This is a genomic window from Pseudactinotalea suaedae (genome assembly GCF_009733815.1).
Taxonomy (GTDB): domain Bacteria; phylum Actinomycetota; class Actinomycetes; order Actinomycetales; family Beutenbergiaceae; genus Pseudactinotalea; species Pseudactinotalea suaedae.
Window position 1 is genome coordinate 169,582 of sequence record NZ_WNXY01000001.1, and the last position, 56,029, is coordinate 225,610.

55 protein-coding genes and 1 pseudogene (2 of these 56 running past the window's edge) are annotated in these 56,029 nt (G+C 72.2%); 41 read left to right on the top strand and 15 right to left on the bottom strand.

The window, feature by feature from the left end:
* From murD to GPA04_RS00870, 12 genes are all read left to right on the top strand, one after another.
* Positions 1 to 185, top strand: the 3' end of a protein-coding gene (gene murD / locus GPA04_RS00815) for a UDP-N-acetylmuramoyl-L-alanine--D-glutamate ligase (RefSeq protein ID WP_241680512.1). The gene continues 1,303 nt to the left of window position 1, outside the view; 185 of the gene's 1,488 nt are visible here — the last part of the coding sequence; its start codon lies off the left edge, out of view; it ends in the stop codon at positions 183 to 185.
* Entirely contained in the window at positions 182 to 1,504 is a 1,323-nt protein-coding gene (locus tag GPA04_RS00820; protein WP_156221370.1) for an FtsW/RodA/SpoVE family cell cycle protein, read from the top strand. The genes murD and GPA04_RS00820 overlap by 4 nt, the downstream gene beginning before the upstream one ends.
* The gene (locus GPA04_RS00825) at positions 1,497 to 2,654 is read left to right on the top strand and encodes a UDP-N-acetylglucosamine--N-acetylmuramyl-(pentapeptide) pyrophosphoryl-undecaprenol N-acetylglucosamine transferase (protein WP_156221372.1); all 1,158 of its coding nucleotides are present in this window, start codon (positions 1,497 to 1,499) and stop codon (positions 2,652 to 2,654) included. The genes GPA04_RS00820 and GPA04_RS00825 overlap by 8 nt, the downstream gene beginning before the upstream one ends.
* Complete coding sequence (gene murC / locus GPA04_RS00830) at positions 2,651 to 4,063, top strand: UDP-N-acetylmuramate--L-alanine ligase (protein WP_156221374.1); 1,413 nt, start codon at positions 2,651 to 2,653, stop codon at positions 4,061 to 4,063. Before GPA04_RS00825 ends, murC begins: the two co-directional genes overlap by 4 nt.
* Positions 4,060 to 4,830 carry a cell division protein FtsQ/DivIB gene (locus tag GPA04_RS00835; RefSeq protein WP_156221376.1) on the top strand — a complete coding sequence of 257 codons (771 nt, stop codon included), beginning with the start codon at positions 4,060 to 4,062 and terminating at the stop codon, positions 4,828 to 4,830. The genes murC and GPA04_RS00835 overlap by 4 nt, the downstream gene beginning before the upstream one ends.
* Before the next feature lie 174 nt (positions 4,831 to 5,004).
* On the top strand, positions 5,005 to 6,210 hold the full coding sequence (ftsZ, locus tag GPA04_RS00840) for a cell division protein FtsZ (RefSeq protein ID WP_156221378.1): 1,206 nt from the start codon (positions 5,005 to 5,007) through the stop codon (positions 6,208 to 6,210).
* Positions 6,211 to 6,310: 100 nt separating this feature from the next.
* On the top strand, positions 6,311 to 6,790 hold the full coding sequence (locus tag GPA04_RS00845; RefSeq protein WP_156221380.1) for a cell division protein SepF: 480 nt from the start codon (positions 6,311 to 6,313) through the stop codon (positions 6,788 to 6,790).
* Between the two features lie 12 nt (positions 6,791 to 6,802).
* Positions 6,803 to 7,099 carry a YggT family protein gene (locus tag GPA04_RS00850; RefSeq protein WP_156221382.1) on the top strand — a complete coding sequence of 99 codons (297 nt, stop codon included), beginning with the start codon at positions 6,803 to 6,805 and terminating at the stop codon, positions 7,097 to 7,099.
* Positions 7,100 to 7,166: 67 nt separating this feature from the next.
* Complete coding sequence (locus GPA04_RS00855) at positions 7,167 to 7,856, top strand: DivIVA domain-containing protein (RefSeq protein ID WP_156221384.1); 690 nt, start codon at positions 7,167 to 7,169, stop codon at positions 7,854 to 7,856.
* Positions 7,857 to 7,872: 16 nt separating this feature from the next.
* Positions 7,873 to 8,478 (top strand): signal peptidase II, encoded by a 606-nt coding sequence (locus tag GPA04_RS00860; protein ID WP_241680513.1) that lies wholly within the window; start codon positions 7,873 to 7,875, stop codon positions 8,476 to 8,478.
* Between the two features lie 3 nt (positions 8,479 to 8,481).
* Positions 8,482 to 9,399, top strand: a complete 918-nt coding sequence (locus GPA04_RS00865) for an RluA family pseudouridine synthase (RefSeq protein WP_156221388.1) — start codon at positions 8,482 to 8,484, stop codon at positions 9,397 to 9,399.
* On the top strand, positions 9,396 to 9,887 hold the full coding sequence (locus GPA04_RS00870) for a GNAT family N-acetyltransferase (protein ID WP_156221390.1): 492 nt from the start codon (positions 9,396 to 9,398) through the stop codon (positions 9,885 to 9,887). Before GPA04_RS00865 ends, GPA04_RS00870 begins: the two co-directional genes overlap by 4 nt.
* A gap of 4 nt (positions 9,888 to 9,891) precedes the next feature.
* On the opposite strand, the gene GPA04_RS00875 is transcribed toward GPA04_RS00870, so the two are convergent.
* Entirely contained in the window at positions 9,892 to 11,145 is a 1,254-nt protein-coding gene (locus GPA04_RS00875) for an aminotransferase class I/II-fold pyridoxal phosphate-dependent enzyme (RefSeq protein ID WP_156221392.1), read from the bottom strand.
* Between the two features lie 118 nt (positions 11,146 to 11,263).
* Between GPA04_RS00875 and dnaE the strand changes: the two genes are divergently transcribed.
* Positions 11,264 to 14,818 (top strand): DNA polymerase III subunit alpha, encoded by a 3,555-nt coding sequence (dnaE, locus tag GPA04_RS00880; RefSeq protein WP_156221394.1) that lies wholly within the window; start codon positions 11,264 to 11,266, stop codon positions 14,816 to 14,818.
* Between the two features lie 45 nt (positions 14,819 to 14,863).
* Positions 14,864 to 15,256 (top strand): hypothetical protein, encoded by a 393-nt coding sequence (locus GPA04_RS00885; RefSeq protein ID WP_156221396.1) that lies wholly within the window; start codon positions 14,864 to 14,866, stop codon positions 15,254 to 15,256.
* Between the two features lie 20 nt (positions 15,257 to 15,276).
* On the opposite strand, the gene GPA04_RS00890 is transcribed toward GPA04_RS00885, so the two are convergent.
* Positions 15,277 to 16,071 (bottom strand): ABC transporter permease, encoded by a 795-nt coding sequence (locus tag GPA04_RS00890; RefSeq protein WP_156221398.1) that lies wholly within the window; start codon positions 16,069 to 16,071, stop codon positions 15,277 to 15,279.
* Complete coding sequence (locus GPA04_RS00895; RefSeq protein ID WP_156221400.1) at positions 16,068 to 16,937, bottom strand: ATP-binding cassette domain-containing protein; 870 nt, start codon at positions 16,935 to 16,937, stop codon at positions 16,068 to 16,070. The genes GPA04_RS00890 and GPA04_RS00895 overlap by 4 nt, the downstream gene beginning before the upstream one ends.
* A 148-nt stretch (positions 16,938 to 17,085) precedes the next feature.
* Here GPA04_RS00895 and GPA04_RS20955 point away from each other — a divergent pair, with 148 nt between their 5' ends.
* The 6 genes from GPA04_RS20955 to GPA04_RS00925 all read left to right on the top strand — a co-directional run bounded on the left by GPA04_RS20955 (position 17,086) and on the right by GPA04_RS00925 (position 25,070).
* Positions 17,086 to 18,012 carry a TetR/AcrR family transcriptional regulator gene (locus tag GPA04_RS20955; protein ID WP_162458484.1) on the top strand — a complete coding sequence of 309 codons (927 nt, stop codon included), beginning with the start codon at positions 17,086 to 17,088 and terminating at the stop codon, positions 18,010 to 18,012.
* Between the two features lie 77 nt (positions 18,013 to 18,089).
* A complete protein-coding gene (locus GPA04_RS00905) occupies positions 18,090 to 18,866 on the top strand; it encodes an ABC transporter ATP-binding protein (RefSeq protein WP_156221402.1) in 777 nt (258 codons plus the stop codon).
* A complete protein-coding gene (locus GPA04_RS00910) occupies positions 18,851 to 20,557 on the top strand; it encodes a hypothetical protein (RefSeq protein WP_156221405.1) in 1,707 nt (568 codons plus the stop codon). Before GPA04_RS00905 ends, GPA04_RS00910 begins: the two co-directional genes overlap by 16 nt.
* A 111-nt stretch (positions 20,558 to 20,668) precedes the next feature.
* Positions 20,669 to 23,365 (top strand): histidinol dehydrogenase, encoded by a 2,697-nt coding sequence (hisD, locus tag GPA04_RS21595; RefSeq protein WP_436277893.1) that lies wholly within the window; start codon positions 20,669 to 20,671, stop codon positions 23,363 to 23,365.
* Positions 23,366 to 23,417: 52 nt separating this feature from the next.
* Positions 23,418 to 23,663: a PspC domain-containing protein gene (locus GPA04_RS00920; protein ID WP_156221410.1), complete on the top strand. Its 246-nt coding sequence runs from the start codon at positions 23,418 to 23,420 to the stop codon at positions 23,661 to 23,663.
* 81 nt (positions 23,664 to 23,744) lie between these two features.
* Positions 23,745 to 25,070 (top strand): VOC family protein, encoded by a 1,326-nt coding sequence (locus GPA04_RS00925; protein WP_156221412.1) that lies wholly within the window; start codon positions 23,745 to 23,747, stop codon positions 25,068 to 25,070.
* Positions 25,071 to 25,091: 21 nt separating this feature from the next.
* On the opposite strand, the gene GPA04_RS00930 is transcribed toward GPA04_RS00925, so the two are convergent.
* Complete coding sequence (locus tag GPA04_RS00930; protein ID WP_156221415.1) at positions 25,092 to 27,323, bottom strand: RecQ family ATP-dependent DNA helicase; 2,232 nt, start codon at positions 27,321 to 27,323, stop codon at positions 25,092 to 25,094.
* Between the two features lie 140 nt (positions 27,324 to 27,463).
* On the opposite strand from GPA04_RS00930, the gene GPA04_RS00935 reads away from it, so the two are divergent.
* Positions 27,464 to 29,146 carry an ABC-F family ATP-binding cassette domain-containing protein gene (locus GPA04_RS00935; RefSeq protein WP_156221416.1) on the top strand — a complete coding sequence of 561 codons (1,683 nt, stop codon included), beginning with the start codon at positions 27,464 to 27,466 and terminating at the stop codon, positions 29,144 to 29,146.
* A gap of 44 nt (positions 29,147 to 29,190) precedes the next feature.
* Here the strand turns inward: GPA04_RS00935 and GPA04_RS00940 are convergent, their stop codons facing one another.
* Positions 29,191 to 29,931: a class I SAM-dependent methyltransferase gene (locus tag GPA04_RS00940; RefSeq protein ID WP_156221418.1), complete on the bottom strand. Its 741-nt coding sequence runs from the start codon at positions 29,929 to 29,931 to the stop codon at positions 29,191 to 29,193.
* Positions 29,928 to 30,311, bottom strand: a complete 384-nt coding sequence (locus tag GPA04_RS00945; RefSeq protein ID WP_156221419.1) for an MmcQ/YjbR family DNA-binding protein — start codon at positions 30,309 to 30,311, stop codon at positions 29,928 to 29,930. Before GPA04_RS00945 ends, GPA04_RS00940 begins: the two co-directional genes overlap by 4 nt.
* A 113-nt stretch (positions 30,312 to 30,424) precedes the next feature.
* On the opposite strand from GPA04_RS00945, the gene GPA04_RS00950 reads away from it, so the two are divergent.
* From GPA04_RS00950 to GPA04_RS00960, 3 genes are all read left to right on the top strand, one after another.
* Positions 30,425 to 32,128, top strand: a complete 1,704-nt coding sequence (locus GPA04_RS00950; protein WP_156221421.1) for an ABC transporter substrate-binding protein — start codon at positions 30,425 to 30,427, stop codon at positions 32,126 to 32,128.
* Positions 32,129 to 32,216: 88 nt separating this feature from the next.
* Positions 32,217 to 32,687: a hypothetical protein gene (locus GPA04_RS00955; protein ID WP_156221423.1), complete on the top strand. Its 471-nt coding sequence runs from the start codon at positions 32,217 to 32,219 to the stop codon at positions 32,685 to 32,687.
* Positions 32,684 to 33,538 carry an HAD family hydrolase gene (locus GPA04_RS00960; protein WP_156221425.1) on the top strand — a complete coding sequence of 285 codons (855 nt, stop codon included), beginning with the start codon at positions 32,684 to 32,686 and terminating at the stop codon, positions 33,536 to 33,538. Before GPA04_RS00955 ends, GPA04_RS00960 begins: the two co-directional genes overlap by 4 nt.
* Here GPA04_RS00960 and GPA04_RS00965 read toward each other — a convergent pair.
* Both GPA04_RS00965 and recQ read right to left on the bottom strand, forming a co-directional pair.
* Positions 33,494 to 35,530, bottom strand: a complete 2,037-nt coding sequence (locus GPA04_RS00965) for a thioredoxin domain-containing protein (RefSeq protein WP_156221427.1) — start codon at positions 35,528 to 35,530, stop codon at positions 33,494 to 33,496. The two genes, GPA04_RS00960 and GPA04_RS00965, sit on opposite strands and share 45 nt — an antisense overlap.
* A gap of 4 nt (positions 35,531 to 35,534) precedes the next feature.
* Complete coding sequence (recQ, locus tag GPA04_RS00970; protein WP_170299331.1) at positions 35,535 to 37,406, bottom strand: DNA helicase RecQ; 1,872 nt, start codon at positions 37,404 to 37,406, stop codon at positions 35,535 to 35,537.
* Between the two features lie 166 nt (positions 37,407 to 37,572).
* Between recQ and GPA04_RS00975 the strand changes: the two genes are divergently transcribed.
* The 14 genes from GPA04_RS00975 (at position 37,573) to rplT (ending at position 47,637) form a co-directional block, all read left to right on the top strand.
* Positions 37,573 to 38,010 (top strand): hypothetical protein, encoded by a 438-nt coding sequence (locus GPA04_RS00975; protein ID WP_156221429.1) that lies wholly within the window; start codon positions 37,573 to 37,575, stop codon positions 38,008 to 38,010.
* A 27-nt stretch (positions 38,011 to 38,037) separates the two neighbouring features.
* On the top strand, positions 38,038 to 38,430 hold the full coding sequence (locus GPA04_RS00980; RefSeq protein WP_156221431.1) for a PPOX class F420-dependent oxidoreductase: 393 nt from the start codon (positions 38,038 to 38,040) through the stop codon (positions 38,428 to 38,430).
* Positions 38,431 to 38,464: 34 nt separating this feature from the next.
* Positions 38,465 to 39,949, top strand: a complete 1,485-nt coding sequence (locus tag GPA04_RS00985; protein ID WP_156221433.1) for an MFS transporter — start codon at positions 38,465 to 38,467, stop codon at positions 39,947 to 39,949.
* Between the two features lie 11 nt (positions 39,950 to 39,960).
* The gene (locus GPA04_RS00990; protein ID WP_162458485.1) at positions 39,961 to 40,323 is read left to right on the top strand and encodes an SRPBCC family protein; all 363 of its coding nucleotides are present in this window, start codon (positions 39,961 to 39,963) and stop codon (positions 40,321 to 40,323) included.
* Positions 40,324 to 40,334: 11 nt separating this feature from the next.
* Positions 40,335 to 41,441 carry a histidinol-phosphate transaminase gene (locus tag GPA04_RS00995; RefSeq protein WP_156221437.1) on the top strand — a complete coding sequence of 369 codons (1,107 nt, stop codon included), beginning with the start codon at positions 40,335 to 40,337 and terminating at the stop codon, positions 41,439 to 41,441.
* Positions 41,441 to 42,070, top strand: a complete 630-nt coding sequence (gene hisB / locus GPA04_RS01000; protein ID WP_156221439.1) for an imidazoleglycerol-phosphate dehydratase HisB — start codon at positions 41,441 to 41,443, stop codon at positions 42,068 to 42,070. Before GPA04_RS00995 ends, hisB begins: the two co-directional genes overlap by 1 nt.
* On the top strand, positions 42,067 to 42,672 hold the full coding sequence (locus tag GPA04_RS01005) for a hypothetical protein (RefSeq protein WP_156221441.1): 606 nt from the start codon (positions 42,067 to 42,069) through the stop codon (positions 42,670 to 42,672). Before hisB ends, GPA04_RS01005 begins: the two co-directional genes overlap by 4 nt.
* A complete protein-coding gene (gene hisH, locus GPA04_RS01010) occupies positions 42,669 to 43,283 on the top strand; it encodes an imidazole glycerol phosphate synthase subunit HisH (protein WP_156221443.1) in 615 nt (204 codons plus the stop codon). The genes GPA04_RS01005 and hisH overlap by 4 nt, the downstream gene beginning before the upstream one ends.
* A 24-nt stretch (positions 43,284 to 43,307) precedes the next feature.
* On the top strand, positions 43,308 to 44,036 hold the full coding sequence (gene priA / locus GPA04_RS01015; protein WP_206674075.1) for a bifunctional 1-(5-phosphoribosyl)-5-((5-phosphoribosylamino)methylideneamino)imidazole-4-carboxamide isomerase/phosphoribosylanthranilate isomerase PriA: 729 nt from the start codon (positions 43,308 to 43,310) through the stop codon (positions 44,034 to 44,036).
* Entirely contained in the window at positions 44,033 to 44,779 is a 747-nt protein-coding gene (locus GPA04_RS01020) for an SseB family protein (RefSeq protein WP_156221445.1), read from the top strand. Before priA ends, GPA04_RS01020 begins: the two co-directional genes overlap by 4 nt.
* A 25-nt stretch (positions 44,780 to 44,804) precedes the next feature.
* Positions 44,805 to 46,070, top strand: coding sequence for a threonine ammonia-lyase IlvA (gene ilvA, locus GPA04_RS01025; RefSeq protein WP_156221446.1), 1,266 nt, complete (start codon positions 44,805 to 44,807; stop codon positions 46,068 to 46,070).
* A 351-nt stretch (positions 46,071 to 46,421) separates the two neighbouring features.
* Positions 46,422 to 46,961, top strand: coding sequence for a translation initiation factor IF-3 (gene infC / locus GPA04_RS01030; RefSeq protein ID WP_241680514.1), 540 nt, complete (start codon positions 46,422 to 46,424; stop codon positions 46,959 to 46,961).
* A 44-nt stretch (positions 46,962 to 47,005) separates the two neighbouring features.
* A complete protein-coding gene (rpmI, locus tag GPA04_RS01035) occupies positions 47,006 to 47,200 on the top strand; it encodes a 50S ribosomal protein L35 (protein WP_156221447.1) in 195 nt (64 codons plus the stop codon).
* Positions 47,201 to 47,247: 47 nt separating this feature from the next.
* Positions 47,248 to 47,637 (top strand): 50S ribosomal protein L20, encoded by a 390-nt coding sequence (gene rplT, locus GPA04_RS01040; protein WP_156221448.1) that lies wholly within the window; start codon positions 47,248 to 47,250, stop codon positions 47,635 to 47,637.
* A 62-nt stretch (positions 47,638 to 47,699) separates the two neighbouring features.
* Here rplT and GPA04_RS01045 read toward each other — a convergent pair whose 3' ends face one another.
* The gene (locus GPA04_RS01045) at positions 47,700 to 48,452 is read right to left on the bottom strand and encodes a DUF4232 domain-containing protein (protein WP_162458486.1); all 753 of its coding nucleotides are present in this window, start codon (positions 48,450 to 48,452) and stop codon (positions 47,700 to 47,702) included.
* Between the two features lie 100 nt (positions 48,453 to 48,552).
* Between GPA04_RS01045 and GPA04_RS01050 the strand changes: the two genes are divergently transcribed.
* From GPA04_RS01050 to thpR, 3 genes are read left to right on the top strand one after another with little or no spacing between them, the layout of a single operon-like run.
* Positions 48,553 to 49,344, top strand: a complete 792-nt coding sequence (locus GPA04_RS01050) for a TrmH family RNA methyltransferase (RefSeq protein ID WP_206674098.1) — start codon at positions 48,553 to 48,555, stop codon at positions 49,342 to 49,344.
* Entirely contained in the window at positions 49,341 to 50,009 is a 669-nt protein-coding gene (locus tag GPA04_RS01055; RefSeq protein ID WP_156221451.1) for a nucleoside/nucleotide kinase family protein, read from the top strand. Before GPA04_RS01050 ends, GPA04_RS01055 begins: the two co-directional genes overlap by 4 nt.
* Positions 50,006 to 50,563 carry an RNA 2',3'-cyclic phosphodiesterase gene (gene thpR / locus GPA04_RS01060; RefSeq protein ID WP_162458487.1) on the top strand — a complete coding sequence of 186 codons (558 nt, stop codon included), beginning with the start codon at positions 50,006 to 50,008 and terminating at the stop codon, positions 50,561 to 50,563. The genes GPA04_RS01055 and thpR overlap by 4 nt, the downstream gene beginning before the upstream one ends.
* Positions 50,564 to 50,565: 2 nt before the next feature.
* On the opposite strand, the gene GPA04_RS01065 is transcribed toward thpR, so the two are convergent.
* The 6 genes and pseudogenes from GPA04_RS01065 to nhaA all read right to left on the bottom strand — a co-directional run.
* Positions 50,566 to 51,627, bottom strand: coding sequence for an ATP-dependent DNA ligase (locus GPA04_RS01065; RefSeq protein WP_156221453.1), 1,062 nt, complete (start codon positions 51,625 to 51,627; stop codon positions 50,566 to 50,568).
* 63 nt (positions 51,628 to 51,690) lie between these two features.
* A complete protein-coding gene (locus GPA04_RS01070) occupies positions 51,691 to 52,629 on the bottom strand; it encodes an aldo/keto reductase (RefSeq protein WP_156221454.1) in 939 nt (312 codons plus the stop codon).
* Between the two features lie 71 nt (positions 52,630 to 52,700).
* Positions 52,701 to 52,862, bottom strand: a pseudogene (locus GPA04_RS21600) (virginiamycin B lyase family protein); the annotation flags it as partial.
* 132 nt (positions 52,863 to 52,994) lie between these two features.
* On the bottom strand, positions 52,995 to 53,699 hold the full coding sequence (locus GPA04_RS01080; RefSeq protein ID WP_241680515.1) for a YqjF family protein: 705 nt from the start codon (positions 53,697 to 53,699) through the stop codon (positions 52,995 to 52,997).
* The gene (locus tag GPA04_RS01085; protein ID WP_156221455.1) at positions 53,696 to 54,217 is read right to left on the bottom strand and encodes a hypothetical protein; all 522 of its coding nucleotides are present in this window, start codon (positions 54,215 to 54,217) and stop codon (positions 53,696 to 53,698) included. The genes GPA04_RS01080 and GPA04_RS01085 overlap by 4 nt, the downstream gene beginning before the upstream one ends.
* Positions 54,218 to 54,284: 67 nt before the next feature.
* Positions 54,285 to 56,029: the 3' portion of a Na+/H+ antiporter NhaA gene (gene nhaA, locus GPA04_RS01090; RefSeq protein ID WP_156221457.1), read on the bottom strand. The gene runs 97 nt beyond the window's last position; only the last 1,745 of its 1,842 coding nucleotides appear in the window; its start codon lies off the right edge, out of view — the gene reads right to left on this strand; the stop codon is at positions 54,285 to 54,287.

Here is a 56,029-nt window from a genome sequence, read left to right on the forward strand (position 1 = left end):
TTCGGATCGAGCCGGGCGAGCATGAGGTGATGACCGCCGCCGTCTCCGCTGCCGCGCGCCTGGCACAGCCGGGCGACGTCGTGCTGCTCGCGCCGGCGTCCGCCTCGATGGACCAGTTCAGCTCCTACGCCCACCGGGGCGAGGCGTTCGCGGACGCCGTCCGCGCCCTCGCTCGACGCGGATGACCGCGGTCGGCGTCGGGGCGCGGCGCCGCACCGGCGCGACGTCGACCTCCCGCTCGACCGCGACGAGGCGGCGCAAGCAGACCGAGACGTCACGGTTCGCGGAGTGGCGCACGGCGGCCTGGGCGTCCCCGACCACGAGCTACTACCTGATCGGCGGGGCGGGACTGCTGCTGCTCCTGCTCGGGCTGGTGATGGTGCTCTCGGCGTCGATGGTGGACTCGCTGAACAAGAGCGGCGGCGCCACGCCCTTCACCGACTTCCTCGACCAGCTCACCTTCGCGGCGATCGGGGTGCCGCTGGCGCTGGTCGCCTCGCGCTTCAAGCCGGAGTGGTTCCGCAAGCTCGCCTGGCTGATCCTCGCCGGCGCGCTCGGCATGCAGGCGCTGCTGTTCATCCCCTCGCTCGCGGTGCGCGTGGGCGGCAACACCAACTGGGTCAGCCTGCCCGGCATCGGCACGTTCCAGCCCAGCGAGTTCGCCAAGCTCGGCCTCGCGATCTGGCTCGGCGCGGTGCTCGCGACCAAGGGCGACCTGCTGCGGCAGTGGCGCCACGCCCTGGTCCCCGGGGTACTGGTCGCGGGCGCGTTCCTGGGCCTGGTGCTCTACGGGCACGACCTCGGCACCGCGCTCATCCTGATGGCGCTGGTCGCGGGTGCGCTGTGGGTGGCCGGGGTGCCGGCCTCGTTGTTCGTGCTGCTCAGCTCGTTCGCCGCCGCTGCGGCGGGGTTCCTCGTGTTCTCCTCACGGAACCGGCGGGAACGGATCATGCAGTTCCTCGGGCTCGGCCAGGACTCGCACGCGGTCGACTCCTTCCAGCCCGACCGCGCCCTCGAGGCGCTCGGCTCGGGCGGCCTGTCCGGTGTGGGGCTCGGCGCCTCCCGGATCAAGTGGCGCGGGCTCCCGGCCGCGCAGGACGACTACATCTTCGCGATCATCGGCGAGGAGCTCGGGCTGCTCGGCACGCTGCTGGTCATCCTGCTGTTCGTCGCCCTCGCGATCGGGATCACCCGCGTGGTCAAGCGCCACCCCGACCGGTTCGTCAAGATCACCGCGGCCGCGCTCGGCGCCTGGATCGTGGGGCAGGCCTTCGTCAACATCGGCGTGGTCATCGGGGTGCTGCCGGTCATCGGCGTCCCGTTGCCGCTGCTGTCCGCCGGTGGTTCCTCGCTGATCACGACGCTCGCCGCGCTCGGCATCCTGCTGGCGTTCGCGCGCTCCGAGCCGGGGGCGCGGGAGGCGTTCGCCGCGCGCCGGGGCTCGGTGCGTCGTTCGCTCGCCGTGCTGGCGCCGCAGCTGCGCCGTTCTCGTGCCCGTGGCTGAGCCGAGGATCGTCCTGGCCGGGGGCGGGACCGCCGGGCACGTCAACCCGCTGCTGGCGCTGGCGGAGGAGCTCCGCAGGCGGCACCCCGGCGGCCGGCTGCTCGCCCTGGGCACCGCGACCGGGCTGGAGGCCGAGCTGATCCCCGCCGCGGGCATCGAGCTCGCCGAGCTGCCGCGGGTACCGCTGCCGCGCCGCCCCTCGATGGACGTGCTGCGGTTCCCGGGACGCTGGCGCCGCGCCGTCGCCGCGGCGGAGGCGGCGATCTCCGGCACCGGGGGCGAGGGCAAGGCCGACGCGGTCGTCGGGTTCGGCGGCTACGTCGCGACACCCGCCTACATCGCCGCCCGGCGCGCAGGGGTCCCGGTCGTCGTGCACGAGCAGAACGCCCGCCCCGGGCTCGCCAACAGGCTCGGTGCGCGGTTCGCGAGCGCCGTCGCCGTCACGTTCGCCGGCACCAAGCTCCCCGGTGCCACCGTGGTGGGGCTGCCGCTGCGCTCGGCGATCGCCGATCTCGTCGCCGCCCGCGCGGCCGACCCGGCCGCAGCACGGCGGAACGGTGCCGCCGCACTGAACCTCGACCCCGATCGACCGGTGCTGCTGGTGACCGGTGGTTCGCTCGGCGCGGCACGGATCAACGGCTCGCTGGCCGCTGCTGCGGTCGACCTGCTCGCGACGGGCGCCCAGGTGCTGCACCTGGCCGGCGCCGGCAAGGACGACGACACCCGCCGAGCGGTGCACGAGGTCACCGCGGCGGCCGGCGTGGCCGCCGACGACTATCGCGTGCTCAGCTACCTCGACGACATGCAGCACGGCCTGGCCTGTGCCGACCTCGTCGTGGGCCGCGCGGGCGCCGGGACCGTGTGCGAGCTCGCGGCGCTCGGGATCCCGGCCGTGTACGTGCCGCTGCCGATCGGCAACGGCGAGCAGCGGCTGAACGCGAGCGGCGTGGTGTCCGCAGGTGGCGGCGTGCTGGTGGCCGATGCCGACCTCACCCCGGAGTGGGTGCGGCAGCACGTCGCACCGCTGCTGTCCGACACCGCTCGGCTCCGCGCGATGGGGCAACGGGCGTCCGCCGTCGGCGTGCGTGACGGCGCGGCCCGTCTCGCCGACCTCGTCGAGCGCGTGATCGCGACCGGGAACCGGTTGTGAGCGAGGCACCAGCCTCGTCCGGTCGCGTCCACTTCGTCGGTATCGGCGGGGCGGGGATGTCGGTCGTGGCCGAGCTCGTGCTGGCCCGCGGCGCAGCGGTCAGCGGCTCGGACGCACGCGAGTCGGCCAACCTGGCGCGGCTGCGCGGGCTCGGGGCGCGGATCTGGGTCGGTCACGACGCGCAGCACGTCGACGGCGCGGCGCAGGTCGTCGTGACCAGTGCCGTGCGCGAGGACAACCCCGAGGTCGCGGCCGCGCGGGCGGCCGGCATCGAGGTGATCCACCGGTCGACGGCGCTCGCGCAGGCCGCGACCGGGCTCGACGTCGTCGCGGTCGCCGGTGCGCACGGCAAGACCACCACCTCGGCGATGCTCGCGGTCGCGCTGCAGGCCGCGGGTGCCGACCCCTCGTTCGCGATCGGCGGCACCGTGCTCGCGCTCGGCACCGGGGCGCACCTCGGCGGCGGCCGCGCGTTCGTGGCCGAGGCGGACGAGTCCGACGGCTCGTTCCTGCGGTACGCCCCCCGCATCGGCGTGGTGACGAACATCGAGCCCGACCACCTCGACCACTACGGCACGGCGGCGGCCTTCGAGGCGGCGTTCGTCGAGTTCGCGGGCACGATCCGCAGCGGCGGGCTGCTGGTCGCGTGCGCCGACGACCCGGGCTCGGCGCGGCTCGCCGCCAGCGCTCGTGCTGCAGGTGTCCGCGTGCAGACCTACGGCACCAGCGCCGACGCCGACGTGCGGATCGAGATCGGCGACCTCGGACCCGCGGGGTCGGTCGCGACCCTGCGCAGCGTCGCTGCGCCTGCGGACACCGCCGGCGAGCCGCAACCGGTCGTGCTCACGCTGGCGGTGCCCGGGGAGCACAACGTGCGCAACGCGGCTGCCGCCTGGTGCGCCGGCGTCGAGCTCGGCGTCGACGCCGCCCTGATGGCGCAGGCGCTCGGCACGTTCGAGGGCACCGCCCGCCGGTTCCAGGACCGTGGCACCGTGGCGGGCGTGCGCGTCGTCGACGACTACGCGCACAACCCCACCAAGGTCGCGGCGGCGGTCGCGACCGGGCGCCGGGCCGCGGGGGAGGGCAGGCTCGTGGTGCTGTTCCAGCCGCACCTGTACTCGCGCACCCTCGACTTCGCGGCGGAGTTCGCCGAGGGGCTCGTCGACGCCGACGAGGTGGTGCTGACCGCGATCTACGGGGCGCGGGAGCAACCGCGGCCCGGTGTGACCTCGGCGCTGATCACCGACCGGCTGCCCGGTTCGCGGTACGAGCCCGACCGGCTCGAGGCGGCGCGCACGGTCGCCGCGCTCGCCCGGCCCGGTGACCTCGTCATGACGATCGGTGCCGGCGACGTCACCGAGCTCGCCGACGTGATCATGGCTGCCCTCGAGGAGAGGGCGCGCGGATGACGGACCGTCAGCGGGATCCCGAGGGCGACGAGCCCCGGGTGATCAGCGGGCTGACCGATCGGCTGGCGGAGCGGCAGCGTGCACGCCGCCGGCTGCGGATCCGCGCGATCGTCGCCGCGGCGGTGGCCGTCGTGCTGATCGCGGCGGCCGGCTACGTGCTGCTGGTCTCCCCGGTCGTCGCGCTGCGCGTGGAGGACGTGCAGGTGAGCGGGACGACCGAGATCGCCAGCACCGAGGAGGTGCTCGCCGTCGTCGCCCCGTACGAGGGGCAGCCGCTGCTGCGGCTCGACGCACCCGCCCTGCGCCAGGACCTGCTGGGTGTCGTCGGCGTGCGCGAGGTCACCGTGGAGCGGGACTTCCCGCACGGGCTGGTGATCACCGTGGAACCCCGGGTGCCGGTCGCGAGCGTGCAGGCCGAGGATGGCTACGTGCTCCTGGACGCCGAGGGCACCGAGCTGACGAGCACCGCCGAGGCTCCCGACGGCGTGCCGGTCGTCGAGGTGCCGGTGGGCACCGACGTCACCGCCGACGCGCTCACCGCGGTGCTCGAGGTGATGGCCTCGCTGCCCACGACCATCCTGGAGCAGGTCGCCTCGGCCTCGGCCTCGACGGCGCACGAGGTCGAGTTCGTGCTCGAGGACGGCGCACGCGTGATCTGGGGGAGCGCGGAGGAGAACGAGCTCAAGGCCGCGGTGCTCGAGAGCCTGCTGCAGGTCCAGGCCGAGCTGTACGACGTCTCCGCCCCGCTCAGCCCCATCACGCGCTGACGCCGAGCACGATCTGGGTGACCGGCGCGCGACACGCCCGGCGCGGTCGTTGTCTGATGCTGGTCCCGCACCTACCGTCAACGCGATCAGAAATGACATAACTCTCACCCTCAGGTTGAGGTTGAAGGTTGAGAGATCGAGATGTCCGAGCAGGAACCGGCGAGAGGGACAGACGTGGCGGCACCCCAGAACTACCTGGCGGTCATCAAGGTGGTCGGCATCGGCGGCGGCGGAGTGAACGCCGTCAACCGCATGATCGACGTCGGTTTGAAGGGCGTGGAGTTCATCGCCGTCAACACCGACGCACAAGCGCTGCTGATGAGCGACGCCGACGTCAAGCTCGACGTCGGTCGTGAGCTCACCCGTGGGCTCGGCGCGGGCGCGGACCCCGAGGTCGGCAAGAAGGCCGCGGAGGACCACTCCGAGGAGATCGAAGAGGTGCTCCGCGGCGCCGACATGGTCTTCGTCACCGCCGGCGAGGGCGGCGGCACCGGCACCGGCGGCGCGCCCGTGGTCGCCAAGATCGCGCGCTCGCTCGGCGCCCTGACGATCGGCGTGGTCACGCGGCCGTTCACCTTCGAGGGCCGTCGCCGCGGCGTGCAGGCCGATGCCGGTATCGACGCGCTGCGCGCCGAGGTCGACACCCTGATCGTGATCCCGAATGACCGGCTGCTCAGCATCAGCGACAGGAACGTCTCGGTCCTCGACGCGTTCAAGTCGGCCGACCAGGTGCTGCTCTCCGGTGTCCAGGGCATCACCGACCTCATCACCACCCCGGGCCTGATCAACCTGGACTTCGCCGACGTCAAGTCCGTCATGCAGGGCGCCGGTTCCGCGCTGATGGGCATCGGTTCGGCGCGCGGCGACGACCGCGCCGTGCAGGCGTCCGAGCTGGCGATCTCCTCGCCGCTGCTGGAGGCCTCGATCGACGGCGCGCACGGCGTCCTGCTCTCGATCCAGGGCGGCAGCGACCTGGGGCTCTTCGAGATCCACGAGGCGGCCCGGCTCGTGCAGGAAGCCGCTCACCCCGAGGCGAACATCATCTTCGGTGCGGTCATCGACGACGCGCTCGGCGACGAGGTGCGGGTCACCGTCATCGCGGCGGGCTTCGACAACGCGGCACCCGGCGCCACCAACGGCCCTCGCGGCGCCAGCGCGGGACGGACCGAGCTCCCGACCGGTGCGGTGCGCACGGCTCCCGCCGTCATCGAGCCGGCGGACGACCCGGTCGTCGAGGACGTCGCCGCGCCGCGCACGGCGGAGACCGAGGCGGTGCCGACCCGGGTCCAGCAGCCGGTCGAGGTGCCCCCGGTGGTCGAGGAGCAGCCGCGGCGTCGCCCCGCTGCCGACGACCTCGACATCCCCGACTTCCTGAAGTAACCGGCTCGGCGGCGACACGCCGCAGCCGCTGCGGTGAGGCGCCGGACCGCTGGTCTAGCGTGCGAGACACGAGACGTACCGACGTTCATTGGGAGTAGGCATGGCCGGAGCGCTGCGCAAGACGATGCTGTACCTCGGCCTGTCCGAGGCCGACCGCGAGCAGGAGCGCTCGGAGGAGGTTCAGCACTACGCCGACGAGCCGTCCTACGAGGACAGCTACGAGGAGGACGAGGAGCCCGCCATGAGCGCCGAGGTGACACCGATCAACCGGGCCGCTGCACGGTTCGACGGCGGTCCGCTGCGTCGGATCACCACCGTGCACCCCCGCAACTACAACGACGCCAAGGTCATCGGCGAGGCGTTCCGGTCCGGCACGCCCGTGATCATGAACCTCACCGACATGTCCGACGGCGAGGCGAAGCGTCTCGTCGACTTCTCGGCAGGCCTGGTGTTCGGGCTGCGTGGTGCGATCGAGCGGGTCACGAACAAGGTGTTCCTGCTCTCCCCGTCGACCGTGGAGATCGCCGCGGAGTCCTCGGAGCCCGAGGTCACGCACGCGCGCTTCTTCAACCAGAGCTGAGCCGTATCACCGATGAGGTGGGTCTTCGGCATCGCCTACCTGCTGCTGCTGCTGTTCGTCGTGATGATGCTGATCCGTCTCGTCTTCGAGTGGATCCAGGTCTTCGCGCGCGACTGGAAGCCCAGCGGTGTGGGTCTCGTGGTCGCGGAAGCGGTCTACACGGTCACCGACCCGCCGCTGCGCTGGCTGCGGGCTCGCATCAAGCCGCTCCGCATCGGCGGGGTGGCCCTGGACCTGGCGTTCCTGCTGGTCATGATCGCCTGCTCGCTCGGGTTGGCGCTGCTCAGCAACCTGATGATGCGGTTCTAGCCCTCCGTTATGAGCTAGCGTGATCCCTGGCAACCCGCCGAACGACGAATGACACCGAGGTGACGACATGGCGCTGCTGACAGCAGACGACGTCCTCAACAAGAAGTTCCAGCCGACCAAGTTCCGTGAGGGATACGACCAGGACGAGGTCGACGACTTCCTGGACGAGGTCGTCAACACGCTCCGTGCGCGTGACGCTGAGAACGCCGAGTTGAAGGCGAAGCTCGAGGCCGCCGAGCGGCGCGCCGACGAGGCTGGAGCCGCTCCTGCGGCACCCGCCGGCGATCAGCAGACGCAGCAGATGCCGGCCGTCCAGGACGCGCCCGTCGAGGACGCGGCCGAGCCCGAGGACGCCGCGGTCGAGCCGGCCGTGCAGGCCGCCCCCGCGCCGATCTCGCAGGTCGCCCCCTCCGCGACGTCGGCGGGTGAGCCGGAGTCGGCCACCGGTCTGATCGCGCTCGCGCAGCGCGTCCACGACGAGTACGTCAGCAACGGTCGCGCCGAGGCCGACCGCATCCTCGGTGAGGCTCGCGCGGAGGCCGAGCGGGTCGCCCGCGAGGCCGAGGAGCAGCGCAACCGCACGCTCGGCCAGCTCGAGGGCGAGCGTTCGCTCCTCGAGCGCAAGATCGACGAGCTGCGTGTGTTCGAGCGCGACTACCGCACCCGTCTGAAGAGCTACCTCGAGGGCCTGCTCAACGACGTCGAGGGCCGCGGCTCGGCCGGCGTCGGGTCCGACTCCGAGATCCGCCGTCCGTGACGGGATCTCCGCGGGCGTGAGCGCCCCGCACCACGAACCGCGACGACGCCGGTTGCTGGTGGCCCTCGGGCTGCTGGCGGCCGGCGTCCTCGTCGTGGACCAGGTCACCAAGGTGCTGGCGGTGGAGCGGCTGACGCCCGGCGACTACGTGCCGCTGCTCGGCGAGTACTTCGGCCTGATGCTGGTGTTCAACCCCGGCGCAGCGTTCTCGTTCGCGACCGGGAGCACGTGGATCTTCACGATCGTCGCGATCGCGGTGGCCGTGGTGATCGTCCGGATCTCGCGCAAGATCGGCTCCCGCGGCTGGGCCTTCGCGCTCGGCGCGCTGCTCGGGGGCAACCTGGGCAACCTCGGTGACCGGCTGTTCCGCGACCCAGGCTTCCCGCAGGGCCACGTGGTCGACTTCCTCAACTACAACGGCTGGTTCGTCGGCAACGTCGCCGACATCGCCATCGTGCTCGCCGCGGTCGCGATGGCCCTGCTGGCGTTCCTGGGCATCGGGATCGACGGCACCCGCCACGCGGCGCCGCAGGAGAGCAGCGACAGAACAGGCGACACCGGCGAGACCGACGAGACGGACGAGGTCGACGAGCCCACCGCCGTCGAGAAGGATGCGAGCTGAGCGATGCCGGTCCGCTCCCTGCCGGTTCCCGACGGTCTCGCCGGTGAGCGCCTGGACGCCGCGCTCGCGCGGCTGCTCGGGCTGAGCCGGACGAAGGTCGCCGAGCTCGCCGAGGCGGGCGCGATCGAGGTCGACGGCGTGGTCGTCGGCAAGTCGCACCGGCTGCTGCCCGGATCCTGGCTCGAGATCGAGCTGCCGGACCCCGACGTGGCGACAACGCCTCCCGAGCCCATCCCCGGGATGCGCGTGATGCTCGACGACGAGGACGTCGTGGTCGTCGACAAGCCCGTCGGGGTCGCTGCGCACCCGAGTCCTGGCTGGACGGGCCCGACCGTGATCGGCGGGCTCGCCGCTGCGGGCTACCGGGTCTCGACGTCCGGACCCGCCGAGCGGCAGGGGATCGTGCACCGGCTCGACGTCGGGACCTCGGGTCTGATGGTCGTCGCCAAGAGCGACCTCGCGTACACGGTGCTCAAGCGCGCGTTCAAGGAGCGCACGGTCGCGAAGATCTACCACGCCCTCGTGCAGGGCCACCCGGACCCGACCAGGGGCACGATCGACGCGCCGATCGGTCGGCACCCGACGCACGACTACAGGTGGGCGGTCGTCAGCGACGGCAAGCCCAGCGTCACGCACTACGAGACCCTCGAGGGGTTGCGGGCCGCGAGCCTGCTGGAGATCCGGCTGGAGACCGGCCGCACCCACCAGATCCGGGTTCACAGCTCGGCGATCGGGCACCCGTGCGTGGGTGACCTCACCTACGGCGCGGACCCGGTGCTCGCCGAGGAGGTGGGCCTGACGCGGCAGTGGCTGCACGCCATGCGGCTCGGGTTCGACCACCCGCGCACCGGTCTGTGGACCGAGGTCACCAGCGAGTACCCGGCCGACCTGCAGCATGCCCTGGAGGTGCTCGCCGGATGAGCGTGACCGTGCGGAGGATCGTGCCCGGCACCCCGGAGGGCGACCGCGACATGGTGGCGGCCCTCGAGATCCGCGAGGAGGTGTTCGTCGGCGAGCAGGGTGTCACGCCGGCCGAGGAGCACGACGGCCTCGACGCGCTCGCCACGACCACCCACGTGCTGGCGGTGGCGCCCGACGGCACCCCGGTGGGGACCGCGCGGCTGCTGACCGACCCGGCGCACCCGGGGGTCGTGCACGTCGGCCGGGTGGCGGTGCGACGCACGGGCCGGGGGCTGGGGGTCGGGCGTGCGCTGATGGCCGAGATCGAGCGCGCTGCCCTCACCGAGCACGCCGTGGCCGACGGCGCCGGCCGCTCGGTGCGCGTCGAGCTGTCCGCCCAGGAGACGGCGATCCCCTTCTACGAGGTGCTGGGCTACCGGATCGCGGCCGAGCGCTACCTCGACGCTCGGATCTGGCACCGGGACGCGTCGAAGGTCCTGCGGGCCTGACGGCTCACGCCCGCAGCCTCGGCAGCCGGAGCGCAGCCTCCTCGAGGGTGGCCTCCGACTTCGTGAACGTGAACCGCACGTGATGGCGCAGTGCCGCGTCGGTCACCGAGCCCGGTCGCGTGAACGCGGAGACCGGCACCGCGACCACCCCGCACAGCTCGGGCAGCGCGCGGCACAGCGCGGCGGCGTCGGCCAGCCCGAGTCGTGCGATCAGGGCCGCCGCGTCCGCGATGACGAAGTAGGTGCCCTCGGGCCGGAGCGGGGTCATGCCGGCCTGCTCCAGCGCGCCCGTGAGGAGGTCGCGCCGCTGCGCCAGCGACGCCGCCAGCTCGGCGACGAAACCTGCCTCGGGGTCGGCGGAGGGGTCCAGCGTCTCCAGGTCGAGCGCGTGCGCGACCGCCGGCTGGAACGGTGCGCCCGAGACGTAGGTGAGGAACTGCTTGACCGACCGGACCGCGTCGACCAGCTCGGCTGGTCCGCTGACCCAGCCCACCTTCCAGCCGGTGAAGGAGAAGGTCTTGCCGACCGAGGAGATCGTCAGGGTCCGCTCCGCCATCCCGGGCAGTGTCGCGATCGGGACGTGGGCGACGCCGTCGAAGGTCAGGTGCTCGTAGACCTCGTCGGTCACCACGAGCAGGTCGTGGCGGAGCGCCGCCTCCGCCACGGCGCGCAGCTCGGCCGGCCGCAGCACCGCGCCCGTGGGGTTGTGCGGGGTGTTGAGCAGCAGCACCCGCACACCCGGCCGCGCGGCGGCCTCCGCCAGCGCCGACAGGTCGGGGCGGAACCCGTCCGCGGTCGGGACCAGCGGCACGGTCACGTGCTCACCGCCGGCGAGCGCGATCAGGGCGCCGTAGGCGTCGTAGAACGGCTCGAGCGTCAGGACACCCGCACCCGGCTCTACGAGGGCGAGCAGCGCCGCAGCGATCGCCTCGGTCGCACCGGTCGTCACGAGGATCTCCCGCTCGACGTCGATGTCGATCCCGTAGTGCCGCGCCTGGTGCGCGGCGATCGCCCGCCGCAGCGCGGGGATCCCGGCCCCGGGCGGGTACTGGTTGACGCCACCCAGGATTGCGTCCGCGGCGACGCGCTTGACCGACTCCGGTCCGTCGTCGTCGGGGAACCCCTGACCGAGGTTGACGGCGCCGGTGGCGAGCGCGAGAGCGGACATCTCGGCGAAGATCGTGGGACGCACCACACCGTCCTGGCCGAGCAGTCCGGCTGCTGCTGCGGCGGCGCGCCACGGTCCCGCTGGTCTCATGCGGCCAGCCTACGGACACGGCCACCGGACACGCCGACGGACGACACGCCGTCCGGCTCCGGCAGCTGCGGTGGGTCTGGCCTGCGGTGTCGGGAGGCGGATCTAGAATCGCTGGATCATGTCGTCGGATTTCGTCCACCTCCACGTCCATACCGAGTACTCGATGCTGGACGGCGCTGCTCGCGTCAAGGAGCTGTTCGCCGAGGCACAACGGCTGGGCCAGACCGCCCTGGCGACCACCGACCACGGCTATCTCTTCGGCGCCTACGACTTCTGGCGCACCGCCAAGTCCTACGACGTCAAGCCGATCATCGGCGTCGAGGCCTACGTCACTCCCGGCACCAGCCGGCACGACAAGACCCGGGTGCGCTGGGGCGAGGAGTCCCAGCGGCACGACGACGTCTCGGCGCGCGGTGCGTACACGCACATGACGTTGCTGGCCGAGAACACCGCGGGCATGCACAACCTGTTCCGGATGAGCTCGCTCGCCTCGTTGGAGGGTCAGCTCGGCAAGTGGCCGCGGATGGACCGCGAGCTGATGCAGACCTACTCGAAGGGTCTGATCGCCACCAGCGGCTGCGCCTCGGGCGAGATCCAGACGCGGCTCCGGCTGGGCCAGCCCGAGGAGGCCCGCAAGGCCGCGGGTGAGCTGCAGGACATCTTCGGCAAGGACAGCTTCTTCATCGAGGTCATGGACCACGGGCTGGAGATCGAGCGGCGGACGCTGCCGGACCTGATCCAGCTGAGCAAGGACATCGGCGCACCGCTGCTCGCCACCAACGACCTGCACTACACCAAGGCCGAGCACGCCCGGGCGCACGAGGCGCTGCTGTGCGTGCAGTCGGGGTCGACGCTGAGCGAGCCCACCTACGAGCAGGGCGGCAACCGGTTCGCGTTCGGTGGTCAGGGCTACTACCTCAAGAGCGCCGCCGAGATGCGCGAGGTGTGGCGTGAGCACCCCGAGGCGTGCGACAACACGCTGCTCGTCGCGCAGCGCTGCGAGGTGGAGTTCACCGAGCAGGTCGGCAAGTACATGCCGCACTTCCCGGTTCCCGACGGCGAGGACGAGGTCTCGCACTTCGTCGGCCAGGTCGAGCTGGGGCTGCACCGCCGCTACCCCGAGGGCGTTCCAGACGCGGTGCGCAAGCAGGCCACCTACGAGATCGAGATCATCACCTCCAAGGGGTACGCCGGCTACTACCTGGTGGTCTCGGACTTCATCAACTGGGCCAAGCGCAACGGCATCCGGGTCGGCCCCGGTCGCGGTTCGGGTGCCGGTTCGATGGCCGCGTACGCGATGGGCATCACCGATCTCGACCCCCTCGAGCACGGGCTGATCTTCGAGCGGTTCCTCAACCCCGAGCGGATGTCGCTGCCCGACTTCGACATCGACTTCGACGAGCGTCGGCGCTCCGAGGTGATCCGCTACGTCAGCGAGAAGTACGGCGAGGACAAGGTCGCCTACATCGTCACCTACGGGACGATCAAGGCCAAGCAGGCGCTCAAGGACTCCGCCCGCGTGCTCGGTCACGACTTCGCCACCGGGGAGCGGCTGACCAAGGCGATGCCGCCGCCCGTGATGGGCAAGGACATCTCGCTCACGGGCATGTTCGACCCCGAGGACAAGCGGTACGCCGAGGCGGGGGAGTTCCGTCAGGCCGTGCAGGCCGACCCTGTGGCCCAGGAGGTGCTGGAGACCGCCAAGGGGCTGGAGAACCTCAAGCGGCAGTGGGGGGTGCACGCCGCGGGCGTCATCATCGCCTCCGAGCCGCTGATCGACATCGTCCCGATCATGCGCCGTGAGCAGGATGGCGCGGTCATCACCCAGATCGACTTCCCGGCCGGCGAGGACCTCGGCCTGGTGAAGATGGACTTCCTCGGGCTGCGCAACCTCACGGTGCTCGACGACGCCGTCAAGAACATCGAGATCAACGGCAAGGCGCCGATCGATCTCGACGCGCTGCCGCTCGACGACCCGGCCACCTACGCCCTGCTCGGCCGCGGCGACACCCTCGGCGTGTTCCAGCTCGACGGCGGCGGCATGCGCACCCTGCTGCGGCAGATGCGCCCCGACAACTTCGAGGACATCTCGGCGGTGGGTGCGCTCTACCGGCCCGGTCCGATGGGAGCGAACTCCCACACCAACTACGCGCTGCGCAAGAACGGCCTGCAGCCGATCACCCCGCTGCACCCGGCCCTGACCGGACCGCTCGAGGAGATCCTGTCCACCACCTACGGCCTGATCGTGTACCAGGAGCAGGTGATGGAGATCGCCCGGACCCTGGCCGGGTACACGTTCGGGCAGGCGGACCTGCTCCGCCGGGCGATGGGCAAGAAGAAGAAGGAGGTGCTCGACGCCGAGTACGTCCCCTTCAGCTCCGGGATGCGCGCGAACGGCTACCCCGATGACGCCATCAAGGCGCTCTGGGACGTGCTGGTGCCCTTCTCGGACTACGCCTTCAACAAGGCCCACTCGGCGGCGTACGGGCTGATCTCGTACTGGACCGCCTACCTGAAGGCCAACTACGCCACCGAGTACATGGCGGCGCTGCTGACCTCGACGCGCGACGACAAGGACAAGTCGGCGCTGTACCTCAACGAGTGCCGTCGCATGCGCATCACGGTGCTGCCGCCGGATGTCAACGCCTCGGACGCGCTGTTCACGCCGGTCGGTGACGACATCCGGTTCGGGCTGACGGCGGTGCGCAACGTCGGCGCCAACGTCGTCGACGCGATCGTGGCGGCGCGCGAGGAGAAGGGCGACTTCACCTCCTTCACCGACTTCCTCGACAAGGTGCCTGCGGTCGTCTGCAACAAGCGGACGATCGAGTCGCTGATCAAGGCGGGCGCGTTCGACTCGCTCGGCCACACCCGACGCTCCTTGCTGGCGGTGCACGAGCAGGCCGTCGACGCCGTGATCGGCGCCAAGCGCAAGGAGGCCGAGGGACAGTTCGACCTGTTCGCCTCGCTCGACGACCTCGGCAGCGACGGCGGCGTCGGCATGACGTTCTCCATCGCCGTGCCCGAGATGCCCGAGTGGGACAAGAAGCAGAAGCTCGCGTTCGAGCGCGAGATGCTCGGGCTCTACGTCTCCGACCACCCCCTCGCGGGGATCGAGCACGTGCTGGAGCAGGCCGCGGACGTCTCGATCGCCACGCTCAACGAGGATGCGGACCGCCCCGACGGCTCGACCGTGACGATCGCCGGCCTGATCACCGGGCTGCAGCGCAAGGTGTCCAAGGCGGGCAACGCGTGGGCCGCGGTCACCATCGAGGACATGGCCGGGAGTGTCGAGGTGATGTTCTTCGGCGAGACCTACCTGGGCTACTCCACCCAGCTCGCCGAGGACGCCGTCGTCGTGGTCAAGGGCCGCGTCCGGCGACGCGACGACACGATGGCGCTGCTCGCGATGGAGATGTCGGTCCCCGACACCACGATCACCGACGACGCCCCGGTGCTGGTGAGCCTGCCCTCCAACCGGTGCACCCCGCCGATGGTCGAGCAGCTGCGGGACATCCTCAGCACCCACCCAGGTGTCACCGAGGTGCATCTCAAGCTGACGTCACCGGGCCGTGCCACGGTGCTGCGGCTGGAGGACTCGCTGCGCGTGCAGCGCACGCCCGCCCTGTACGGCGACCTCAAGGCACTGCTCGGCCCGCACTGCTTGGTCTAGCCGGTGAACCGGGCGCGGCGCTCATCGATGCGGGGCTGGACCCCGGTGATCGTCGGTGTGACGCTGCTGGTGCTCATCGTCGTCGGGGTCTTCGCGCTGGTCTCGGCCCAGCAGCCGACCGTCGCGCGCGCCGACGACGTGGCGGTCTTCAGCCCGCCGCTGCCGGGGCGCCGCGCCGACGTCATCACCGGGATGCTGCGCCGCGAGGCCGGTTGCACGTACCTCGACGGTACGGACGGCCGGCGCTGGCTGGTGCTGTTCCCCGATCTGGGGACCCGGTGGGACAGCGAATCGCTGTGGGTCGCCGACAACCGGTACTGGCTCGAGCGCGACGTGCACCTGCGCGGTGACATCGTCAAGCTGCCGGTCGAGGGCTACGACACCGACGTCCCCGCAGGCTGCCGCGAGCCCGGCTTCACGTTCATGGTGAAGATCTAGCCGGACCCGCGGCAGCGTCCTCATCGGTCGCGGCTGCGGCGGAAGCCCCAGACGATCAGCACGGCGGCGACCGCGAGGATGCCGGCGCACCAGGCGAGGCTGATCGCCACGGGTGGCTCACCGACCCCGACGAGCAGCCCACGGATCGACTCGACGAGCGGATTCATCGGCTGGTGGCGGGCGATCGGCTGCAGCGCCTCCGGCATGGTCTCCAGCGGCACGAAGGCGCTCGAGAGGTAGGGCAGGAAGAGCAGGGCGAAGCCGTAGCCGTTGGCCGCCTCGGGACTGGAGGAGACCAGACCGATGAATGCGAAGAGCGCGGTGATCGCGAGGATCCAGACCGCGACGAGCCCGAGCGCCGCCAGCCAGTCGAGCGGGGTCGCGGTGGGGCGGAACCCGATCGCCACCGCCACGGCGATCACGATCGACGTGGCGAGCAGGTTGCGCAGCAGGCTCGCCACGATGTGCCCGGCGAGCACCGTCGCCGAGACGATCGGCATCGTGCGGTACCGCCGCATCGCTCCCAGCGTGACGTCGCGGTTGACCGCGACGGCGACCGACGAGGCGCCGAAGCCTGCGCAGACGAGGATGACGCCGGGCACGACGAAGTCGACGTACCCCTCCGCCTGGATGGCGCCGCCGAACACGTACACGAACATCAGCAGCATCAGCACGGGCAGCGCGACGGCCATGGTGAGCCCTTCGCCGTCACGCAGGGCGTGCCGCAGGCTGCGGCCGATGAAGATGCCGCTCGATCGCAGCGGTCCCACGCCGCGCTCGGCGAGGGTCGACGAACCGGGGGCCAGGGCGGTCATGCCGCCACCTCCTCGTGATCACGGGTGAGCGCGACGAAGGCATCGTCGAGCGTGGGGGAGTGCAGGGAGACCTGCAGCCCGCGCTGGTGCGGTGCCAGGGCTGCGAGAGCGCGTTCGACCGAGCCGGCGCTGCCGTCGGTCTCGACGCTGTGGACGAGCCGGCCGTCCGCGTCCAGCAGGTCGATCCGCTGACCTCCGACGAGCGCCGTGAGCTCGGCTGCGGTGCCGTCGGCGACGATCGTGCCCTGACGCAGGACGGCGATCCGGTCCGCGAGCGCCTCGGCCTCGTCGAGCGTCTGCGTCGTGAGGAACACGGTCGTGCCCGTGCTGGCCAGCGTGCGCACGTCGTCCCAGACCCGACGCCTGCTCACGGGGTCCAGACCCGTGGTGGGCTCGTCGAGGAAGAGCACGTACGGCTGGGTCATGAAGGACGCGGCGAGGTCGAGTCGTCGGCGCATGCCACCCGAGTAGGTGCTCACGCGTCGTCCCGCCGCGGCCACGAGGCCGACCTGCTCGAGCAGCTCGTCGGCACGCGCGCGCGCCCGGGCTCCCAGTCCGAGCAACCGCCCGAGCATCACGAGGTTCTCGTGGCCGGTGAGGAGGTCGTCGATGGTCGTCTCCTGGCCGGTGGCGGCCACGAGCCGGCGTACCCCGGCGGGGTCCCGCACGACGTCGACGCCGCCGATGCGTGCCACCCCGGCATCGGGCCGTACGAGCGTGGTGAGGATCGAGACGAGCGTGGTCTTGCCCGCCCCGTTGGGCCCGAGGAGTGCGAAGACTCCGCCGGAGACCACCAGATCGAGGTAGTCGAGGACCGGTTGGCGATAGGTCTTGACGAGTCCGGAGATCTCGAGGGGTTCAGCCACGGCGATGTCCAATCTGTATGCGGCTCAATCAGTATGCAATGTCCACAGTATGCGACGCACACAGTATGCGGACGAAACTGTCTGCATGCAACACTGTTCGCGGTGTGCTGCCGGGGTGCAGCGGATCTCGACGAGACGGGGAGGACCGATGGCGGAGCACGAGGTGGCACGGCTGGTGGCGCTCGCCTGGGGTGTGGCGGCAGCGCCGCAACGCGGGCCCAAGCGGGAGCTGAGCCACGAGCGCATCGTGGAGGCGGCGATCGAGATCGCCGATGCCGAGGGCCTGCCCGCCGTCACCATGCAGCGCGTCGCTCAGGCGTTCGGTTTCACGACGATGGCGCTCTACCGGTACATCGCGTCCAAGGACGATCTCCAGCAGCTCATGCTCGACGCCTCCGTGGGTGACGAGGTGTGGCCGATCGATCCCGACGACTGGCGCATCGGCCTCGAGCAGTGGGCCACCCGGATGCACGAGACGTACCGGCGACACCCGTGGGCGCTCGACATCCCGCTCTCGATGGAGACGCTGCTGATGCCCGGGCAGATGCGCACCGTCGACGCCGGGATGCGGGCGATGCGGACGCTCTCCGGTTCGCCGACCTTCAAGCTCGGCGTGCTGATGACGCTCTCGGTCCATGTCCGGGGGTTCGCGATGATGGAACGGGACATCGGTGTCCAGGAGCCGGTCGGCGAGGCGACGCGACGGCTCGTGCTGGAGGTCGCGACCAACGGCTCCCTGCCGGACATCGCGCCGCTCGTCACGAGCGGTGCCTATTTCGGTGACGGCGGCGCTCCGGACGACGACGACTTCGGCATCGCCCTCGCGCTGCTGCTGCCCGGCATCGAGAGAGCGCTGGAGGGCGTCCAGAGCGCACCTGAGGCCGAGGTGGATCGCACCCCCGAACAGGCGCTCGCAGCCGCCGAGGCCGACCTCGAGGCGGCGATCGCGTTGCGCAAGGCCACGCAGCGGCGCGTGAGCCAGCTCGAGCGTGAGGAGTCGCGGGCACGGACGGCGCGCGACCGCGCCAAGGCGACCGCGAAGGAGGCTGCGCGGGCGGCGGCGAAGGGTAGCTAGCAGCACGAGGGGACGGCTGACCGGATTCCGACGCGCGGGGGATGTGCCGAGGCCGCACACCATCGATGCTTGAGGTCATGGAGCAGACGGATCGAGTACCCGCCCTGGAGCTGTCCGGGCTGCGCAAGGAGTTCGGCGAGAAGGTGGCGGTCGACGACGTCGACCTCAGCGTCCCGCAGGGCGCCTTCTACGGACTGGTCGGGCCGAACGGGGCGGGCAAGACGACGGCGCTGTCGATGGCGGTGGGACTGCTCCGGCCGACCGCCGGCCGTGCCCACGTGCTCGGGATCGACGTCTGGAGCGATCCCATCGGCGCCAAGACCGCGCTGGGCGTGCTGCCCGACGGGCTCGCGCTGCCCGAGCGACTCACCGGCGCCGAGCTGCTCACCTATTGGGGCCGGCTGCGCGGCATGGAGACCGCCGTGATCCGGTCGCGCACCCAGGAGCTGATGCGGGTGCTGGAGCTGGACGAGGCGGAGGAGCACGGCACAGTGGTGCTCGAGTACTCCACCGGCATGCGCAAGAAGATCGGGCTCGCGACCGCGCTGCTCCACTCGCCGCGCGTGCTCGTCCTCGACGAGCCGTACGAGGCGGTCGACCCGGTGTCCGCGCGGGTGCTGACGAAGATCCTGCGACGGTTCACCGCTGCGGGCGGTTCGGTGGTGATGTCGAGCCATGTGATGGCGCTGGTGGAGCAGCTGTGCGACCGCGTGGCGATCATCGCGCGCGGCCAGGTGCTCGCGGACGGCACGCTCGACGACGTGAGGGCCGGCGCCTCGCTCGAGGAGCGATTCGTCGGGCTGGTCGGTGAGCGCGGGCTCGGTGACGAGGAGCTGTCGTGGTTGGCGTCCTGATCTCGATGAAGTTCGCCATGCTCCGCAACAGCCCGCGGGGGATGCGGCTGCTGGGCTGGCTCGTGGGGGCCCTGCTCGTCGCCGCGACCTGGGCGGGCGCGGTGACGGCCGCCGAGGCGGTCCGGGCGGAGGTGATCGCCCTGCTGCTGCTGATGTGGCTCGTCGGGGCGGCGCTGGGGCCCGTGACCATGTCGGGCGCCGGTGTGCTGCGACCGGAGTACTTCGCGCTGCTGCCGCTGGACCGGCGCAAGCTGGCCGTCGGGCTGCTGGTGTCCACGTTTCCGGGTGTCGCCTCGGGATATGTGCTGCTGGCGGCTGCGGTGATCGCCGTCCCGGCCGCGGCGGGCGGGCAGGCGCTGCTCGCCGTCCCGGTCGCGATCCTCGGTGCGACACTGACCTGGGTGCTCGCGCTGACGCTGTCGCGCGTGGTGTACGCCCTGCTGGGTGCCGCCATGCGCACCCGGCTGGGGGTCGAGATCTCCGCGATGCAGTTCGGGCTCATCATCGGCAGCATGCTGGCGGGGTGGATCGTGGTGGCGCAGGCGTTCGCGACGATCCCGGAGCTGCTGCAGGGCGGCGTCGGCACGCAGGTGGCCGGGGTGCTGGCGTGGCTCCCCTCCTCCTGGGCGCTGAACGCCGCGAGCGCAGCGGGTGCGGGCGAGGGGCTGGCGGTGCTCGGGTGGCTCGGTCTGCTGCTGGTGGCGGTGGTCGTGCTCGTCGTGCTCGCCATGATGCTGCTGCGCACCGAGGTCGACGGCGGCACCGCTCGACGCCGCCGGCGGCCGGCGGGGTCACGCGTGCTCACCGGTCGACCCGTGCTGCCGCAGAGCGCCACCGGGGCCGTGCTCGGCAAGGAGCTGCGGCAGTGGTGGCGCGACCCGTGGCGCAGTCTGGAGCTCAGGTCCTCCATCTGGGCCGGGATCACGATCGGGGTCTTCGCCCTCACCGCGCCCTGGGGGCGGGACTTCGCGCCGCTGGCGGGGCTGGTCGTCGCCTTCATGGTCGCGCTCGGTGGGTGCAACCTCTACGGCCAGGACGGCACCGCCCTGTGGATGACGATCGTGGGCCGGCGTGAGGACACCGTGCGGGCGGACGTGCGGGGTCGCCAGCTCGCCACCATCCTGCTGTTCGCGTTGCCCGCGCTCGCCGTCTCGGCGCTGTTCACCCTGATCACGGGGTCCGCGTGGGTGTGGGCCTTGGTGGCGGCGATGCTGCCTGCGCTGTTCGGCGTGGCGTCGGGCGTCTCGGTGCTGCTGTCGGCGATCGGGGTCTCGCCCGGCGTCGACCCGCGCCGCCGCGTGGGTCCCAACGACGCCGGCGGCGACCTGAGCCTGCAGGCGCAGGTGGCCATGTGGGGCACGACGCTGCTGGTGGCACCGACCGTCGCGGCGATCGTGCTGAGCCTCACCGGGGTGCTCGGCACGCCGGGGCAACCGCCCTGGTGGGCTGTGCTCGTCGGCGTGCTCAACGGCGTCGTCGCGTTCTGGCTGCTCGGCAAGGCAGCGATCGCCTATCTCGACCGACGGCTGACCACGGTGTTCAGCCAGATCCGGTACCGACGGTTCGACGGCGACGACAGCGGCCTGCTGGCCGGCTTCGCCCAGGCCTCGCAGAAGGCCGAGGACCAGGCGCGCGCTGCGAAGGAGAAGGAGCGCCGGGCGAAGGTCGGCGCCCGCAACGTGGTCGATTAGCCCGCGGCGCCGGGTGTCCAGGACAATGGCAGCCTGAGCCACCACCTGCACCCCTTCGCGGCTGCCCGCCGGTCACCCTGGGCCGTCTGGCTGCTCGCGTGCGGCGTCTACGTGCTGTCGGTGACGCACCGGATGTCGCTCGGCGTCGCCGGCCCCCTCGCCGTCGAGCGGCTCGGCGTGAGCGCAGCCCAGCTCGGCTCGTTCGTCACGCTCCAGCTCGGGACCTACGCGGCGATGCAGGTGCCGTGGGGGCTCGCGATCGACCGCTGGGGGCCGCGCCGCGTCCTGCTCGCCGCGACCACGATCCTCGGTGTCGCCGCCATCACGTTCGCCCTCGCCACCTCCTACCCGCTGGCCCTGGCCGCGCGAGCGCTGCTGGGCGTCGGCGACAGCGCGGTGTTCATCGCCGTGATCCGACTGGTGTCGCTGTGGTTCGCACCGCGGCGGTTCGCCATGATGGCGATGGTCACCGGGCTGTTCGCGATGGTCGGCAACCTGCTCGCGACCATCCCGCTCGCGTTCGCCTTCTCGAGCTGGGGCTGGACACGCACGCTCGGCGTCGCGGGCGCGATCTCGCTCGCCTACGCGGTGCTCCTGCTCCGGCCGGCGGACTCGGCGCCGCACAGGTTGCGGACGCGTCCGGCACCGGGTCCGGCCACCACCGGAACGGCCGAGGCGCCCGGCAGCCGCTCCCGGCTGCGGCCGCTGCTCGCGGACGTCAGGCGCACCTGGATGGTCCCGGAGATCCGGCTCGCGTTCTGGATGCACGCGGCCACGATGGCCACCGGCACCGCCTTCACCGCGCTCTGGGCCTTCCCCTATCTGACCGACGGCCTGGGCCTCCCGGAGACGCAGGCCGCCTCGGTGCTGACCTTCTTCGTGCTCGGCATGCTCGGTGCCAGCCTGGTGCTGGGACCGGTCACGAGCCGGCGCCGCGGAGCCCGGGCACCGCTCGCGCTGGGCACCGCGGTGGCGGGTGTGCTCGCCTGGGCGGTCCTGCTCGGCTGGCCGGGCGGGCAGGTGCCGTTCGGCGTCGTCGTCGCCGTGACGATCGTGCTCGCCGTCGGCGGCCCCGCCTCGCAGGTCGCGTTCCAGATCGCGCGCGACCACAGCGATCCCGCGCGGCACGCGCTCGCGACCGGCATCGTCAACGTCGCCGGTTTCACGACCGCGATGCTGGGCACGGTGCTCGTCGGTGTCGTCGTCGACATCCGCAGCGGGGGATCCGACCCCACGTTGCTCGACTACCGCTGGGGGCTCGCGGTGCTCGGGCTCGCCGCGGTGGTCATGACCGCGCAGATGCTGCGGTGGCTGCTGCTGTGCCGCCGCCGCACGTTGCGGATGGTCGCGGAGGGAGCGCTGCCACCGGTCGTCCCGGTGGCGCACTGGTGGGACGTGAGCTACGAGCGGGCGGCGATCCTGCGACGTGGTCGCCTACGTCGGCCGGTGGCAGCTCTGCCTACACTCGCTCCCGTGATGCGGACGATCGACCTGCGCGGAACGACGCTCAGCGCGGCCCAGCTGCGCGCGCGACTGCCGCGAGCGGAGCTGGACATCGAGCTCGCGACCGAGCGGGTTGCGCCGATCCTGGCCGCCGTTCGCGCTGACGGCGCCGCGGCACTTCAGCGCTATGCCGAGGACTTCGACGGCGTGGCACCGCAGTCCTTGCGCGTGCCCCGTGAGGTGCTGGCCGCGGCACCGGCCGCGCTCACTCCCGCCGTGCGGGAGGCGCTGGTCGAGGCGATCCGCCGGACCCGGCTCGGCCACGAGGCTCAGCTGCCGGTCGAGCGCACGACCGAGCTCGCCGACGGCGCGCTCGTGCACCAGCGCTGGGTGCCGGTGCGCCGGGTCGGGCTCTACGTGCCGGGCGGACTGGCTGCCTACCCGTCCTCGGTCGTGATGAACGTGGTGGCGGCGCAGGTCGCGGGGGTCGAGTCGCTCGCCGTGACCAGCCCGCCGCAGAAGGACAACGACGGCTGGCCCGAGGTCACGATCCTCGCGGCGTGCGAGCTGCTCGGCGTCGACGAGGTGTACGCCGCCGGTGGTGCCCAGGCGATCGCCATGCTCGCCTACGGGGTGAGCGGCACCGAGGACGACGTCGCGAACCGCTGCGAGCCCGTCGACGTCGTCACCGGGCCGGGCAACATCTACGTGGCGGCAGCCAAGCGCGCCGTCCTGGGCGTCGTCGGCATCGACTCCGAGGCGGGCACCACCGAGATCGCCGTGCTGGCCGACGACACGGCGGATCCGGCCTTCGTCGCGGCGGACCTGGTCTCGCAGGCCGAGCACGACCCTGCCGCCGCCTCGGTGCTCGTGACCGACTCACCCGAGCTCGCCACCGCCGTCGCGCTCGAGGTCGAGCAGCAGGCCGGCGAGGCCAAGCACACCGAACGGATCCGGGCCGCGCTGAGCGGGCCGCAGTCCGGCGTGGTCCTCGTCGACGACCTCGACCACGGCCTCGAGGTGGTCGAGGCGTACGCGGCCGAGCACCTCGAGATCCAGACGGCCGACGCCGCGGCCGTGGCGGCACGCGTCCGGAACGCGGGCGCGATCTTCGTGGGGCCGTACTCGCCGGTGCCGCTGGGGGACTACCTCGCGGGATCGAACCACGTGCTGCCGACCGGTGGCACCGCGCGGTACGCGGCGGGCCTCAACGTGCACGCCTACCTGCGCTCGGTCCAGGTGATCGAGTACGACGCGGCGGCCCTCGATGCGGTCACCGACTCGCTGTCGGCGCTGGCCGAGGCCGAGGACCTGCCGGCGCACGGTGCTGCGGCGCAGCTGCGGCGGGGGCGACCCACCGCCTGAGCGGGGGACATCCCCATGGTCACCGCGACCCGGCAACCGTAGCCTGGAGCGTATGGAGACCTTCTTCGACAGCATCCGCAAGGCCGGTTTCACACGTGGCCCGAACCGCCTGGTCGGCGGCATCTGCGGCGGCATCGCCGCGAAGACCGGGGTCAGCGTCACGGTGGTGCGGATCGGGATGCTGCTGGCGTTCCTGCTGCCGTTCTTCGGGGTCGCCGCGTACCTGGTCGGGTGGCTGCTGCTGCCGTGGCAGGACGGGACCATCCCGCTGGAGCGGCTGCTCAGCCCGCGCCGGTAGGTCGAGGGGGGGCCGCGGCCGCACCACAGCGAACCGCCATCCGGAAGCGCATCGTCCGCCGTGGCCCCTAGCGTGGCACCCATGACCGAGACCGTGTCGTCCGTCGAGCTCGAGTCCGCCGAGGGTGTGCAGGACTGGCGCGTGCTCGCCAACGGGGTGGATGCCTGGTTCGTGGCGCCCTCGTTCAGCGACGGCGCCGCCCTCGTGGCGGCGGTCGCCCATGCCGGGCTCGCGGGCACCGGTCGCCAGGACGCCCAGCCGGCGCCGGTGCTGATCGAGTGGAGGGTGCGCCGCAACGGTGTGCGCGTGACGCTGCGCCCCACGTCGCCGGGACTGCCGATCTCGGTCGTGGGCACGGCGCGGGAGATCTCCAGGCTCGCGGCTGCGGCGGGGTTGCGAGCAGATCCGAGCGTGCTGAGCGATGTGCAGCTGGCGATCGACGTGGTCGACGCCGCGGCGGTCGTGCCGTTCTGGCAGGCAGCGCTGGGGTACGAGCAGGTCGGCGACGACGACCTGGTCGACCCGCTGCGCCGCAACCCGCCGGTGTGGATCCAGGGCAGCGATGCCCCGCGACCGCTCCGGAACCGGATCCATGTCGATGTCAGCCGCACCGCGTTCGCCGTCGAGGAGACGCGTCGTGCCCTGGTCGAGGCGTCGGCCTCCGAGGCGTTCGGCGGTCCGTTCGGCGTGTGCCTGGCCGACGGCGAGGGCAACGAGATCGATGTCGTCCCCCCGTCAGGGGACTGGGACGAGCGGCCCGAGCTGTCCGACTGGGTGCTGATGTTCGGGGCGATGACGCACTACCCCGTCGAGTCCGACCAGGTGGCGGCCGAGCTGGCGGTGCACGCAGCCGCCATCGCCGATGCTGCGCAGGTCGAGCTGCTCATCGACCTGCGACCCCACGGCGTGACGTTCGACTCCGCCAAGGACGGCTGGGAGATGGACGAGCGGTTCGCCGACATGGCCGCGCAGCTGCAGGCGGCGGCGCGCGGGAGAGGCCTCGTCGCCGATCCCGAGCCGCTGCGGTTCGTCCAGATCGGGATCGACGCCGTCGACATCGACCGGGTCCGCGACTTCTGGCGCGCCGTGCTCGGCTACGTCGACGACCCCCGGCGGGCGCTCGGTGTCACCGACATCGTCGACCCGCTGCGCTGGGGCCCACCGGTGTTCTTCCAGGACCTCGACGGCGACGCCGCGCGGCGAGCGCAACGGAACCGGACGCACATCGACCTGTTCGTCCCGCGCGACCGGTCCGAGGCGCGCATCGCCGCCGCGCTGGCAGCGGGTGGGCACCTCGTGCGGGACAGCGAGGCGCCGTACTGGGTCACGATCGCCGACCCCGAGGGCAACGAGGTCGACGTCGCCGTCATCACCGGGCGCGAGTCGGTCTGGGGGACCGAGGGCTGAGCAGCGCGTCGACCGGCCGCATCAGCGCTGGGCGAGCACCAGCGGCAGCACCGCTGCGGCACCGCTGTTCCGCAGCATCCTGGCCGTGTGCGTGAGCGTCCACCCGGAGTCGACGCTGTCGTCGACGAGCAGCACCCGGCGCCCGTCGACGTCGATGCCCTCGACCGACGGCAACCGACGCACCACGCCCGCCAGCCGTTGCGCGGAGTTGACGTCGTGCCTGCCGGGCTCGCTCCCGGGCGCAGGCCGGATCGCCCCGACCACCGGCACGCCCAGCAGCGCGGCGACCCCGGCGGTGAGGTGGCGCGCCAGCTGCGGGCGCGTGGCCGAGTCGATCGCGACGATCGCGTCGACCTCGGGCTGCCACTCCCGCAGCAGCCGCGTGAGCGGGTCGCGCAGGCTGACCGGCAGCTCGCCGTCGGGACCGGCGAGCAGCTCGCGCAGCGGCAGGGACCAGCCGAGGCCGTCGAGCCGGGCGAGGGCACGCCCCGGCTCCGGCTGCTCGTCCGGCCCGATCCGGCCGCTCACCTCGATCCCGAGCTGCTTCATGCCGGACGGCCACTGCCGCCGCGGCATGATCTCGACGCCGATGACGTCCAGCCCTTCACGCGCGGCGCTCACCGAGGCATCGGCCGGTAGCCCGGGCGGCTTCACGCCGCCGCAGCTGTCGCAGCGCCCGCACCGCTCGTCAGGCTGCAGCTCGGGGTCGTCGAGACACCGGCGCAGGTAGGTCATGCGGCAGCCGTCGGTGCGCTGGTAGGTGAGCATCGCCTCCTGCTCGGCGAGGCGAGCCTCGTCCACCCGGCGGTACCGGTCGGCGTCGTAGCTCCACTCCTCGCCCGTGCTCGCCCAGCCGCCACGCACGCGGCGGACCGCACCATCGACGTCGAGGACCTTGAGCATCATCTCGAGCCGGTTCCGGCGCAGGTCGACCAGAGGTTCGAGCGCGGCGACCGAGATCGCGCCCTCGCCCAGCATCGGCAGCTCGGCGAGCGTGGCCCGCACGTCCGACTGCTGCGGGAAGCCCATCGAGCCGAAGTAGTCCCAGATCGCCTTGTCCTCCGCGGCGGGCAGCAGCACCACGTCGGCACGCGTGACGGCGCGCCCGGCGCGGCCGACCTGCTGGTAGTACGCGATCGGCGACGGCGGAGCGCCCAGGTGGATCACGAAGCCCAGGTCGGGCTTGTCGAACCCCATGCCGAGCGCCGAGGTGGCCACCAGCGCCTTGACCCGGTTCTCCTTGAGGTCGGCCTCGAGCTGCTCCCGTTCCGAGGGGTCGGTCTGCCCGGTGTAGGAGGCCACGGGGTAGCCGGCGGCTCGCAGCTGGGTCGCCGTCTGCTCGGCGGCTGCGACCGTGAGGCAGTACACGATCCCGGAGCCGGTGTACCCGCGCAGGTTCTCGACCAGCCAGGCCAGCCGCGTCGAGACGTCGGGCAGCTGCACGACCGCCAGGTGCAGCGAAGGCCGGTCCAGCCCGCCGCGCAGCACGAGCACGTCCGCGCCGGATCCCAGCTGCTCGGCGACATCGGTCGTCACGCGCTCGTTCGCCGTGGCCGTGGTGGCGAGCACGGGGATGCCCTCGGGCAGGTCGGCGAGCAGGGTGCGGATCCGCCGGTAGTCGGGCCGGAAGTCGTGACCCCAGTCGGAGATGCAGTGGGCCTCGTCGACGACCACCAGGCCGGCGCTGGCGGCCAGGCGGGGAAGGACCTCGTCGCGGAAGTCGGGGTTGTTGAGCCGCTCGGGCGAACACAGCAGCACGTCGACCTCACCGGCGGCGATCCGCTGGTAGATCGCCGACCACTCGTTGGTGTTCGCCGAGTTCACGGTCACGGCACGGATACCGGCGCGCTCCGCCGCGGCGATCTGGTCGCGCATCAGCGCGAGCAGCGGCGAGACGATCACGGTCGGGCCGGCGCCGCGCGCCCGCAGCAGCGACGTCGCCACGAAGTAGACCGCCGACTTGCCCCATCCGGTTCGCTGCACCACGAGTGCTCGACGGCGGTGGGTCACCAGGGCGTCGATCGCGCGCCACTGGTCCTCCCGCAGCTCGGCCTCGTCACGGCCGACCAGCCGCCGCAGCGCCGCTTCCGCCTCGGCACGGAGCTGTTCCGGGTCCGGCGGCGGCAGCGGCGCGGCCGCAGCGGCGGGCCGGGCAGGTGCGCCGTAGGGAGCGCCCCACTCCTCGGGGTCGGGGAAGGGCGGTTCCTCGGGCTCGCCGTACCAGGGCTCGGGCGGGGGAGCGGGATCCGTCATGCCCCGACCGTAACCAGATGTCCTGACAGTCCGCTCACGCCGTCCCCAGCTCGACCCTCGGGGCGCGATCTCGACGCTCGCAGGGAGCCGTCGACCGAATGCCCGTGACGCCGACGCGCCGGACCCCGCACACTGGCCCCATGGGCTTCCTCGACGTCTCCGGGATCAGCTACGTGCTCCCGGACGGGCGGCCTCTGCTGCACGAGGTCTCGCTCCGGGTCGGCGAGGGTGCGCGGGTGGCGCTCGTGGGTCCCAACGGCGCGGGCAAGACCACCCTCGTCCGGATGATCGCCGGTGACCTCCCGATCCCGGAGGGTGCCGTGGCCCGCGCCGGCGGGCTCGCCGTCATGCGGCAGTTCATCGGTCAGGTGCACGACGAGAGCAGGGTCCGCGACCTGCTGCTCTCGGTCGCCCCGGATCCGATCCGCCGGACGGCCGCCGAGATCGACCGCACCGAGGTCGCGATGATGGAGCGCGAGGACGAGCAGGTCCAGCTCGCCTACGCGCAGGCGCTGGCGGACTGGGCCGACGTCGGCGGCTACGAGCACGAGACCCTGTGGGACATCTGCACCGTCGCGGCGCTGGGCACCCCATACGAGCGCGCCCAGTGGCGCGCCGTCACCACGTTGTCCGGCGGCGAGCAGAAGCGGCTCGTCCTCGAGGTGCTGCTCCGCGGTCCCGAGGAGGTGCTGCTGCTCGACGAGCCGGACAACTACCTCGACGTCCCCGGCAAGCGCTGGCTGGAGGAGCAGCTCGTCTCCTCCGGCAAGACCGTGCTCCTGATCAGCCACGACCGCGAGCTCCTCGCACGCGTCGCCACCGCGATCGCCACCCTCGAGCCCAGCGGTCTCGGTTCCCGGCTCTGGGTCCATCCCGGCTCGTTCGAGACCTACCCGCAGGCCCGGGAGGCGAGGAACGCGGACCTGGAGGACCGCCGTCGGCGATGGGACGAGGAGCAGGCCAAGCTCAAGGCCCTCGTCGTCATGTACAAGCAGAAGGCGGCCTACAACTCCGACATGGCCTCGCGGCTGCAGGCCGCGCGCACCCGGCTCGCGCGGTTCGAGCGCATCGGCCCGCCCGAGGAGGTCCCGGTCCCGCAGCAGGTCACGATGAGGCTCGACGGCGGTCGCACCGCCAAGCGCGCCGTCGTGGCCGAGTCCCTCGAGCTCACCGGTCTGATGCGGCCGTTCGACCTCGAGGTCTGGTTCGGCGAGCGCGTCGCGGTGCTCGGCAGCAACGGCTCGGGCAAGTCGCACCTGCTCCGGCTGCTGGCCGCGGGTGGCAGCGACCCGGACGTGGAGCACCGGCCCGTCGGGCACGTGAACCCGGAGCCGGTCGCCCACACCGGGGTCGTGCGGCTCGGGTCGCGCGTGCGCCCAGGATGGTTCGCCCAGACCCACGCCCAGCCCGCGCTGGTCGGACGCACCCTGCTGGACATCCTCCATCGCGGCGACGACCACCGGCGTGGCCGGCCGCGCGAGGAAGCGGCACGTGTCCTCGACCGCTACGGCCTGGCCCGCTCGGCGCTGCAGCGCTTCGAGTCGCTGTCCGGAGGGCAGCAGGCGCGGTTCCAGATCCTGCTGCTCGAGCTGTCGGGTGCGACCCTGCTGCTGCTCGACGAGCCCACCGACAACCTCGACCTCGAGTCCGCCGAGGCACTGGAGAGCGCGCTCCTGACGTTCGAGGGCACCGTGCTCGCCGTCACGCACGACCGCTGGTTCGCACGGTCCTTCCACCGGTTCCTCGTGCTCGGCGCCGACGGCTCGGTGCGGGAGAGCGACGAGCCCGTGTGGGACTCCGGGCGCGTCGACCGCGTCCGCTGAGGCCCGACGGCGGAGCGCGTCCGGTGTTCTCGGCTCGCCTCGGGTCAGGCGAGGCTGATGCGGTAGGCCGCGGTGCGGTAGGGGATCCGCCAGCTATCGGGATCGGCCAGGTCGGGATGGCTCGCGAGCAGCTCCGAGACGCGATCCAGGATCTCGGCGCGCGCCTCGGGGGTCGCCGTGATGACGTAGCTGCGTGAGGCGACGAGATCGAGCAGGCTCTCCCGCGTGAAGGGTCTCTCCCACCGCAGGGTCAGGCGCTCCACCGGGCCGAGGTCCTGCGGCACACGATCCTCCGCGACGTAGCGCTCAGCAGCCGATCCCTGCATGATCTGCGTGAGCTGGGCGACCCACGGCACCGACTCGTCCCGCACGTTCCAGATCAGCCCGAGCACACCACCGGGCCGCAGCACGCGGCGCACCTGCGGCACCGCCCGCCTGGTGTCCACCCAGTGCCACGCCTGTGCGGCCAGCACGGCGTCGACGCTCGCGTCGGGGAGCGGGATCTCCTCGGCCGTCCCCACGGCTGTCCTCGCCGAGGGCACGGCGGCGCGGAGCTGGGCCAGCATGTTCGGGCTCGGGTCCACGGCATGGATCGTGTCCACGCGACCCACCAGCGCACGGGTCAGCTTGCCCGTGCCGGCGCCGAGGTCGAGGACGTCCCGGGGCCGGGTCTCCAGCAGCCAGGCGACCGCCTCCTCGGGGTAGCCGGGCCGCGCCCGCTCGTAGGTGTCCGCGGCTGCGTCGAACGAGGCGGCCTGGGCCGCCTTCACCGGGTCCTCGCTCATGTCAGCAGTCTGACCTCCCGCTGCCGCCACCGGGGGAGCGTGTCCAGCAGGCAGTCGTAGGAGTCCTCGAGCAGCTCGGTGACCAGCTGCCTGTCCTCGACGACGTCGGCGAGCACGACCGAGCTCCAGTGCCGCTTGTTGAGGTGCCAGCCGGGCTCGACGAACGCATGCTGCTGACGCAGCGCCTCGCTGTCCTCGGGCGGCAGCTTCAGCGTCAGGAGCTCGCGCCCGCGGCTGTCCTGGCCGACGATCCCGAACATCTTGTCGCCGATCCAGAGCACCACGCACTCCCAGGCCTCCTGGTCCGCGGCGCGCGCCCCGGGAAGGTCGTCGACGGCGGCGTAGATCCAGTCCCAGTGGGGGAAGAAGGTCACCACCATGTCGTCAGAGTAGGACGACGGCAAGCGTTGACGACAGGGAGGTTTATCGTCATACTCTCACTGTCGGAACAATGATCGATAGTTTCGTTCGACGTACTCAAGGGAGAGACACGATGCCTGACCTGCGATTGACCTTTCACCCCAAGCCGAGTCGCCGGCAGCTGCTCGGCTGGTCCTTCGGCGTCGCCGGCCTCGCGGCCATCACGGCGTGCAACAGCGACGGCACCGACCCCGGCGGGGGTGCCGGTGGTGAGCAGGGCGCCGTCGACCTCGACGGCAAGGACGTCGGCGCGATGGCGGACTACGAGGCCGGCAAGCAGTTCACCGCCACGGAGCCGTTCGAGCTGTCGATCCTCTGGTCGGACTGGCCGGAGCAGGACATCAAGCCCACGTGGCAGCTCTTCGACCACATCGCGGAGCTGACCAACGTCACCCTGGTCACCTCGAACGTCCCCTTCAGCGACGCGGTCGACCGACGCAACCTGCTGATCAGTGCCGGCGACGCGCCGCAGATCATCCCGCTCATCTACGCGGGCGACGAGAAGCCGTTCGTCTCCGGTGGCGCCGTGCTGCCGATGAGCGACTACATCGAGCACATGCCGCACTACCGCAAGTACGTCGAGGACTGGGACCTGCAGCTGCTCGTCGACAACCTCAAGCAGTTCGACGGCAAGTACTACATGGTCCCGGGGCTGCGCGAGGTGTCGGTGCCGACGTTCTCGTTGCTGGTCCGGACCGACATCTTCGAGGACCTCGGGCTGGCGATCCCCGAGACCTGGGACGAGCTCCGGGACGCCATGGCGACGATCAAGGAGAGCAACCCGGACGCGATCCCGCTCGCCGAGCAGTTCGAGGGCGCCTCGATCATCAACGTCGCCGGACCGGCGTTCGGCACCCGGGCAGGGTGGGGGTTCGGCGACGGCATGATCGACGACGGCAACGGTGGCCTCAAGTACGCGGGTACCTCCGAGGAGTACCGCACGATGCTCGAGTTCTTCCACGGCATGGTGGCCGACGGCCTGCTGGACCCGGAGACCTTCACCTCCAAGAACGCCGGTGCAGGTTCGGAGGTCATCACCGCCAAGATCTTCCGCGGGGATGTCGCCGTCATGGGCGGGGCCGCCGGAACGGTCACCGAGTACATGTCGAAGATGGACGCGACGCTGGGGGCGGGCAGCTACGGCCTCAAGATGATCACGCCGCCCGGAGGACCCGCGGGCCCGATGATCGGGTCACGCGGCTTCTGGCACGGGTTCATGCTGACCCCGGACGTGGCCGAGTCGCCGAACTTCCTCGCCACGCTGCAGTTCCTCGACTGGCTGTACTACAGCCCGGAGGCCCGGGAGATGCTGCGGTGGGGGATCGAGGGCGAGACCTACACCAAGGAGGGTGGCACCTACACGCTGAGCCCGGACCTGTCGGCCGACCTGTGGAACCTCAACCCGGACGCGCCGCTGGACCTGCAGAAGGATCTGGGGTTCTCGAGCTTCCTCGCCGAGGCCACGGAGTCGCGCGAGCTGATCGAGTCCTACAGCACCGAGAGCACCATCGCCTACATGGACGACGTGCTCGCCAACCGCACGCCGCGCGAGCCCAACCCGCCGGCTCCGTTGGACGAGATGGAGCTCGAGCAGGCCGCCATCATGCAGACGCCGCTCAAGGACACGGTCGACCAGGCCACCCTGCAGTTCATCCTGGGGCAGCGTGACCTGAGCGAGTGGGACGCCTACGTCGCCGAGGTCGAGGCGCAGGGTCTGCAGGCGTTCGTCGACCTCGTCAACGGCGCTCGGCAGCGGTTCGTCGAGGCCAACGGCTGACGCTCCTCCAGCAGACGCGGGCGGGGTTCGGCGGGGGCGCCCCGCCCGCGTCGTGTGCGGGGCGGCCGTGGCTCGGTACGGTCTCCTCATGCAGCAGCGCCCCGGGCTCGTCGTCACCGCAGGTGTGGTCGCTGCGGTTCTGTGGCAGGTGTGCGCCGAGATCGTCAGCCGGGTGGCCCGCGCCGGCTCGGTGCCGCCGGAGTGGTTGCCCTCCGGCTCCTCGTTCCCGCTGGTCACGATCCTCGATCTGGTGCCCGACGGCGGCCTGTGGCTCGTGGGCATGCTGGTCTCGTTCGCGCTCGTCGGCGTGCTGGTCGGGCTCGGCACGCGACTCGTGGTGCGCCGCGGCTTCGACGGTGCGCGTTCCTTCCTCGCCGTCTGGATGGTCGTGGTGCTCGCCGCCGTGCTGGCGTCGGTGCTGACGGCGCCGATCGTCGCCTCCTACGGTGGCGGGGCCCGGTTGTCGAGCAGCGTGTTCATCGGCTCCTACTGGGGCGTCGTGGTCGGCTGGGTGATCGCCGCCGTCGTCGCGATCGGCTCGCGGCGGGCGCACCGATGAGCCGCGCGAGGCCGCCGCGGCTGGTCGCCACCGATCTGGACGGCACGCTCGTCCGGTCCGACGGCACGGTCTCCGGCTACACCCGGGCCGTGCTGGCCGCGCTCGACGAACGTGATGTCCCGGTGCTGTTCGTGACCGCCCGGCCGTTGCGCTGGATGGAGGAGCTGTGGCCGATCGTCGGTGGCCACGGGACGGCGATCGTCAGCAACGGCGCGATCTGGTTCGACGTGCCCAGCCGCAGCGTGCGGCACCTGTGGGGGATCGACGCCGAGGTCGGCGTGGCGCTCACCGATGCGATCGCGGCGGCGGTCCCGGAGGCCACGTTCGCGCTCGAGACCGAGAGCGGCATCCGGTACGACCCGCGTTTCGTCGACGAGTGGGACCCGCGACCGGGGTCGCCGCGCGGCCCGCTGCGCAGCATCTGGACCGACCCGGTGGTCAAGCTCCTGGTCACCGCCCCGAGAGTCGATCCCGAGCGGCTGCGAACCGCCACGCTGGACGCCGTCGGCGACCGCGCCGTCGTCACCTGGACGGGACCCCATCTGCTCGAGATCAGCGCGGCCGGCATCACCAAGGCGGCCACGCTCGCCCGCGTGGCCGCCGAGCTCGGCGTCACCGCGGCCGACGTGGTCGCGTTCGGCGACATGCCCAACGACATCCCCATGATCACGTGGGCAGGAACCGGTTACGCGATGGCCAACGCCGACGCCACGCTGCTGGAGGTCGCCGACGCGACCGCTCCCGGCAACGACGACGACGGCGTCGCTCGCGTCCTCGCCGACCTGTTCGGTCTCGATGTGGCCAGGTCAGGCGAGGAGCCGCTGCAGGCCATCGACCGAGGTCACCGGTAGCTCGCAGACGTGGCCGCGGCACACGTACGCGGTGCCGCCGCCGCCCTGGAGCGGTCGCGAGGTCAGCAGCGGGATGCCCGAGTCCGGCGCGCCGGTGACCACCACCGAACCTGGCGGTGCGCCGCGCCAGGCGGCACGCGTGAGCTCGCCGGAGGCGTCCTCGCCCACGATCGCGACCTCCACGGGGCTCCGGCCGCCGTGCTCGGCGACGGCGTCGGCCAGCGCCCACCCGGCAGCGCGCGGTGCGCGTGCCACGTGGGTCGCCACGGTGGCCAGCAGCGCCTCGGCGCGCACCCGCCAGCGGTCGTCCGCGGTGAGCCGGTAGGCGGCGCGGTAGGCGCGCAGGGCCGTGGTGGTGCCGCTCGGGGTGGCGTTCTCGCCGACCTCGCGCGGGCGCCGCACCAGCGTCTCGGCGTCGTCGGCGGCATCGTGCAGGCCGCCGTCCTCGGCGAGGAAGTGCCGCTCCAGGGACTCGAGCAGCGCCAGCGCGCTCTCGAGCCAGGGCGCCTCGCCGGTCGCGCCCGCCAGCGCCAGCAGCCCGAGCGCCGTACCGGCGTAGTCCTCGGCCGCACCCGGCGCCTGGGACGGGACGCCGCCGAGGGACACCCGCCGCAACCGGTCGCCGTCGAGCTGGATCTCCAGGACCGCCGTCGCCACGCGCCGGGCGACCGGCAGCCACTCCGGCCGGCCCAGCAGCATCGCCGCGTCGACGATCGAGGCGATCGCCCAGCCGTTCCAGGCCGCCACGACCTTGTCGTCGCGTCCGGGCGCCGGCCGCTCGGAGCGCGCCGCCCGCAACCGCTGCCTGGCGTCGGCGAACCAGGCCGGCTCGTCCGGGTCGACGCGCAGCTGCAGCGTCGAGGTGCCGTGCTCGAACGTGCCGCCCTGCTCGACGCCGAGCACATGGGCGAGCCGATCGCCGTCAACCTCCCCGACCACCTCGGCGAGCTGGTCGGGCGTCCACACGTAGTAGGCGCCCTCGCGGAGCTGGCCGTCGGCCGGGTCGATGCTGTCGGCGTCCAGCGAGGAGGCGAAGGCACCCTGCTCGGTCAGCATCTCGGTGGTGAGCCACTCGATCGTCTCGACGACGACCCGCTCGCACAGCGCGGCGAGGGGATCGCCGCGGCGCTGCGCCTCGACCGCGCCCCGTGCGTAGCACCCGATCAGCAGCGCGTTGTCGTAGAGCATCTTCTCGAAGTGGGGCACCACCCAGGCGCGGTCGGTCGCGTACCGCGCGAAGCCGCCCGCCAGCTGGTCGTAGATGCCGCCGCGCGCCATCCGCTCCAGCGTGTCGGCGGCGACGTTCCATGCCTGGTCGGCGATCGGCCCGTCCGCCTGCGCGGCACGGGCCACCAACGCGTCGAGGGTCGTCGACGGCGGGAACTTGGGGGCGTCGCCGAACCCGCCGAACGCGTCGTCGGCCTGGGCCACCAGCGATCCGACGGCCTGGTCGACGTCGGCGCGCGAGAGGCTGGCGGGCGCCGGCGGACGGCTCCGGGCCGCCACCTCGGCCGTGATCCGGGAGCCGCCCTCGAGCAGCTGAGCGCGCCGGTTGGTCCAGGCGTCGGTGACCGCTGCCAGCACCTGCGTGAACGACGGTGCGCCGCCCCGCTCGGTCGGCGGGTAGTAGGTACCGGCGTGGAAGGCGTGACCGTCCGGGGTCAGCCACACCGACATCGGCCAGCCACCGTGCCCCGTGAGCGCGACCGTGACGTCCATGTAGATCTGGTCGACGTCGGGGCGCTCCTCGCGGTCGACCTTGATCGAGACGAAATCCTGGTCGAGGATCGCGGCGACCGCGGGATCCTCGAACGACTCGTGCGCCATCACGTGGCACCAGTGACAGGCCGCGTAACCGATCGAGAGGAAGATCGGCACGTCCCGGGCGCGGGCCTCCTCGAACGCCTCCGGACCCCACTCCCGCCAGTCGACGGGGTTGTCCGCGTGCTGGCGCAGGTACGGCGAGGCGCTGGCTGCGAGTCGGTTCACCATGCCTCTAGCCTGCACCGACCAGCGCGAGAACGGCAGTGCCGTAGCGCTCCAGCTTGGCCTCGCCGACACCGGAGACGCCGCGCAGCGCTTCCTGGTCAGCCGGCTGGGCGGCGGCGATGCCGGCCAGCGTGGCGTCGGAGAACACCACGTAGGCGGGCACGCCCTGCTCCTTGGCGGTCTCGGCGCGCCACGCGCGCAACCGCTCGAACAGCGCCTGCTGCGGCTGGTCCAGGTCGACCGGCGCCGATCGCGACCTGCGCGCGCTGCGGCTGCGTACCTGCTGCTGCTCCTGGCGCAGCAGCACCGACCGGCGCCCGCTCAGCACCTCGGCCGCCGCGTCGGTGATGGTCAGGACGCCGTACTCGCCCTGGACCGCGAGCAGACCCTGCGCCAGGAGCTGGCGCACCACGCCGCGCCACTGCACCTCGGAGAGCTCCGTGCCGATGCCGAAGGTGCTCAGCGTCTCGTGCCCGAACCGGCGCACCCGTTCGGTGTCACGGCCCAGCAGGATGTCGACGATCTGGCCGGCGCCGTAGGACTGCCGGCGTTCGCGCTGCAGCCGCACGATCGTCGACAGCAGCTTCTGCGCCGGCACCGTGCCGTCGAAGGTCGCCGGCGGGGCCAGGCAGGTGTCGCAGTTGCCGCACGGCTCGCTCGGCTCGTCGAAGTACGCCAGCAGCTGCTGGCGCCGGCACTGCACGGTCTCGCAGAGCGCGAGCATCGCGTCCAGGTGGAGGGACTGCACGCGCTTGCGCTGCCGGTCACCCTCGCCCTCGACGATCATCCGGCGCTGCTGCACCACGTCCTGCAGCCCGTAGGCGAGCCACGCCGTCGAGGGCAGCCCGTCGCGGCCGGCCCGGCCGGTCTCCTGGTAGTAGCCCTCGACCGACTTCGGCAGGTCGAGGTGCGCGACGAACCGCACGTCGGGCTTGTCGATGCCCATCCCGAAGGCGATGGTGGCGACCATCACCACGCCGTCCTCGCGCAGGAACCGTGCCTGGTGGCGCGAGCGGGTGCCCGCGTCGAGACCGGCGTGGTAGGGCAGCGCCGTGATGCCCTGCGACCCCAGCCACTCCGCCGTCTTCTCCACCGATGCCCGGCTCAGGCAGTACACGATGCCCGCCGCTCCGGGGTGCTCCTCGCGGATCAGCTGCGCCAGCCCGGCGCGGGCGTCCTGCTTGCCCACGATGCGGTACTGGATGTTCGGCCGGTCGAAGCTGGCCACGAACAGCCGGGCCTCGGTGAGCGCGAGCCGTTCGGCGATCTCGCGGCGGGTCTCGGTGGTCGCGGTCGCCGTGAGCGCCACGCGCGGCACCTGCGGCCACCGCTCGTGGATCATCGACAGCGCGAGGTAGTCCGGGCGGAAGTCATGGCCCCACTGGCTCACGCAGTGCGCCTCGTCGATCGCGAACAACGAGATCTCGCAGCGGTCCAGCAGCGCGGCGGCGGCCGTCAGCCGCTCCGGCGCCAGGTACAGCAGGTCGACCTCGCCGGCCAGCAACGCCCGCTCGACCTGACGCCGCTCGTCCGGGTCCTGCGTGGAGTTCAGGTACGCGGCGCGCACGCCCAGCAGCCGCAGCGCGTCCACCTGATCGTGCATCAGCGCGATCAGCGGGCTGATCACGACGCCGGTCCCCGGTCGCACCAGCGCCGGCACCTGGTAGCACAGGCTCTTGCCGCCCCCGGTGGGCATCAGCACGATCGCGTCACCACCGGCGACCACGGTGTCGATCACCTCGGCCTGCTGGCCACGGAAGGAGTCGTAGCCCCACACGGAGCGCAGCGCCTGCAGCGCCGTCTCAGGCCGAGAGCGTGGCGGTTCGCCGTCGAGCGGGGGGACGAGATCCTCGGGTGGTTCCCACTCCGGCGTGCTCACCTCTCCACCCTAGGCGGCCGACCAAGGCTGTGGATAACTCCAGCAGCTGGCCGCTCTGGCCGCCTACCGTGCTCGGATGGCACGGCAGAGACGACATCCAACCGGTCGACGGCGGATCGCGATCGTCGAAGGAGTGGTACCCGCTCCTGGGGTCGAGCACGATCCCTTGCCCGAGCAGATCCTCGGGATCGCGATGGATCAACGAGCCTTCGGCCCGCGGCGGTTGATGGTGGCGCTCGCGGCGTACGACGCCCGCTTTCTCGGCCTGCTGTACACCGATCGGACAGACCCGATCGATGACGCCCTCGAGGTCTGCCTGCTCCACGCCGAGGTTGAGGGTCTGCGCGGCAGCGAGCCTGCTCTCGCCGGGGTGGTGCTGTGCGACCAACCGGTGGTCGAGGGCGGCTCACGACACCAGGTCGAGGCGGTGTTCGAGCGGGCCAAGGTCGTCGCCGCTCGGCACCGGGTGCACCTGGTGGACTGGATCGGCTGCGACGACGACACCTTCCGTTGCGCACGGTTGCGGACCCTCTCGCCGGCGTCAGAGCCTGGGTGGTGGGATGTGCCTGCCCAGCCGCGGAGCTCTCCTCGTCCGGGGGAATGATCGACGACACCTGCGGGTTGCCTGCACATGACTCTCGACCTCACCGACGCCCAGCGCCGACTTCTCGAGCTGCCGATCTACGCCACGCTCGGCACCGTGCGTCCGGACGGGACGCCGCAGGTGAACCCCATGTGGTTCGCGTTCGACGGCGAGCACATCCGGTTCACCCACCTGCGCACCCGGGCGAAGTTCCGCAACCTGCAGGCGAACCCGGCGATGGCGCTCGCGCTGATCGACCCGGACAACCCCTTCGCCTATCTCGAGGTGCGCGGCGCGCTGGTCGAGGTGATCGACGACCCGACCGGTGCGTTCTACGTCGAGCTGCAGAACCGGTACGGCAACCCGAGCACCGAGGCGCCCGCCGACAAGGCCGACCGGGTGATCCTCGTGATGAGCGTGGACCGTCTCAGCGGGAAGTGAGGGCCGCGCGCCCGTCCCGGCGTAGTGTGCCCAGGTGACCTCGGCACCCTCGACCGCGACCGACGCCGCGGCCGAGGCCCATCGGTGGCGTGCGTTCGCCGTCGCCGTCACGGTCGCCTCGATCACCATCCTCGACCTCACCAAGGTCAACGTCGCGCTGCCCTCGATCGAGACCGCGCTCGGAGCGCAGTCCACCGAGCTGCAGCTGGTGGTGTCCGGGTACGTGCTCACCTTCGGGCTCACGCTCGTGCCGATGGGTCGCCTGGGTGACCAGCGCTCGCGGCGCACGCTGTTCCTCGTGGGCCTGGCGCTGTTCACGATCACGAGCCTGATCTGCGCGCTGGCGACCAGCAGCACGATGCTGCTCGTGGGGCGGCTGCTGCAGGGCGTCGCCGCCGGTGTGCAGATGCCACAGGTGCTCGGGCTCGTGCAGCAGCTGTTCACCGGTGCCGAACGGGGCCGGGCCTTCGGGTTGTTCGGCGCGGTGATCGGGCTCTCGACGGCGTTCGGGCCGACGCTCGGCGGGCTGCTGATCGCCGTGGGCGGCGAGGAGGACGGCTGGCGCCTGATCTTCTGGCTGAACATCCCGCTCGCGCTCGCGGCCATGCTGCTCGCGATCCGGCTGCTGCCGCGAGGATCGCCCGAGAGGGACCGGGCGCCGCTGCAGCTGGATCCTGTCGGCGTGCTGCTGTTCGGCATCACCGTGCTCGCGCTGCTCGTGCCGTTCCTGCTGACGACCGGCAGCCCCGAGGACGACCCGCGTCGGTGGTGGTCGCTCGTCGTCGCGGTGGCCTTCGGCACCGCCTTCGCGGTGTGGGAGCGGCACTACGCCGCGTCCGGCCGCAGCCCGCTGATCCCGTTCCGGCTGCTGCGGATCCGTGGGTTCCGCAACGGCACGCTGCTCGCGACGGCCTACTTCGCCGCGCTGCCGGCGATCTTCCTGCTCTCGACGCTGTTCATGCAGGAAGGCCTCGGGCTGGCGCCGGTGTTCGCCGGGATGGTCTCGATCGGGTTCGCGCTCGCCAGCGCCGCCACGTCCTGGTACAGCGGCAAGCTCGTCAACCGGTACGGGCGCGCGCTCGTGGTCGTCGGCCTGGTGGTGGTCGCCGTGTCGGTGCTCGCGCTCGCGCTGGTCGCACGGTGGGTGAGCGCCGAGGCGACGCCGTTCGTGATGGCTGGTGTGATGCTCGTCGCCGGTCTGGGAGGCGGCGTCGTGATCTCGCCCAACCAGACGATCACGCTCGCCGACGTGCCCGTGCACGAAGGCGGCCTCGCGGGGTCGATGGGACAGCTGGGTCAGCGCATCGGGACGGCGATCGGCACGGCGATCGCGCTGTCGCTGTTCTACGCCGCGGTGTTCGCCGAGGAGGGCAGCCAACCGGACGTCGTCGTCTACCAGCACGCCTACGACCGCGGTCTGCTCGCCGTCGGCGCCTTCGTGCTGCTTGCGCTCGCCGCCGGGCTGGGGGACCTGCGGGGCCGGCGGGCCACGCCCGCGGTCGCGGAGGACGCGCGCTAGTGCGGGTCGCGGTGCGAGGCGACGCCGAGCCCGACGAGGTGTGGGACCGCTTCACCACGCCGGCGCGGTGGCCCTCGTGGGCGCCGCACATCCGCGCCGTCACCTGTGCCGACGCCCGTGTCGTGACGGGGACCCGTGGCCACGTGCACGGCCCGATGGGTCTGCGGCTGCCGTTCGTCGTCGACGCCGTTGACCACCCGGGGCGGACCTGGACGTGGACCGTGGGCCGCGCGATCAGGGTCACGATGGTGCACGGCGTCGAGCCCGCCGACGGCGGCTCGCGGGCCTGGGCGCGACTGCCGGCGCTCCTCGGCGTGCCCTATCTGCCGCTGCTGCGGTGGGCGCTCGCGCGGCTGGTTCGCGGCGCGAACTAGACTTTCGGCCCGTGACCCTGCCGCTGCGCCCCGACCTCGCGGGCCTCGAGCCCTACGGTGCGCCCCAGCTCGACGTGCCGTACCTGCTCAACGTCAACGAGAACCCCTACGCGCCCCCGCCCGAGGTGGTCGACGCGGTCACCGAGGCCGTGCGGGCGGCCACCGGCGGGCTCAACCGGTACCCCGACCGTGACTTCCTGCCGCTGCGGGCCGACCTCGCCGCCTACCTGGGCAGCGAGTCCGCGGCCGTCGGGCTCGATGCCGACCACCTCTGGGCCGCGAACGGCTCCAACGAGGTGATGCTGCACGTCCTGCAGGCCTTCGGCGGTCCCGGCCGGGTCGCGATGAGCTTCGCCCCGACCTACTCGATGTACCCCGAGTACGCCCGCGATACCTTCACGCAGTGGCACGTCGCCCCGCGTGCCTCCGACTTCTCCGTCGATCCCGACGCGGCCGTCGCCGAGATCCAGAGAGTGCGCCCCGCCGTCGTGCTGGTCGCCAGCCCCAACAACCCCACCGGGACCGCGCTCCCGCTCGAGACCACCCGCCGGCTCGCCGAGGCGACCCGGACCTCGGGTCCCGACGGCGGTGCGTCCGTCCTCGTCATCGACGAGGCCTATGCGGAGTTCCGTCGTGCCGGCACGCCCAGCGCGGTGACGCTGCTGGCGGAGCACCCCCACCTCGCGGTCGCGCGGACGATGTCGAAGGCGTTCGCCTACGCCGGGGCGCGCGTGGGCTATCTCGCCGCGGCACCCACGCTGGTCGACGCGCTGCGCGTCGTGCGGCTGCCGTACCACCTGTCCGCGGTCACGCAGGCGGTCGCGCGGGCCGCGGTCGCGCACGCCGACCTGCTGCAGCGCCAGGTCACCCAGATCCGCCAGGACCGGGACGCCTGCGTGGCCTGGCTGCGCGAGCGCGGCTTCGACACCGTGGACTCGGATGCGAACTTCGTGCTGTTCGGCCGTCTCGACGACCGTCACGCCGTGTGGAAGGGTCTGCTCGATCGTGGTGTTCTGATACGGGAGACTGGACCCCAGCAGTACCTGCGGGTGAGCATCGGCACACCCGACGAGATGACCGCGTTCCGCGACGCGTTGACGGAGGTGACCGGGCTTTGATGACCGAGCTCAGTGCGATCGAGCAGCCGCAGCACCGCACCGCACGCGTCGAGCGGACCACGAGCGAGTCGACCGTGCTGGTCGAGATCGACCTCGACGGGACCGGCCGTACCGAGATCAGCACCACGGTCCCGTTCTACGACCACATGCTCACGGCGCTCGGCAAGCACGCCCTGATCGACCTCACGGTCCGCGCGACCGGAGACACGGACATCGACGCTCACCACACGGTCGAGGACGTCGCGATCAGCCTCGGGGAGGCGCTGCGGCAGGCGCTTGGCGACAAGGCCGGCATCGCCCGGTTCGGCGACGCGCTGGTGCCGCTCGACGAGGCGCTCGCGCAGGCGGTCGTCGACATCTCCGGCCGCCCCTACCTCGTGCACTCCGGCGAGCCCGAGGGTCAGCAGTACCACCTCATCGGCGGCCACTTCACCGGGTCGCTGACCCGGCACGTGCTGGAGTCGATCGCGCACCACGCCGGCATCTGCCTGCACGTGCGGCTGCTCGCCGGGCGCGACCCGCACCACATCGTCGAGGCACAGTTCAAGGCACTCGCTCGCGCCCTGCGGGCCGCGGTCGCCCGCGACCCGCGGGTCGTGGGGGTGCCGTCCACCAAGGGCGCGCTGTGAGCCTGCCCGACGACTTCGACTTCGACGCCGAGTTCGCCAAGGCGTTCGGCAGCGAGCCGCCTGCTCGCGACGAGGTGCCGACGCGCCCGAAGTCGCTGGTCGCCGTGGTGCTGACACCGGTGTCCTCGGCTCCCGCCCTGGCGGGTCTGTGCGCGATGGCCGGCATCGAGGCGCACGTGGTGCCGACCTCGCGCGGAGCCCTCGCCGTCCGGGTGATCGAGCGCAGCGACCCCGGGACCGAGGGTGCCGACGACGACAGCCTCGCGGAGCTGCTCGGCGAGGCGCCCGAGATCGCGAGGAAGATGGCCGCGACGCTCTCGCGCACGAGCCGTTACGGCGCCGTGCTGCTGGTCTCGCGGCTCGGTGAGGGTGACGAGGGCCTGGTCGGCACGATCGCCGCCAGCCAGTGGAACAACGGAGAGCGCACTGAGGACACCGTGTCGGCGGGGCTGGTGCTCGCCCAGTCGGACGACGTGGTCGAGCAGCTCCTGTTCGGCACCCTGACGCCCGAGGACGCCGCGGGCGCGATCGAGCCGGGCAAGCTGCCGCCGTGGCAGGCTCGCAGGCTGTTCCGCAAGACGCAACGAAAGCCACGCCCATGAGCCGCACCAGCGTGGTCGTCCTCGACTACGGATCCGGCAACGTGCGCTCGGCCGTGCGGGCGCTGGAGCGCGCCGGGGCCGACGTCGAGCTGACCGCGGACGCGGACAAGGTCGCCGCGGCGGCCGGTCTGGTGGTCCCGGGTGTGGGTGCGTTCGCGCACGTGATGCAGGCCCTGCACGCCGTGGGCGCGCCGCGACTCATCGAGCGCCGGCTCGCGGGTGGGCGTCCGGTGCTGGGCATCTGCGTCGGTCACCAGGTGATGTTCGAGTCGAGCGTCGAGCACGGCACCGAGGCCGAGGGCCTGGGCGAGTGGCCGGGCCTCGTCGAGCGCCTGGACGCGCCCGTCGTGCCGCACATGGGCTGGTCCGAGGTCGAGCCGCCGGCCGACTCCGCGCTCTTCGCCGGGCTCGCCGACCAGCGGTTCTACTTCGTGCACTCCTACGCCGCGCGCACCGCGCCGGACTACGTGCGCACCACCTGGGCCAGCCACGGCAGCACGAGGTTCGTGGCCGCCGTCGAGAACGGTCCGCTGTCCGCCACCCAGTTCCACCCCGAGAAGTCCGGCGACGCCGGCGCGCAGCTGCTGCGCAACTGGCTCGGGACCCTGTAGAAGATCGTTCCTGAGAGGACCACCGTGACACGACTCGAGCTGCTGCCTGCCGTCGACGTCTCGCAGGGACAGGCGGTGCAGCTCGTGCAGGGTGTCGCCGGTTCCGAGCGGCACTACGGAGACCCGATCGAGGCTGCGCTGGCCTGGCAGCGCGACGGGGCGGAGTGGGTGCACCTCGTCGACCTCGACGCCGCGTTCGGCCGTGGCTCCAACGCCGAGCTGCTGGCCGAGGTCGTGGGGCGGCTGGACATCGCGGTCGAGATGTCGGGCGGGATCCGCGACGACGCCTCGCTCGAGCGGGCGCTGGCGACCGGCTGCCGCCGGGTCAACATGGGCACCGCGGCGCTGGAGAACCCCGACTGGACCGCGGCGGCGATCGCACGCCACGGCGACCGGATCGCGGTCGGGCTCGACGTCCGCGGCACCACGCTGGCGGCCCGGGGCTGGACGAGGGAGGGCGGCGACCTGTTCGAGACGATCGCCCGGCTCGACGCCGACGGCTGCGCGCGGTACGTCGTGACCGACGTCGCCAAGGACGGCATGATGAAGGGCCCGAACCTGGAGCTGCTGCGACAGGTCTGCGCGGTGACCTCGGCCCCCGTGGTCGCCTCGGGCGGTGTCTCGACGCTGGACGACATCCGGGCGCTGACGACGATCGTCGAGCACGGGGTCGAGGGCGCCATCATCGGCACGGCCCTCTACGAGGGCGCGTTCACGCTGCCGCAGGCGCTGGACGTCGCCGGCAGGCCGTGACCGGTGCCGGCGCCGGTGGCCGGGCGCTGCCGCCGAGCTCGGCGTTCGCCGGTGACGACGGCGCGGCACCGGCCGAGCTGAGCGCGGCGCTCGCGCTCGCGCTCGAGGACCCTCAGGCGCGGCTGGAGGCGGTCGTGGCGGCGCTCCGCACCGCCCGGGTGCTGGTGCCCGTGGTGGCCCGGCTGGACGAGCTGCAGGCCGCTCACGAGGTGGCCGACCACGGCATCGCGGCGGAGAAGAGCGCCCACGCCGCGATGGTGACGGTCGCCGCCCCCGACGGTCGGGCGGTGCTGCCGGTGTTCTCCGGGATCGACGCGATGCGGGTATGGCGCCCCGACGCCCGGCCGGTGCCGGTGGAGGGTCGCCGCGCGGCGCTCGCCGCAGGCTCGGACGCCGACGGCGTGCTGGTGCTGGACCCGGGCTCGTCCGGGGTGCAGGTGCCGCGACCGGCGGTGCGGGCGATCGCGCTCGGGGAGCCGTGGCTGCCCGCGGTGCGCAACCCCGCGGTCATGAGCGAGGTCAACGCCGTGCTGGCGCGCGTGCCCGCGGTGCGCGCGGCCACGATCGAACCGGGCCGGGGCACCGAGATCACGGTCGTCGCCCATCTGCACCGACACCCGACCGGCACCCCCGACCCCGAGACCGTCGCCGCGCTGCGCGCCTGCCGCGAGGCGCTGGGGACCTCCGAGCTGATCGCCGACCTGGTCGACTCGGTCACGGTGCGACCGGCGATCACGCACTGAGTCCCACGGGGCTATCGTCGCGAGCATGGATCGAGCTGGGCTGGACGCGGCCGCCGTCGATGCGGCGGCGCAGCTGCTCCGCCCCGTCGTGCGCCGCACCGAGCTCGAGCACAGCCCTCGGCTGAGCGAGATGGTCGGCACCTCGGTGCTGCTCAAGCGGGAGAACCGGCAGATCACCCGCTCCTACAAGGTCCGCGGTGCCTATCACCTGATCAGCGGCCTGTCGCCCAGCGAGCAGGCGCGTGGCGTCGTGTGCGCCAGCGCGGGCAACCACGGCCAGGGGCTGGCGTGGAGCTGCGCCCGGCTGGGTGTCCAGGGCCGCGTCTTCGTGCCGACGACGACGCCCCGTCAGAAGCGCCGCCGCATCCTCGCCCTGGGCGAGGGCCGGGTGGAGCTGATCGTGCAGGGAAGCACGTACGACGAGGCGGGAGCCGCGGCGCTGGCCGACTCCGCCGGCACCGGGGCGGTGTTCGTGCCGCCGTTCGACGACGCCCGGGTCATCGCAGGCCAGGGCACCATCGCGCCCGAGATCTGGGAGCAGGCCGAGGAGGCCGGACCGCCGCTGCACACCGTGCTGGTCCCGGTCGGCGGCGGCGGGCTGATCGCCGGGCTCGCCCTCTGGCTCAAGGAGCGCCGCCCGCAGGTCCGTGTGGTCGGCGTGGAGCCGTGGGGCGCCGCCAGCATGACGGCGGCGCTCGCGGCCGGCGGGCCGGTCGCCCTCGCGGAGGTGGACACGTTCGTCGACGGCGCCGCGGTGGGCCGGGTGGGCGAGGTCCCGTTCCCGATCGTGCGGGACCTGGTGGACGAGATCGTCACCGTCGACCCGGGCGCGGTCTGCACCGAGATGCTCGACCTCTACCAGGTCGAGGGCATCGTCGCGGAGCCCGCGGGTGCGCTCGCGAGCGCCGCGGTGCGGGCCATGGCCGGGCGGTTCCCGGCGCACGCCGCGGTCGCCTGCCTGGTCTCGGGCGGCAACAACGACGTCAGCCGTTACGGCGAGATCCTCGAGCGGTCACTGATCCACCAAGGGCTGCGGCACTACTTCATGGTGACGTTCCCCCAGGAGCCCGGCGCGCTGCGGCACTTCCTCGACGACGTCCTCGCCGAGGGGGAGGACATCGTGATGTTCGACTACGTCAAGAAGAACAACCGCGACACCGGGCCCGCGCTGGTGGGGATCGAGCTCGACGACGCCGCGAAGCTCGCCGGGCTGCTCGCGCGCATGGACCACAGCCCGCTCCAGATCGAGCAGGTGCCGCCGGGGTCGCCGCTGTTCAGCTTCATCATGTGAGGGCGGTGCGCGGCACCTCTGCTATCATGGACGGCGACCGACTGGTCTGTCTCGTTGTGCTGGTGAAAGCCGTGCGTCTGCACGGTGGCCGGCGGCATGGCGGGAAGGACCAGGGTGCAAGTGGAGATCCTTCCCACCTCGGCCCGACACACAGGGCCCGGGTAGACCGGTCCGAGACGAGTGGCGCGCCCCGAGAGGTGAGCCACGCCGTCGCCGGACCCCCAGGGCCTCCGAGTGCATCGCACCGGGGGCCTTCCTCGTGTGCGGCAAGAATCTGAAGCACGACCACAGACGACACAAGGAGCACCTATCAGCGAGCCACGCATCAACGAGCGCATCCGAGTTGCCGAGGTGCGCCTGGTCGGCCCCAACGGCGAGCAGGTCGGCATCGTCCGCGTCGAGGACGCGCTCCGTTTGGCTGCAGAGGCAGACCTCGACCTGGTCGAGGTCGCACCCGACGCGCGCCCGCCCGTCGCCAAGCTCATGGACTTCGGCAAGTTCAAGTACGAGTCGGACATGAAGGCGCGCGACGCGCGACGGAACCAGACGAACACGATCCTCAAGGAGATCCGGTTCCGGCTCAAGATCGACCCGCACGACTACGGCACCAAGAAGGGCCATGTCGAGCGGTTCCTCAAGGCCGGTGACAAGGTCAAGGTGATGATCATGTTCCGCGGCCGCGAGCAGTCCCGACCCGAGATGGGCATGCGACTGCTGCAGCGCCTGGCGGAGGATGTCGCCGAGCTCGGCCACGTCGAGTCCAGCCCGCGACTCGACGGCCGCAACATGACCATGGTGATCGGACCGAACAAGAAGAAGGTCGACGTCCAGCGCGAGCAGCGGCGTCAGCCGCAGGAGCCGAAGGCGGAGCAGTCCGCCGAGGAGAGCTGATCCAGCTCTTCCCGGTCGCCCGCATACCGAGAAAGAACGAAGAGATGCCGAAGAACAAGACGAACTCTGGCGCCAAGAAGCGATTCCGCGTCACCGGGTCCGGAAAGATCATGAAGCAGCGCGCCCGCCACGTGCACAAGTTCCAGGAGCGCAGCGCCCGCCAGGCCGCACGTCTCGTGAACGACACCCTGGTGAAGCCGTCCGACGTCAAGAACGTGAAGAAGCTGCTCGGCCTGTAGGGCTCGAGCACACACTCTTCTGACAGAACCGAAGCAAGGAGAACGACGTGGCACGCGTCAAGCGGGCGGTCAACGCCCAGAAGAAGCGCCGCACGACCCTCGAGCGCGCCAGCGGCTACCGCGGCCAGCGCTCGCGGCTGTACCGCAAGGCCAAGGAGCAGGTGACGCACTCGCTCACCTACGCCTACCGCGACCGCCGGGCCCGCAAGGGTGACTTCCGCCGTCTGTGGATCCAGCGCATCAACGCGGCTGCTCGCCAGAACGGCCTGACCTACAACCGCCTCATCCAGGGCCTCAAGGCCGCTGGCGTCGAGGTCGACCGTCGCGCGCTGGCCGAGATCGCCGTCAGCGACGCCGCCGCGTTCACCACGCTGGTCGAGGTCGCGAGGACCGCCCTCCCCGAGGACGTCAACGCCCCGGCCGCACCAGCTGCCTGAGCCCACCAGCTCCGAGGACGCCCTCGCCACCCACGGGTGGCGGGGGCGTCGTCACGTCCGGCTCAGCCGGTGCAGAGTCCGGGGTCCGGCTGCCACGGCCCCGGGTACAGGTGGCTGTTGATCGTCCAGTCGATCCAGTCGGTCGACCCCTTCGGCGGGTTCGTGACCAGGACGGCCAGCGAGCCCTCGGCGAGCTGGACGACGGCGGAGCTGACGGCCTGCGAGAGCGCGCCGGCCCGCTCGCCGGTCCATCGCAGCGGGACGACGGCGCACCCTCCCGCCGCCAACGCGACCGGCGCGGCCTCCAGGGCCGAGCCGTCCCAGCCGCGCCCCTCGGGGTCGATCTGCATCGGCAGCGGGTCGCCCCACTCGCCGCGTGCTCCCAGACCGGGCCAGCCCACCACGGTGCACGGCTGCGTCGCCTCCGCGAGCAGGTAGCCGAAGATGGTCCCGGCTGCCGCGTCGACGACCCTGAACGAGAGCGTCAGGTGCTCGGGTGCACAGGTGCTGCCGGCGTCGGCCGCGGCGGACGTCTGCAGCAGCGCGTCGATCTCGGGCTGCGTGAGCTGGTCGTCGGGCGTGACGGGGACGTCGTCGGGGGTGTCCCAGGTGTCCGGGTAGTCGCTCTCGTGCACCTCGCCGGTCCCGGTGGGCGGTGTGCTGGTCCCGGTGCGCTCGGACCTCTCGGTCGGCACCGCTGCCGTGCGTTCGGGCTCGGTCGGGATCAGCCCCACGACCACGGCGACACCGACGACCGGGACCAGCAGCCCGAGACAGACGATCGCCACCAGCCCCGGGTTCCGACGACGACGCATGGCACCACCCTGGCAGCGGCGTGTGGCCGTGGGCGTGGCGCCGCGTGGAGGGATCGGGGAGGTTCGCGCCGTGCACCACAATGGGTCGGTGCCCGAGATCATGACCAACCCGCGCGCGGACCGGGTGCGGGCGGTGCGTGCGCTCGCCCGCCGGTCCGCGAGGCAGCGCAGCGCGCAGTACCTCGTCGAGGGTCCGCAGGGCGTGCGTGAGGCGGTCACGCACGCCGCGGCCGAGGTGCGCGACGTCTATCTCACGGTCGAGGCGTCGCAGCGGTACCCCGAGATCGTCGACGTCGCCGTCGCCGCCGATCTCCGGACGCACCTGGTGGCCCCCGAGGTGCTCGCCGAGATGAGCCCCGACGCGCAGGGTGTGCTCGCCGTCCTTCAGGTCCTGGAGCCCGGCGACCTCGGTGCGCTGCTGGCAGGCACCCGGCTCGTCGCGTGCCTCGCGCAGGTCCGCGACCCGGGCAACGCCGGCACCGTGATCCGCGCGGCCGACGCCGCGGGTGCGGACGCCGTGGTCCTCACCGCCGAGAGCGTCGACCAGCACAACCCGAAGGTGGTGCGATCGACCGCGGGCTCGCTGTTCCACCTCCCCGTCGTCCGGGGACCCTCGCTCGCCGAGGTGACCGACGCCGCGCGGGTGGCAGGTCTGACGGTGCTGGCGGCAGACGGTGCGGGCGAGGTCGCGCTCGACGACGCGCCGCTCGGCGCACCCGCCCTGTGGGTGTTCGGCAACGAGGCCCACGGTCTGGGCGCGGAGGCCCGTTCGCTCGCGGACGCCGTGGTGCGGATCCCGATCCACGGCAAGGCGGAGAGCCTCAACCTCGCGATGGCCGCGACCTTGTGCCTGTACGCCTCGGCGTCGGCGCAGCGGCGTGCGGCGCCATGAGCACAGCGGGCACTGCGGGCGCAGCGGGCGACCCCGCGGCGCTCGTGGCCGGTCTGCGCGACCGGGTGCTGGCGCTGGCGGCCGCGCGACCCCGCGTGCTCGTGGGTGTGGTGGGGGAGCCGGGCGCGGGGAAGTCCACGCTGACCGCCGCCCTGGCCGAGGCGCTGGTCGCGTCCGGGGTGAGCACCGTCGTCGTGCCCATGGACGGGTTCCATCTCGCGAACGTCGAGCTCGCGCGACTGGGTCGCGCCGATCGCAAGGGCGCGATCGACACCTTCGACGGCGCCGGTTACCTCGCGCTGCTGCGGCGCCTCCGGGACCCCGACGAGGGCGTGGTCTACGCGCCCATGTACGTGCGCGGACAGGTCGAGTCCTCGATCGGCTCCGCGATCCCGGTCGCGCCCGACGTGCGCGTCGTGCTGACCGAGGGCAACTACCTGCTGGTCGAGGCGGAGCCGTGGCGGCAGGTGCGCGCGGTGCTCGACGAGACCTGGTTCGTCGACGTCGACCCCGAGCTCCGCCGTCGGCGACTGTTCGAGCGGCACGTGGCGAACGGCAAGAGCACCGAACGGGCGAGCGCCTTCACGTTCGGCTCGGACGAGCTCAACGCCCGGCTGGTGTCGCAGACGCGCGAGCTGGCCGACCTGGTGGTGCCGTGGGCGTGAGGCTGTTCGCGGCGCTGGTGCCGCCACCACCCGTGCTCGACCACCTGGAGCGCGCCCTCGACGCTGTGCGCTCCAGACCGGCAGCGGCGCTGCGCTGGGTCCCGCGCGAGAACCTGCACCTCACGCTCGCCTTCTACGGCGACGTGCCCGAGGGGGCGGTCCCGGACGTGGCCGCAGGGCTGGAGCTGCTGGCCGAGCGCACCGCAGCTCCCGAGATCTGGCTCAGCGGAGCGGGCGCGTTCTCCGGGCGCACGCTCTGGTGCGGTGTGTCCGGTGACGTCGGGGGAGTGCAGCGGCTGATGGTCGGTGCCGGCGTCGCGGTCGCCGAACGCGCGGAGGACGTCCCGCCGCGGCCGCACATGACCGTGGCACGGTCGGGACGGCGGGCTCGCGGGCTCGGGGACGCCGTGCTCGGCGACACGGTGCGCGCGCTGTCGGTCTACCGCGGACCGCTGTGGCGGGCCGAGGAGATCGTGCTGCTGTCCTCGCACCTCGGCGACGGGCCGGCAGGTGCGCCCCGGTACGTCCTGGAGGCCAGCGTCCCGCTGGCCTGACGTCAGGCCCCGAAGATGTCGCCGAGGTCGTAGCTGACCGGCTCCTCGAGCTGGTCGAAGGTGCACGAGCGCGGCTCCCGGTCGGGGCGCCACCGGTTGAACTGCGCCATGTGCCGGAAGCGGCCGCCCTGCATGTGCTCGTACCGCACCTCGACGACCCGCTCGGGCCGCAGCGGCACGAACGAGAGGTCCTTGCCGTTGTTCCACCGGCTGCCCTCGCCGCTACGCGGCGTGCGCGTGCCCGCCTCCTGCGCCGCCCAGGCCCAGGGGTGCTCGTCGAAGCTGGTGACCAGCTCCTGCATCTCGATGAACAGCTCCTTGCGGCGCGCAGCCGGGAACGAGCCGATGACCCCGACGGAGGCGAGGTCGCCGGCGTCGTCGTAGAGGCCGAGCAGCAGCGAGCCGATCGAGTCCGGACCGGAGGTGTGGACGCGGTAGCCGGCCACCACGCAGTCGGCGGTGCGCTGGTGCTTGACCTTCGTCATGGTGCGCTTGTCCGGCTGGTAGGTGCCCTCGAGCGGCTTGGCGATCACGCCGTCGAGCCCGGCGCCCTCGAACTGCTCGAACCACGACCGGGCGACATCGGCGTCGTGGGTGATCGGCGTCAGGTGCACCGGGGCCGCGGCATCGGCCAGGGCGTCCTCCAGCCGTGCGCGCCGGTCGGCGAAGGAGAGCCCGGTGAGGTCCTCGTCGCCCAGGGCCAGCAGGTCGAAGGCGACGAAGCTGGCCGGGGTCTCGGCCGCGAGTCGCTTGACCCGGCTCGCGGCCGGGTGCACGCGCTGCTGCAGCACCTCGAACTCGAGCCGGTCCTCGACCACGACCACGATCTCGCCGTCGACCACGCACCGCTCGGGCAGCTGCGCTCGCGCGGCCTCCACCACGTCCGGGAAGTACCGCGTCATCGGCTTGGTGTTGCGGGAGCCGATCTCCACCTCGTCGCCGTCGCGGAAGATGATCGAGCGGAAGCCGTCCCACTTCGGCTCGTACGCGACGCCGCCGGTGGGGATCTCTTTCGCTGCCTTCGCCAGCATCGGCTTGACCGGCGGCATCACGGGAAGGTCCATGCCCGTCATCGTGCCATCAGACGGCGCGCGACGGACGATGCCCGGGCCCGGCCTCCGCTCGGCTCACCCGACGTCGAGGGCGGTCATCTCGTCGGCGCTCAGCTGGGTCGTGACCCCGGTCCAGGCCTGCTCGAGCTGGTCGACGCTGCTCACGCCCACGATGGGGGTGAGCGCGGGTCGTCCCGATCGGAGCCAGGCCAGCACCACCTGCCCGGGTCGGAGGCCACGCCGGTCGGCCACCGCGGCGAGAGCAGCGCGCCGCCGGTCGTTGCCGGTGTGCTGGTACTCCTCCGAGAGCGGGCGGTCGGACCGGTCGTAGCTGCCGAGCAGCGTGGCGGTGTAGACCCAGCCGGCCACGTCGGGGTTGCGGCGGAGGAGGTCGAGACCGTCCTGGGTGAGCATGCCGAGGGGAAGAGGTTGCCCCTCGACGGGTACGCCAGGCAGCGGCTGGAAGTAGGAGTACCGCTGCTGATAGCCGCTGACCGTGGGCAGTCCGGCGCGCTCGGCGGCAGCTCGGATGCGCTCCACCAGCCAGCTCGGGTGGTTCGACACGCCGTAGCGGCCCACCAGCTTCTCGGTCACCAGCCCGCCGAACGTCGCGACCAGGTCCTCGACCGGCACGGTCGGGTCCTCGACGTGCGCCCAGTACAGATCGACGGCGTCCACGCCCAGCCGTTCGAGGCTGTCCTGCAACGCCGCGCGAACGGTGTCGGTCCCGAGCCCCTCGAGGTGGTCCGGGAAGCCACCCACCCGCGTGGGTCTGGCACCGACCTTGGTGGAGAGCAGGACCGGCGCCCCAGGGTTGGACCGCAACCAGCGGCCGAGGACCGCCTCGCTCTGGCCGCCGATACCGCTGTCGTCGGCCCAGAAGCTGTAGTTGTTCGAGGTGTCCAGCCAGCGCCCGCCCAGCTCGACGTACCGATCGAGCAGGGTGAAGCAGGTCGCCTCCTCGACCCGGGTGCCGAAGTACATGGTGCCCAGTGCCATCGCTGAGTTGTCCATGACTCCAGTCTTGTCACGAAGGCGGAGCGTGAGCATCCCGTTTTTCGGGGACGCCGGAGCTGGGGTCCCCCTCAGGCCTCGTCGAGCGAGCTGACGATCCTCGCGACGTGACCGGTCTCGAGGGCGACCCACACGGCGCCGTCGGGCCCGATCGTCAGGCCGTGAGGCTCCGACGCCGCCGAGGGAAGGTCGTGCTCGACGATCTCGCCGCCGGCCGTCAGGTGACCGACGCGGTTGCTGCCCCACTCGGTGAACCAGCACTCACCGGCCCCGGCGGCCGAGCTGGCTGGCCGCGATCTCGACGAACCCCAGCGCGTCGCCGTCGCTGGCGATGCCGACCGGCGCCGCGTCCGGCTGTGATGCCGTCACAGCGCGGCCGGCGAGCCGAACCGTGCGCTGACACCGGGACTGAAGGCGACGTGATCGGGTGGCCGGCCGGCGACCTCGGGGAAGCCGGCGGCGGGCACGAGGTCGTCGTCCAGCGTCGTCACCGTCGCAGCCCGCAGCGGCCACGCCTCGTGCGTGTTCGGCAGGTGCCAGGTGCGCCCGAGGCGTGGGGCGAACAGCGCCCAGCGCTCGGTGAGGAACCTTGCCAGCTCGTCGTGCTCCAGGGCGACACCGTCGACGGGCCGGATCGAGAGGCGGGAGCGCAGCCGCGGCTCACCGGAGCGCGGCAGCAGCGTCACGTAGGCGTGCCCCGCGCCCGTGCGGCGATGTGCCGCCCTCGCCCAGCGGTAGGGGAGGCCCACGGCCCGCCCGCTCGCGGCCATCATCGCCGAGCTCACGTCCATGCTCAGGAACACCACGCCGGCCCGGCCACGCTCGTCGACGGCGTAGAGGCGCACGTTGGTCTCGACGAACGGGCGCAGCAACGCAGGTCCGCGCGCGAGCCCCGCTCCGACCAACCGGAAACAGACGAGCCCGACGTAGGTCTCGCCGTCGAGCTGGTGCGGTCGCAACCCGGCGGGCAGCTGAGCGGCGGCTCGCTCGACATCCACACGCCAGTGCATGAACGTCACGTCGAGCCAGCGCTGGCGCAGCAGCGGCGGACCCGGCAGCGGTGGGCTCAAGCGGCGGCGTCCTGCCGTGTCGGGTCCTTCTCACCCTTCTTGGCGGCCCCGATCATGAACTCCCAGACCAGCCCGTGGGCGAGCACGATCAGGAGGATCAGCAGCACGGCCTCGGCCTGGATCGGCTTGATCCCCAGCGGCGTCGCGAGCTGCGGGGCGGCGCCCACCACGGCCACCAGCGCATAGACGACGGCCACCACCCAGCGGTTCCGCATCAACGGGCCCTGGAGGACCGTCGCGTTCCGCTGCGAACGGAGCAGCCGGAGCGTCGAGACCACGCCGATGATCGCGACGAGGACGAAGCTCGCGCGCCAGATCGCCGGCATCTCGGTGCCACCGACCTGGGCGAACAGGCCCATCAGCGCAGGCAGCAGGAACGAGACGTAGACGCCGCCGACCACGCCGCGCAGCTGCGGGTCACGCATCCAGTCCTCGTGCCGCTGGACGACGCCCCACCACAGCCCGAGGAGCGTGAAGCAGGTCGCCGAGAACAACGCGTAGAAGGTGTTGACGTCCATCGCACTTCCTCACCTCGGGTGCGTGGATTGTCGACCCCAGGCGGGTACCGCGGCAAGGGGGCGTCGATCAGGAGCGTCGCCGCGCGGCGGCCACCTCCACGAGCTGTGCCTCGAGCGCGGCGATCAGGGTGCGGGCGTCGTGGGGGCCGCGGTGCCGGGCCGAGTTGAGGAAGAACGTCGGGGTGCCGTTCGCGCCGCTGGCCAGGGCGCTCTGCTCGTCGCGCGCGATGATCTGCAGGAGCTCCTCGTCGTGGCAGTCGGCGTCGAACCGCTCCAGGTCCAGACCCACGCTCACGGCGTACTCGCGCAGGTCCTCCGGCTCCAGCCGGGCCTGGTTGGCGAACAGCATGTCGTGCATCTCCCAGAACCGGTCCTGGCGGGAGGCTGCCTCCGCCGCGATGGCCGCGATCCGTGCGTGCGGGTGGTACTGGTCCAGCGGGAGGTGTCGCGCGACGTACCGGACGCGGTCGCCGAAGTGCTCGTGCAGGTCCTTCCACATCCCCGTGGCCCTGGCGCAGAACGGGCACTCGAAGTCCAGGTACTCCACGATCGTGATCTGGGCGTCGACCGGTCCGCGGATGTGATCGCGTGCCGGCTCGACGTCCGGGGTGAGGGTCATCGGCAGGTCGGCCGACGTCTCGCCCCACTTCACCCTGGCGGCCTTGAAGATGAACCAGCCGAGGGCCGTGGCCAGCACCATGGCGAACAGGACGCCGATCGTCGCGTGGTCGGCCTGCTCGCCCTCCAGCGACAGACCGATGATCAGCAGGGCCATGGTGAACCCGATGCCGGAGAGGGCGGCGCCGCCGAGCACGCTGCCCGGTCCGACGCCGTCGGGCAGTCGGCCGAGCCGCAGCCGGACTGCGGCCCAGGCGCCCAGGCCGATGCCGGCGAGCTTGCCGACGACCAGGCCGGCCACGACCGCCCACGTGATCGGCGAGCTCAGCGCGGCGCCGAGAACCCCGCCACGCAGGTCCACCCCGGCGTTCGCGAGCGCGAACACGGGGACCACCACGAGCGAGACCGGGCTGCGCAGCGCGTCGTGGAGCCGCTCGTTGACCGAGATCGAGCGAGCCAGTCCGGCGCGCACGGTGCGGGCCACACGGGCCTCGGGCGACTGCCAGTAGTCGCGGAAGAGCACCTTGGCGTCCTCCACGTAGCGGCGCTGGGTGAACGCGGCCGGCACCAGCAGCCCTGCCGCCATCCCGGCGAGGGAGGGGTGCACGCCGGAGAGCAGGGTCGCGCCCCACAGCACCGCGACCAGCAGCACGTACGGCGCGCTGCGCCACTCGCTGGAGCGGCTGAGCAGCGCGAGCAGCACGAGCGTGACGAGCGCGACCAGCAGCGGCGCCAGCATCAGGTCCTCGGTGTAGACGATGCCGATGATGCTGACCGCGAGGAAGTCGTCCACCACGGTCAGCGTCAGCAGGAACACCCGCAGCTGGTTCGACATCGCGGGTCCGACCAGCGCCAGCACGCCCAGCAGGAACGCGGTGTCGGTGCCGATCACCACACCCCAGCCCCGCGGCGCCTCCGCTCCGGCGATCGCGAGGTAGATCAGGGCCGGCAGCGCCACGCCCACGAGCCCGGCGACGAGGGGGACCAGCGCCCGGCGGCGCTCCCGCAGCGAGCCGACCGCGAGCTCCTGCCGGACCTCCAGGCCGATGAGGAAGAAGAACAGCACCATCAGGCCGTCGTTGACCCAGTGATGCAGGTCCAGCTCGATGCTGGCGTCGCCGAGATGGATGCCCAGCGGCGTGTGCCACAGTGCCTCGTAGCTGCCCGACCAGGGCGAGTTCGCCCAGATCAGTG

Excerpts from the sequence above, each read along its gene's own strand:
- GPA04_RS00835 (WP_156221376.1), top strand. The coding sequence starts at position 4,060 with ATGACGGACCGTCAGCGGGATCCCGAGGGCGACGAGCCCCGGGTGATC.
- GPA04_RS00820 (WP_156221370.1), top strand. The coding sequence starts at position 182 with ATGACCGCGGTCGGCGTCGGGGCGCGGCGCCGCACCGGCGCGACGTCG.
- GPA04_RS01065 (WP_156221453.1), bottom strand. The coding sequence starts at position 51,627 with ATGGACCTTCCCGTGATGCCGCCGGTCAAGCCGATGCTGGCGAAGGCA.
- hisH (WP_156221443.1), top strand. The coding sequence starts at position 42,669 with ATGAGCCGCACCAGCGTGGTCGTCCTCGACTACGGATCCGGCAACGTG.
- GPA04_RS00940 (WP_156221418.1), bottom strand. The coding sequence starts at position 29,931 with ATGAGCGAGGACCCGGTGAAGGCGGCCCAGGCCGCCTCGTTCGACGCA.
- GPA04_RS00875 (WP_156221392.1), bottom strand. The coding sequence starts at position 11,145 with ATGAGACCAGCGGGACCGTGGCGCGCCGCCGCAGCAGCAGCCGGACTG.
- GPA04_RS00850 (WP_156221382.1), top strand. The coding sequence starts at position 6,803 with ATGAGGTGGGTCTTCGGCATCGCCTACCTGCTGCTGCTGCTGTTCGTC.
- GPA04_RS01085 (WP_156221455.1), bottom strand. The coding sequence starts at position 54,217 with ATGGACGTCAACACCTTCTACGCGTTGTTCTCGGCGACCTGCTTCACG.
- GPA04_RS00925 (WP_156221412.1), top strand. The coding sequence starts at position 23,745 with ATGACCGAGACCGTGTCGTCCGTCGAGCTCGAGTCCGCCGAGGGTGTG.
- GPA04_RS20955 (WP_162458484.1), top strand. The coding sequence starts at position 17,086 with ATGGCGGAGCACGAGGTGGCACGGCTGGTGGCGCTCGCCTGGGGTGTG.
- GPA04_RS00905 (WP_156221402.1), top strand. The coding sequence starts at position 18,090 with ATGGAGCAGACGGATCGAGTACCCGCCCTGGAGCTGTCCGGGCTGCGC.
- GPA04_RS00870 (WP_156221390.1), top strand. The coding sequence starts at position 9,396 with ATGAGCGTGACCGTGCGGAGGATCGTGCCCGGCACCCCGGAGGGCGAC.
- GPA04_RS00845 (WP_156221380.1), top strand. The coding sequence starts at position 6,311 with ATGGCCGGAGCGCTGCGCAAGACGATGCTGTACCTCGGCCTGTCCGAG.
- rpmI (WP_156221447.1), top strand. The coding sequence starts at position 47,006 with ATGCCGAAGAACAAGACGAACTCTGGCGCCAAGAAGCGATTCCGCGTC.
- GPA04_RS00855 (WP_156221384.1), top strand. The coding sequence starts at position 7,167 with ATGGCGCTGCTGACAGCAGACGACGTCCTCAACAAGAAGTTCCAGCCG.
- GPA04_RS01050 (WP_206674098.1), top strand. The coding sequence starts at position 48,553 with ATGACCAACCCGCGCGCGGACCGGGTGCGGGCGGTGCGTGCGCTCGCC.
- GPA04_RS01070 (WP_156221454.1), bottom strand. The coding sequence starts at position 52,629 with ATGGACAACTCAGCGATGGCACTGGGCACCATGTACTTCGGCACCCGG.
- GPA04_RS00890 (WP_156221398.1), bottom strand. The coding sequence starts at position 16,071 with ATGACCGCCCTGGCCCCCGGTTCGTCGACCCTCGCCGAGCGCGGCGTG.
- GPA04_RS00920 (WP_156221410.1), top strand. The coding sequence starts at position 23,418 with ATGGAGACCTTCTTCGACAGCATCCGCAAGGCCGGTTTCACACGTGGC.
- GPA04_RS00980 (WP_156221431.1), top strand. The coding sequence starts at position 38,038 with ATGACTCTCGACCTCACCGACGCCCAGCGCCGACTTCTCGAGCTGCCG.
- GPA04_RS00945 (WP_156221419.1), bottom strand. The coding sequence starts at position 30,311 with ATGGTGGTGACCTTCTTCCCCCACTGGGACTGGATCTACGCCGCCGTC.
- GPA04_RS01055 (WP_156221451.1), top strand. The coding sequence starts at position 49,341 with ATGAGCACAGCGGGCACTGCGGGCGCAGCGGGCGACCCCGCGGCGCTC.
- GPA04_RS00960 (WP_156221425.1), top strand. The coding sequence starts at position 32,684 with ATGAGCCGCGCGAGGCCGCCGCGGCTGGTCGCCACCGATCTGGACGGC.
- GPA04_RS00955 (WP_156221423.1), top strand. The coding sequence starts at position 32,217 with ATGCAGCAGCGCCCCGGGCTCGTCGTCACCGCAGGTGTGGTCGCTGCG.
- hisB (WP_156221439.1), top strand. The coding sequence starts at position 41,441 with ATGACCGAGCTCAGTGCGATCGAGCAGCCGCAGCACCGCACCGCACGC.
- GPA04_RS00950 (WP_156221421.1), top strand. The coding sequence starts at position 30,425 with ATGCCTGACCTGCGATTGACCTTTCACCCCAAGCCGAGTCGCCGGCAG.
- GPA04_RS00965 (WP_156221427.1), bottom strand. The coding sequence starts at position 35,530 with ATGGTGAACCGACTCGCAGCCAGCGCCTCGCCGTACCTGCGCCAGCAC.
- GPA04_RS00865 (WP_156221388.1), top strand. The coding sequence starts at position 8,482 with ATGCCGGTCCGCTCCCTGCCGGTTCCCGACGGTCTCGCCGGTGAGCGC.
- GPA04_RS01045 (WP_162458486.1), bottom strand. The coding sequence starts at position 48,452 with ATGCGTCGTCGTCGGAACCCGGGGCTGGTGGCGATCGTCTGTCTCGGG.
- ilvA (WP_156221446.1), top strand. The coding sequence starts at position 44,805 with ATGGATCGAGCTGGGCTGGACGCGGCCGCCGTCGATGCGGCGGCGCAG.
- GPA04_RS00935 (WP_156221416.1), top strand. The coding sequence starts at position 27,464 with ATGGGCTTCCTCGACGTCTCCGGGATCAGCTACGTGCTCCCGGACGGG.
- GPA04_RS00930 (WP_156221415.1), bottom strand. The coding sequence starts at position 27,323 with ATGACGGATCCCGCTCCCCCGCCCGAGCCCTGGTACGGCGAGCCCGAG.
- dnaE (WP_156221394.1), top strand. The coding sequence starts at position 11,264 with ATGTCGTCGGATTTCGTCCACCTCCACGTCCATACCGAGTACTCGATG.